Origin of the sequence: Halolactibacillus alkaliphilus (assembly GCF_900115465.1) — a bacterium.
Taxonomy (GTDB): Bacteria; Bacillota; Bacilli; order Bacillales; family Amphibacillaceae; genus Halolactibacillus; species Halolactibacillus alkaliphilus.
The window spans coordinates 1-43,753 of record NZ_FOWN01000024.1 but is presented as its reverse complement, the minus strand read 5'-3'; the positions used below and the strand labels follow the sequence as shown (position 1 = coordinate 43,753).

The following is a 43,753-nucleotide window of genomic DNA, read 5'->3' as shown; positions in this document are numbered from 1 at the left end:
TCGAGCCCCTAAGCTCCCGGACCTCCGTTTGATAGCGAAAATGTTTGGCTTGATTAAACACCCGGAGGGTGTGATCCATGGACATCACAAAATCAGGATCGATTTTATGCTTATATAAGCGATTTGAAAAAATGGCCTTCATGCCCATGATACCCACCCTCCCTTGGTTTTGTGACGGTCACTGTTAGTGCTTTAATTATACCATGCGGAATATATGTTTGTCACTTCAAAAATATTCAAAACAAGCGATTCATCACCCACCTAGTGCTGACGCACTTGAGGAAGGTGTCTTCTCGCCCTAAAGCGATAAAGTAGGTTCTTCACTAAAAACTCTCTAAAAATAAGTCTACTTAATGTTAACCTATTATTTAGGATAGGAGCGATTCGGATTCCCATAACTCGTTTTCCAATTGTATACCCATTCCATAGTAGTGGAAGTATGATACTGTATACATGTGATAAAATAACCAGCGCAATAATATAAAAATCGAAAAATGAGAAATTACCTTTGTGAAAAACAAAACTAATTATTAAAGCAATTATTACATTAATAATTAGATCGATAATTAGTGCAATACCCCTTTCAATAACTCCAACTGGACTTGCTGTTAAAGTATTCATGCTGATACAACTCGCCATTCATAGTATTTATATGTATTTTGAATGCACCTGAGTGCTCCCACAGCTAAAGCAGTGGGGTTCCAAAACTATTGAACTACCCCACCTAACATTCTCACGAATGTTTGAGGAAGGGGATGCCATAAGGACACCTAAAGGGGACCTATGCTCGATCAACTAAGCATAAGTTTTTCTACCTACCAACCGCCGCAAGCCTATTTTCTCAACATCTGTTAGAGCCTCTTGAGGAAATTGTGTGTTCCAGGAACACAACTTACTTTGGTCAAATCGTTCCGTCTAGCAAAACGCATGGGTTCTAACAAAAGACAGGGTACGCGTCATGTAGACCTTGTTTCTGCTCTGGAACAAGTGAATACAACATCGGTGGGAGTTTTTCTTTAAAGCCCATTGCCCGACGGACAATGACATAAGCGGCCGCCATGTGTATGGACACACACCAAGCCGCTTCATATATTTCATCTTGCAAATTTGACTTGTATAAGCAGGGTTAACAATGTAGACAACACTCCCCATTTTTCAGCTCTTGACTTGGTTGCTAGGATCATCTTTTGATAAGAAAACTCACTCATTAGGTGATTGGCTTTCTTATGTCCATAGGGACGCGACACTTTAGAGCGCCGTATCCAATCTTTTGCTAGCAAGGGGATTCGGGAAGGATTATATCTCTACCCCTAAGACGACAAGCAATACTTAAAAAACATAGAGTAAACTAGAAAGAGGTCATAATGAAGTATGTAAATTATAAAGCTTCTCCCGTTCATTTAATGATTCGTCAACAAGACGGACGATGGTTAAGAACCAATATTGTCAGTGAATATTTTTAAGAAGTATGTAAAAGAGCAAAAGTCCCGATTTTAATCCCTCACGCTTTAAGACACAGTCATGCCGTTCACTTATTAGTATTTGGTGCAAATATAAAATACGTATCCGAGAGACTAGGCCATAAATCGACACACGTCACTGCAGATACGTATTTACACATTACTGAGAAACTAGAAAAAGAGTCTCTCGACTTGTATTCAAATTACATCAATTCATGATTTGGTGGGCAAAAAGGGGGCAAAGCTCAATCACACCTTGCCGAAACGTTGATATAACAACGTTAACCAATACTTCCTTCCATTTCATAAGAAATTAATCGGTTCATTTCAACCGCATATTCCATTGGTAATTCTTTTGTGAATGGCTCGATGAAGCCCATGACAATCATTTCTGTCGCTTCTTGTTCTGAAATACCACGACTCATCAAGTAGAAGAGTTGTTCTTCAGACACTTTCGATACTTTTGCTTCGTGTTCAAGTGAAATATTGTCATTTAAAATTTCATTATATGGAATCGTATCAGATGTTGATTTATTATCCATAATTAAGGTGTCACACTCAATATTAGAACGTGCCCCGTCAGCCTTACGGCCAAAGTGTACAATTCCTCGGTAAGAGACTTTTCCACCATGCTTAGAAATAGATTTAGAGACAATTGTCGAAGATGTGTTAGGTGCTAAGTGTATCATCTTCGCCCCTGCATCTTGAAGCTGCCCTTTTCCAGCTAATGCAATAGATAATGTCATTCCTCTTGCACCTTCTCCTTTTAGAAGAACAGCTGGGTATTTCATCGTTAACTTCGATCCAATGTTACCATCAACCCATTCCATCGTCGCATTAGCATCACATGTCGCACGTTTAGTTACAAGATTATAAACATTATTAGCCCAGTTTTGAATTGTCGTGTAACGACAATAAGCATCTTTTTTAACATAGATTTCAACAACTGCACTATGGAGTGAGTTTGTCGTAAAGACTGGTGCTGTACAGCCTTCTACGTAATGAACCGATGCACCTTCATCAACGATAATTAGTGTCCGTTCAAACTGTCCCATATTTTCTGAGTTAATGCGGAAGTAAGCTTGTAGTGGTGTATCTGCTTTCACACCTTTTGGTACATAAATAAATGAACCACCCGACCATACAGCCGAATTTAAGGCTGAAAACTTGTTGTCGGTATAAGGAATCACTTTACCGAAGTATTCTTTAAACAAATCTTCATTTTCTTTCAGCGCTGTGTCTGTATCTTTAAAGACAATCCCCATTTTTTCAAGATCTTCTTTTAGGTTGTGGTAAACCACTTCAGATTCATACTGTGCTGACACACCGGCAAGATATTTTTGTTCTGCTTCTGGAATACCTAATTTATCAAACGTTCGTTTAATTTCCTCTGGCACCTCATCCCATGAGCGCTCAGAACGTTCGGATGGTTTGACGTAATAAGTTATCTCATCAAAATCTAGTTCAGATAAATCACCGCCCCATTGTGGCATCGGTGTTTTATAGAAATGCTCCAGTGCTTTTAATCGATAATCTAGCATCCATTGGGGTTCTTCTTTTATATTTGAAATTTCTCGTACTACTTTTTCTGTGAGGCCACGCTCTGTACGAAAAATAGATACATCTTTATCATGAAATCCGTATTTATAATCGCCTACATCTGGTCCGTTTTTAGACATATTAGCCCCTCCTTTATTTCATTAATAATATTTACATCTCGTCCTCTTGATCTATCGCTTTCTCCATCGCCTTCCAAGCAAGTGTAGCACATTTAATACGGGCAGGAAATTTCTGTACACCTTGCAGTGCTTCAATATCACCAAGTTCTAAATCATCGCTGTCCGTTTCTTTACCTAACATCATGTTAGAAAAGTACTGTGATAGTTTTAGTGCTTCTTCAACAGATTTCCCTTTGACTACTTGCGTCATCATCGAAGCTGAAGCAAGACTAATCGAACAACCTTCTCCTTCAAATTTCGCATCAATGACAACCTCACCTTCAATAATGAAATGCAACTGAATTCTGTCGCCACATGTTGGATTATTCATTTCAAGTGTTAGGCCCTCGTTTAATGTCCCTTTATTGCGTGGGTTTTTATAGTGATCCATAATAACTTGACGATATAGCGTATCTAAATTATTAAAAGACATCTCCGAAAAACTCCTTCGCTTGTTTAAGTCCGTCTATAAAACGATCAACATCTTCGATTGTGTTGTATAAATAAAAACTTGCTCTAGCTGTTGCCGTCACATTGAGCCACTTCATCAGTGGTTGACAACAATGATGCCCTGCTCTCACAGCAACACCATACGAATCCAATACAGTTGCTGTATCGTGCGGATGGACATCTTTTAGATTAAAGGTAATCAAACCGCATCGCTCTGTCGGACCATATATGTCAACTCCGTCTAATTGCTTAAGCTGTTCCATCGCATAGTCGGTTAACATTTTTTCATGTGCTGTGATCTTATCTAAACCAATATTTTCTAGATACTTTATCGCTGCTTGAAGTCCAACAGCACCTGCAATGATTGGAGTTCCACCTTCAAACTTCCATGGCAGCTCTTTCCAAGTAGCGTCAGTCAATTCAACAAAGTCAATCATTTCACCACCATATTCTACGGGATCCATCTGATTTAACCATTGTTTTTTACCATATAATACGCCAATACCGGTGGGACCACACATTTTATGACCACTAAACGCATAGAAATCACAATCAAGCGCCTGAACATCAACTTTCATATGTGGTACAGCTTGTGCACCATCTACAAGGACAACAGCCCCCATTTCATGGGCATATGTCGTTATCTCTTTAATAGGGTTAATTGTTCCTAAAACATTTGAAACATGTGTAATAGCTACAAGCTTCGTTTTATCCGTGATGGTTTGCTTAACAGCTGTCTCACTCAAAGTACCGTCTTTTTCAAGTGGAATGAATTTTAGCAGCGCACCTGTTCGTTTTGCCACCTGTTGCCAAGGAAGCAGATTACTGTGATGTTCCATAGGTGTAAGAACGATCTCATCGCCTGGTTGAATGAATTTCTCACTGTAACTGCGAGCAACAATATTAATCGCCTGTGTTGTGCCACGGGTAAAGATAATTTCTTTAGAGTGAGGGGCATTTATAAATTGCTGCACAGTTTCTCTTGCCCCTTCATAGGCATCTGTCGCGCGTTGACCAAGCGTATGAACACCTCGATGGACGTTTGCGTTATCATACTTATAATACGTTTCAATCGCATCTATGACCATTTGTGGTTTTTGTGCCGTAGCAGCTGAATCGAGATAAACAAGCGGATGATTGTTGACTGTTTGAGTCAAAATCGGGAAATCTTGTTTGACATCTAATGGCGTCATCTTAATTTACTTTCCCTTCAATAACATCCGTAAGTTGATCACGTACGGCTTGAATAGGAATTTCATTAACTACTGGCGCTAAGAAACCGTGAATTATCAATCGTTCAGCTTCTTGGCGTGAAATGCCACGACTCATAAGATAATACAGTTGTAAAGGATCAACACGTCCAACTGATGCCGCATGTCCTGCTGTTACATCATCTTCATCAATTAAAAGAATCGGATTTGCATCACCTCTTGCGTGCTTACTTAACATAAGTACACGTGATTCTTGTTCGGCATTCGCTTTTGTTCCACCGTGCTCAATCTTACCAATACCATGAAAAATACCTGTCGCTCTATCTTTCATAACACCATGCTGTAGAATGATGCCATTTGTATGTTTGCCATGATTAACAATATGCGCTGTGAAATTCTGTGTTTGATCTCCACGTCCTACTGAAACAGCTTTAGCAAAGCAAACCGATTGGTCACCTAATAGGTGTGTCACGTTTTCAGAAATAGTATCACCGTCATTCATCTGACCCAATGCCCATTCAATCGTTGCATCACGCTCTGCTAAACCACGGCGATTAATATAGGATGTCGTTCCATGTGCAAAGTGATCCACAGAACCGTAAGAGATTTTGGCATTAGCCCCTGCAAAAACTTCACTAATCACATTCATCACTGTTTTTGCTTCTGTTTCTGTCGCTAAATAGTTTTCAACATAAGTCACTTCACTATTTTCTTCAGCCACAAGAATAACATGATTGAACAAAGCTTGTGATGGATTGTCTTGCCAAAAAATCGTTTGAATCGGTTCGTTTACAATAACATTCTTGGGAACATAGATGAAAGCACCACCGTTAACTAAAGCAGCATGTAGAGCTGTCAACTTGTGCTCACTTACTTGCACAGCATCAGTCATAAAGTATTTTTGTACAAGCTCTGGATACTCAGTGATAGCCGTTTGTAAATCAGTTAAGATAACTCCTTGATCCATCAAATCACTTGTTAGGTGCACATACTGTTTTACAGTATCTCGTAAAACAAGTAAGTTTTGTTTTTTCTCAGTATCTACAAATTTTTTGATCCCTTCTGGTAAATCGGTCAAAGTGATTTGTTTTGCTTCTTCTTGATTTGTCACATGTTCAAAGCTATTAAAATCCCAACGGGTGATTTTTGTTTTATCTGGCTTTGGCATATCCGTTTTTTGCGCTACATCAAAAGCATTTAAGCGCATATCTGTCATCCACGTTGGCTCTTGTTGTTTCTTCGAATAACTTTCAATATAGTCACGAGTAAATACATCGGTTGACATCAAATTCCTCCTCCCTTACGACTTATTTTCCAACAGTCTCGTCTTCAATTCCTAATTCTTGTTTAATCCATTCATAGCCTTCGCTCTCTAAACGTTCGACAAGCTCAGGTCCACCAGACTTCACCACGCGTCCTTGCATCATAACATGTACAAAGTCTGGTTTAACATAGTTTAAAAGTCTTTGATAGTGCGTAATAATCAAGCAACCAAATGCCTCATTACGTAATTTATTAATACCTTTTGATACAACTTTTAATGCATCAATATCAAGACCAGAGTCAATCTCATCTAAAATACCGATTGCTGGTTTAAGTAGCATGAGTTGAAGGATTTCATTTCGTTTTTTCTCTCCACCTGAGAAACCTTCATTTAAATAACGTTGCGACATGTTTTTATCCATTTCTAGATAATCCATCGCTGCATCCATCTCTTTAATAAATTTCATTAATGGAATTTCGTCACCTTCTTCACGGTGTGCATTAATAGATGAGCGTAGGAAATCTGATGTTGTTACGCCACTAATTTCACTTGGGTACTGCATCGCTAGGAATAATCCTGCTTTTGCACGTTCATCTACTTCCATCTCTAAAACATCTTCGCCATCCATCAAGATTTGACCTTTTGTCACTTCATATTTCGGGTGACCCATGATAGCCGAAGCCAAAGTGGATTTACCCGTACCATTTGGTCCCATTATGGCATGAAATTCGCCACCTTTTACTGTCAAATTAACACCTTTTAAAATTTCCTTTCCATCAATCTCAACATGAAGATCTTTAATTTCTAACGTTGAACCACTCATATCTATACCTCCTAAGAAATTATCTCGCATTTTATTGTGTCACTGAGTGTCATTTCCATTCTCAGTTTATACTCATTACAATCTTAAACTATTTCAAAAATTATGGCAAGATTTTAACACCGAAAAATGCACTTTTTAAACTATTCAGTATGCAAAGTTGTTGGGAATCATAGATTATAGACAAACATTGCCACTTCTTCTCATTTTTTAACGCCTTTCTGTCATAAAAACAGGCGGTATAGAATTAAATAGTGTCATAATTTGTATTTTTTTATTAATATAAAGAAAAAACCTCCTACACATATGTTCAGCAAAGTGTAGAGGTTTTTCTCATTTACTCAAGTTAATTGAGTTTACATATCTCTGTGAATGTCTTGTTTTAATTCAGCAATCATCTTTGTGCTTTCTGCGTGACTTTTTTCTCTTTCTCTTTCAACTTTCAAGCGCTTATCAACGTTATTCTCATACTCAGAGAAATTAATATTGTGTGACTGTTGCATCGCCTTTTCCATTTCTGGTGTGTAGTTTAGATTGAGTTTTTCCATCTTGTTAAAAAAGTCCCCTTATGATTTATTTAATTCATCTATCATTATAACACGTGCACATAATGATGAAAAATCTGATTTAGGCTTATTTAAACTGATTTTAGACACTCTAACCCATTCTGAGTCTTGTAACGAGGTAGACGTAAAAATACAGACGAATCCTTCAGTATTCGTCTGTATTTCTTTGAATGACTATTCAGCTCCACCGACTGGCACAACTTCACCTTTGTATTTCTCATTAATAAAGTTCGTAATTTCTTCTGATTGAAGTACTTCTACAAGTTTTTGTAGATTCTCATTGTCCTCATCTTCCGCACGCGCGGCGATAATATTAACATAAAGAGAATCTGCACCTTCATAAAATAACGCGTCATCTACCGGTGAAAGACCTGCATCAATCGCATAGTTACCATTAATTGCAATAAGTGTGTTTGATTCATTTTCATAAGCTTCGATCAAGAACTCTGGGTTGACCGATGGTGAGAATGTTAAATTAAGCGGATTATCTACAATATCATCAATCGTCGCTGCTGATTTGTCTACATCATCAGCAAGTGTGATAAATCCGTTTGCTTCAAATAGAGCTAATATACGTCCATGATCAGGAACACTGCGACTAATAATAACTTCTGTACCTTCTGCAATAACGTCAATGGATGGAATATCTTTCGAGAAGACGCCTAATGGTTCAACATGAATACCACCTATGTTCACTAAATCATAGCCATGATCGGTTTTTGATAATTCAAAGAACGGAATGTGTTGGAAGTAGTTAGCATCAAGCTCACCACGTGATAAATCTTCATTTGGTAGAGCATAGTCTGTATACGTTTCAATAGTTAATGTAATACCTTCTTCTGCTAATATCGGTTTTACTTCTTCTAAAATTTCAGCATGTGGTACCGAAGTAGCCCCTACTTTAATTTCATTCTCATCCGTCTCTCCACCACAAGCAGCAAGCAATCCAACAGTTAAAGCGAGTAAAAATAAGCTGATTAATTTTTTCATAGTAAAATCCCCTTTTCTTTTTTTATATTCAAAGCACTTTAGCGCTTATCAATCTTTTTCGTTACGATATCACCAATGAATTGGAAAACAAAGACGATAATAACAATTAGTAACGTACAAATATAGACGATATCCATGTTACGTCTTGTAAAACCATAGAAGTAAGCATAATCACCTAAACCGCCTGCACCAATGGATCCCGCAACAGCTGTATAGCCGATAAGAGCGATAGCCGTAACTGTTAAACCAGAAACAAGCGCAGGTAATGATTCTTTAAGTAACACTTTAAAAATAATCGTTGACGATTTAGCACCCATTGCTTTTGCTGCTTCAATCACACCGTGGTCAACTTCTCGTAGAGCAATTTCAACTAACCTACCATAAAACGGTGCAGACCCTAATATTAGTGCCGGTAACGCTGCTGTTGGCCCTCGGAAAGTTCCGAATAAGAAAACAGTTAGCGGTAATATTAAAAAGATCAAAATAATAAAAGGAATGGCTCGAAATATATTAACAACCCCTGCAGTAATTGAGTATATCACTTTATTATCCCACAAATTACCTGGTGCTGATAAATAAATAAGTAAACCAAGTATCGTACCTAAAATCAACGTCCCAACTAAAGCAACTAGCGTCATATAAAGTGTCTCACCTGTCGCAAAAATCAAATCCATCCAGTTTATATTAGGAAATAAATTAGCCATGTGAGATCACCTCCACATCAACAGAGGTTGACCTGATAAATTGAAGCGCGTCTTCCACCGCTGTCAATTCTCCTGTCATTTGAACATACAGTGACCCATAGGCACCCTCTTGTGTTTGTTTGATGTTGCCTTGAATAATGTTGACATCTACTTCATATTTTTTTGCTACTTCAGAAATGATCGCTTGATTCGCTGTTTCTTTCACAAACTGAAGCTTTAAGATATGCCCATCTGATATATGTTCTAACAGTAAGTCATCTGTTAGTTCATCATCAGGTTTACCCATAACTTGTTCCACAAACTTTTTCGTGACAGGCATTTTCGGATAAGAAAACACATCGAGTACACTACCTTGTTCGACAATACGTCCTGACTCCATTACCGCTACATTATGACATATTTTTTGGATAACATGCATTTCATGAGTAATCAGAATAATTGTTAAGCCTAGTTTTTCATTAATATCTACGAGTAAGCCTAATATAGCATCTGTTGTTTCTGGGTCAAGTGCTGATGTTGCTTCATCACATAACAGTACTTTAGGATTATTAGCTAAAGCGCGGGCAATGCCAACCCGTTGTTTTTGTCCACCACTTAATTGAGAAGGGTAATTTTTCTCTTTACCCGTTAAACCGACAAGATCAATCAATTCTTGGACTCTTTTAGCACTTTCACCTTTTGATACACCAGCAATCTCAAGCGGAAAGGCAATGTTTTCCTCAACTGTTCGTGACCACAATAAGTTAAAGTGTTGGAAAATCATCCCGATTTCTTGGCGTTTTATTCGGAGGTCATGTTTTGATAATCCGGTAACATTTTGCCCTTCGATCTCAACCGTACCACTTGTCGGTTCTTCTAAACGGTTAATTAAGCGAATAAAGGTACTTTTCCCGGCGCCACTATAACCAATAACGCCGAAGATTTCTCCTTTTTCAATTTTTAAACTCATGTTATCAACAGCTTTAAACTCTTGATGATTTGTTTTAAATATTTTTGATAATTGTTCAATAACAATCATTCAACTTCCCCCTAAAATCTAAATATTCATTCTTTTTAATGCGTTTTTATTTTGTATCTACTATGCACAAAGTTTTGCTCTGCAAAATTTATAAATATAAAAGCGTCCCCTTATTCTCCTTTAATAAGAGAACAAAAAGACGCTGGCATCATGTGCTTACGTTTAAGCGTTCTCTCATCATCCAAAGCTTATGCTTTGCAGGAATTGGCACCTTTTTAAATATCGATGATATTTAACGGTTGCCGGGCTTCGTCGGGCCAGTCCCTCCACCTCTCTTAATAAGAGTCTTAAATATTTAATTGGTTAATGGTGATAATAGCACGTATGAAAATAACTGTCAACACGTTTTCACATTATTTTGTCCATGTTATACTAGAATTTACGAATACCTATCCAACGAAAGGGCGCGTGATTTAAATGATCGTTGCACCAGACTTTACACTTTCATATATAGATAAGAACATCAAGTTGTCGCTTAGCGACTTTAAAGGCCAAATGGTATTACTGACCTTTTGGGCTTCTTGGTGTCCTGACTGTAGTAAGGACATGCCACTCAAAGAGCGTTTGTTCAAAACTGTTAATCAAGATAAATTGAAGATGCTCACAATCAATGTTTCTGGTCGAGAAAGAAATAGCCATGACGCTTTGCGTTATAGTAAAAACTTTATCACCCAGCCGACACTTATAGATGACGGACGCGAGACATATTTAAAGTATCATTGTCTTGGTGTGCCGACCACGGTATTGATTAACCAAGAAGGACAGATTGTAAAACAATGGGGAGAGAATTTAAACATACTAGAGCTTATGGAACTGATTGGTGACTTCCTATAACCTCACTTGTCTATGATAATCATCTTATATGATTGATTTCTTCACAACTTAATTAAGGAGTCATTTTGATAAAAAGTAAAACCAGCCTAAAATTGGTGTGATGGCTGGTTTATTTAATCTATTTAGTTAAATCAATATCATTAATTTGAGAAAGATTCTGTGTCACATGCGCTTCACTCAATTCGCTTAAGAATCGACTATATTCATCACGCGTCATCAACTTTTTTACATCCTGGATATCGTTTGGTTTGATCACAATCAACCATCCCTGATCATAAGGCGACGTATTAATGTATTCTGGCTGATCTTCTAATAAATGATTGACGTCAACAATATCACCGTCTATAGGTGCGTATAATTCAGATACTGTTTTTACTGATTCAACATTGCCAAATGTTTCGTTTGCTTTAATGGATGTACCGATGTCACTAATTTCAGCAAATACAACATCTCCCAATTCATCTTGGGCATGATCTGTGACGCCAATACGTATTACATCCTCTTCTATACTTAGCCAAATATGTTCATCTGTATAATAATATTCTTTTGGTAGTACCATATTTCTTATCCCTTCTTTCACTGCCTGAAAATTATTTATTTCCATGTTTGTTCAAACTGCGCCTCTTTAAAACCTACTGTCACATGATTTTCATCAAAGGTTAATGGACGTTTCATTAACATCCCATCACTTGTTAACACATCTAATTTTTCATCAAATGTCATGTCATTTAATTTATCTTTTAAATTTAATTCACGATATTTTTGACCACTTGTATTAAAAAACTTTTTAATATCTAACTCACTTCGTTCAATAAGTTCTTTTACTAAAGCTTTAGATGGTGTATCTTCAACGATATGATGTTCAACAAAGCCCACGCCATTTGTATCAAACCAATTTTTAGCTTTTCTGCATGTCCCACATTTAGGATAACAGTAAAAAGTAATTGTCATCATCTTCTCCTACCTTTCTATGTTAGCACTGTATCAAAGTATAATGGTTTTCTCTTTTACTTTCCACCTATCCGCTTTTGTTAAACCAATTAAATGAATAAGTTCAACGAACATATCCTCCCATTCACACAAACCGTAACTATTCTTATTTACAACTTTAGATATTTCAGTTAAACTAATAGGATAGACTTTTTTTTATTAAATACTCATTCATATTTAAGGATAAGTAAAGGAGATCAAAAGAAAATGACAGAAACCATTGTCGAATTGAAAAACATTCGTTATGCGTATGAAGATAAAATCGCACTAAAAGACGTCAATTTATCTATCCCTCGTGGGGCATTCTTAGGTCTTGTTGGACCAAATGGCGGAGGTAAAACGACGCTCATTAAACTATTACTCGGGGTGTTGACACCACAACAAGGATCGATTGAACTTTTCGGAACACCCTCAGATAAATTTAAGGCTTGGGGTAAAATCGGCTTTGTTTCACAAAAAGCAAACGCCTTTAATCGCGGATTTCCAGCAACAGTAAAAGAAATTGTGGCAACTGGATTAACTGCTCAAATTGGCTATCTAAAATTTTTCACAAAAAAACATAGAGATAAAGTAAATGAAGCCATTGATCTTGTTGGTATGCTTGATTATATTGATCAAAATATTGGCGATTTATCCGGTGGTCAACAACAGCGCATCTTTATTGCACGTGCTCTAGTGAGCGAACCAGAGTTTCTCATTCTTGATGAACCAACAGTTGGAATCGATACTGAGAACGTCCAAAAGTTTTATGAACTGTTAAGAAAATTAAATCGTGACAAGAAAATCACACTCCTCCTTGTTTCTCACGACATTGGAACGATGACCAGTTATGCGAATGGTGTTGCTTGTCTCAATAAAGAAATCCATTTCCATGGTGATACAACCGATTTTCATAATTTATCAGATCAACGTTTATCAGCATTTTATGGTCACGACTTAAATATCGTGACCCACAATCATTAAGGACGGTGAAGTCATTTGTTAAGTCAGTTTTTTGAATTTGAATTTTTACGCACAACACTTTATACCGGATTAATTATCGGACTCATCGCGCCATTGTTAGGTACCTTTGTAGTTGTAAGACGCTTAGCGCTTATTGCCGACGGATTAAGCCATGTAACTTTAGCCGGTATTGCCTTTGGTTTATTCATAGATAAACAATACGGATTAACTCTGTTAACCCCTTTTACTTCTGGGACCATTTTTTCTATTTTCGGTGCTATACTTATCGAACGATTACGAACAGTATACAAAGCTTATGAAGATTTAGCTATCCCTATTATATTATCCGGTGGGGTTGGTTTAAGTGTGATCTTCATTGCACTTGCTGACGGGCTAAACAATGATTTATACTCTTATTTATTTGGTTCCGTTTCAGCTGTTTCACGTCAAGATTTCAATACAATACGCATCATCGCCGTCATTGTATTGACTTTAATGGTCATTTTTTATAAAGAACTATTTATGCTGTCATTTGATGAAGAGCATGCAAAAGTATCTGGGATACACGCTAAAAGTATTCATATGTTGTTTATCTTATTAACAGCTTTAGTTATTTCTGCTTCGATTCGCATTGTTGGCGTCTTGCTGGTGTCTGCTTTAATGACTTTGCCAGTCGCAAGTAGCATCCGAATCGCAAAAGGATTTAAACAAACCATTGTTTATTCGATTCTTTTTGGTGAGGCTAGTGTCATCATCGGCATCATCTCTGGATATTATTTAGAAATACCACCAGGAGGGACCATTGTGATGGTGGCAATTGCTATTCTTATTTTAACAACCATGCTCAAAAAAGCTTGGTTAAAATCACAAAGAAAGAAGGCGATTTTATGAACTTAGATGAAGCACTTACTAAACTAAAAGAAGCGGGGTATAAACATACGAATAAACGTACCATGATTCTAGAGTTTTTCAGTAAAGAAGGTCGGTATAAAACAGCAAAAGATTTACTCGCTTATATGGAACCTTATTATGAAGGCATTAGTTTTGATACAATCTATCGCAATTTACACCTTTTTCATGAACTAGGCATTTTAGAGTCAACAGAGCTGGACGGGGAAAAACATTATCAAATGAGGTGCGCCAATCATCACCACCATCACTTTATTTGTCGTAACTGTGGGGCAACTAGGCGCATTCAGGCTTGTCCTATGAATTTTGTTGGTGAGGACTTAACTGGTTATGCGATTGAAGGACATAAATTTGAAGTCTATGGTTTATGCCCCGCATGTCAAGTTGCTTAAAAGACCTGTCAAATATGAACGTTTAAATCCCCTCTCCTACAGTGTTTGGAGAGGGGATTTGAAATTAAATACTTATTTAACAATAAGCACCGGACAGTTTGCACGTTTGGCTACTTTATGACTGACACTTCCTAACACCATCTCTTGTAAGCTATTTAGTCCTCTACTACCAATAATAACAAGATCATAGTGCTCATCATTAGCGAATTTAACGATTGTTGGACCAGGGTCACCATGTAAAACCTTAATATTGTAATTAATACTTGCTTCTGTTAGCTTTCGTTCAGATATTTCTAATTTTTCTCGACGACTTCGATCTAAATCATTTGCATTCCAATGATACGTGGCATCAGCTTTTGCGGCAGTTCCATCCACTACATATAAGATAGTTACTTCTGAATCCGTTTGACAGTGAGCTAATTCAACGGCTTTCTCACACGCTCGGATTGAGTATTCAGAGCCATCAGAGGCGAGTAATATTTTTTTGAACATGAATGACCACTCCCTTAAAAATAAAATAAATGATAGTATAATCTATCCTTAAACACTGTCAACTAAACCTATTTGAAAAATATTTGTGCATTTAGATGTTAGGCGTCTTTATGTTATTTTAACCTCTCACATTCTAAACAAGATAATACAGCTTATTTAGTTTTTTATTGAATTTTCACCGGACCTTTTATTTTAATTGATTTTTGAGCTGCATCGGTTATACATTGTGTTAAAAAGGCATCTTCATAGGTGGATAAAATATGCTGCGTATCCTTAGAAACAATTGCATCAACAAAGACCTTGTCTTCTAAAAAATATGGGTCCATCGTGTCTTTTCGTTTCTCTTTACCCGCCAACGTTTCAATAATGACAACTTCAGGCGACCAATGAATCATACCTTTGTTAGTATAAAAGGTAAAACCAGCCTCAAATAGGCCGTCTGGCAGGACACACGTATTGGTAATGTTTGCGATAACGCCTGAATCAAAATGTATATTAAGTGTACCGACATCTGCGACCGTAACATCCTCTAACTGTTCATACATTACTCGATGACCAGCATACGCCTGTACTTCCTTCACCTCTCCAACAAGAAATCTTAACAAATCAACTATATGTGTAGTCTGCTCATTAAATTGCCCCCCAGAAAGTGCTTGATTTCGCCACCAGTTTACCTTAGGCATTGACCCCATCCATCGACCTGTTACCATACCTATCTTATGATCCTCTAAGATTTTCTTCACATACTGAATAGATTCACTATATCTAAAATGGTACCCAACAGCTGTTACTAAAGGTTCTTTAGCCAATTCTTTCACGATTTTTTCTGGCATCTCTTTTGATATGCCGAGCGGCTTTTCTACAAAGAATGGGATTCGGCGTTCAATTAACGTCATCTCCATTGATCCATGCGCCATGGGGGGCACACAGAGATAGACACCGTCTAAAGCTTGTTTGTCTAACATTTCGTTAAAATCATCATAACCTGTTGCTTCTTTATATTGCTCAGCAAAAATATCTGCCTTCTTTTTACTCGTTCCGCATACAGCAGCTATTACCACATTCTCCATAGTAGATAAAATATCTGCATGTTTTTTACTAAAACCACCCGTCCCTACAATACCAATTCTTACTGTCATTCTAATCATCCTTCTTTTAAGTGACTTAGTTAATTAATTTACTTTATTTTAACGTTATCTTATTTTACAAGCAACTAGAAATAACAAAACTAAAATCAACCTTCGACTATCCATTCGTTTAAAAGCTTCATTTCTTACAAAGTTCCTTAAACATGTTACAATGATTCTGACATAACATAAACAACAATTATAGCAAGGAGGGCAAATGATGAGATTAACAGTTACCGATCAAGCCATCCAATGGTTTAAAGACGAGGTGTTGGTTGAAAAGGGAAGTTTTATTCGTTTTTATGTAAAAATATACGGGTCAAGTCCAATTAGAGAAGGCTACGCACTTGCATTTGATGTCCATGGTGAGTCCATTGACGGAACAGTTGGAGAGAAAGCCGAACAAGAGGGCATCACATTCTATATAAAAGAAGATGACCTATGGTTTTTTGATGGTCATGATTTGTTAGTTGATTATGATGAAAAAACAAAAGAGGTTGCTTATCATTATCCGACACGAAATTAAAAATAAGGTCAAGCTGAGGATTTCTCAACTTGACCTTATGTATTAAAAAATTTTTTCTAGCGCTTGCTTGATTCGATCTTGATCAAATGGCTTCACAATAAAGTCTTTTGCTCCGGCTTGAATCGCTTCAAGTACCATTTGTTGTTGGCCCATCGCTGAGCACATCACAATCGTTGCTCCTGGGTCATTGGCTTTAATGTTTTTAACAGCTTCTACACCGTTCATCTCAGGCATCGTAATATCCATGGTGACTAAATCTGGTTTCAAATCATTATATAAATCAATGGCTACCTGGCCATTTTCAGCCTCTCCAACAACTTCGTGTCCTAATGATTGAAAAATATTTTTTAGCTGCATACGCATAAATGCAGCATCATCTGTAACTAAAATACGTGCCATATTTTCTCTCTCCTCTAAATCTTATATTTCTTTTTTATATAGTTTACTGTTCTTCAACAACCTCTTTCACTTCCGTTAACTCTTGATGGTTTAAAATATACGCTAAATCAACCAGAAGTAATAAGCGGTCATCTAACTTGGCTACACCACTTAAGAATTTCGCATGTACGCCTCGAATTGATGTCGGTGCTGGCTCAACGATTTTCTCATCAATATCTATAACATCTGATGCCTCATCCACTATGAAACCAACAGATACATCATCTACAAGTGCAACAAGCATACGTGAATGATCTGTTTTATCGGTTTTATCCATATCCATACGACGTTTTAAATCAATGACAGGGATAACCTCGCCTCTTAGTTTAGTTATACCTTCAATGAAATCTGAAACTTGTGGTAATTTAGTCATATCTAGTAATTTTTCAATTGACACAATTTGTTGGATGCTTGCACCATACTCTTGATCATTTAAACGGAAAACGATATATTTTTCTGTACTCATCTATCTCTTCTCCTTTAATACATATTTACACTCGCGCTTCATATCATACAAATCTAAGGATACATTAATCAATTACTGTAATGCAACTATTAGTTTAAGGATTAATTATTCAAAAGAAGATATATAGATAAAATTTGATCATTAGGATAAGCAACCTCTACAAGTAGCGCTCGCTTGAAACCAGATAGTGTCGCATCACCTTTTAAAATTGTTGGGTGAGTAATATCCGTAGTTAACCCCTGTTCTGATAAATACGTAGATAAACTTCCCGCAATCATATTACCTAATTCCCCTGCAAAAGAATCCAACATATCGCCTTCTACTGGCATGCCAAACATCTTTTCACCTATATGACTAAAAAAAGCATCATTAGATTGTAAAATCAGTTCCCCTTTAACATTACCGGTATAACCAATCATCACACCAAAATCCACTCTAAGAGGCGGCTGGATAAGCTTTGGCGCACTTACTTCTGGATCGATGGGGATAATCTTCTTAACAGATACAATCGATCCGTTATATACATCTTTAATAATTTCATTCATACTTTTTTCTCCTGCTGTCACAATACTTCCTCCCCAAAATCTCAATTCCACTATAAACTTATACTTTTATTTTCGGTCTAATGTACTAAATAATGAAGAGTTTTGAAAAAAAAGTTGGTTTTCTTACAAAACCAATACTTTTGACTCACTCTATTATCCGCTAAATATAGACCTATATTAACTTTTAATTGTAACTAAATAAAAAAAAGAAAGCGCAAGACGTTGTTAAAAGATAAAAAACATCTTATCAGCTTGTGCTTTCAAAACCATTCTGTTGTTGCGGCCGCAATCAAATTATAGTATGAGTGCCCCAATTAAGCCAAAAATAATTAAAGGTATATTATAGTGTATAAAGGTCGGAACACACGTATCCCAAATATGATCATGTTTCCCATCCGCATTAAGTCCTGATGTTGGCCCAAGTGTTGTGTCACTAACTGGTGATCCTGCATCTCCCAATGCGCCAGCCGTTCCAATCAGCGCAGCAATAGCCATTGGAGAAAGCCCCATTTGGAGACCAAATGGCACATATAGTACAGCTAAAATCGGAATCGTCGCAAAAGAAGAACCTATACCAATTGTAATAAGTAAACCAACGAGTAAAAGAATCAAAATTAGAAAGACACGAGACAAACCGAAGAATTGCTCAGTTTGACTAATTAACGCATCCACTGCGCCAATTTTCTTGAGCAAATGACTGAAGCCTCCGGCTACAATCATGACAAAACCTATCGTTGCCATCATCTTAATACCTTCTGTCATGACACGGTCAAGTTCTCGATAAGGTACCACTCCAAAGGCAAACATTAGAGAAATACCAACAAGCGCGCCAATGATAAGTTCTCCAGAAATGATTTGCACAACGAGTGCGATGAAAATACTAACAACCGTTAGCGTGTGTTTTAATGTGAACCTTGTCTCTTCTTCTTTTGGTGAAAAGAACGTTGGTGCATAACCTTTTATTTTTAACTCCCTAGGTTTACGGTACGTAATAAATATCGATACAAAGAGACCAACAACCATTCCTAAACCCGGCACTAGCATAGCAAGAGAAACATCACGTAGTAAAATCTCTTGACCGCTCAGTGCCATATTTCTTTGAATGATCTGTTGGAAAATAAGGCCATACCCAACAGGAATCATAATATAGGGTGCTTCCAATCCAAAAGTAAGAGCACTAGCGACGGCTCTTCGATCAATTTTCATTTCATCAAATAAAGAAAGTAGTGGCGGAATAAGTAATGGTATGAAAGCAATATGAATCGGCACTACATTTTGAGAAAATGATGATATAATTGCAATCGATAATAAGAGAATTCCACGTTTATTTGATAGATGACGTGTTAATATCTTTACAAGGCTCATTGTAATCCCACTATAATTAATCGCTACGGCAAAAGCTCCTAACAATATATAACTTAAAGCCGTTTTTGCTTGATCGCCACCCATTCCTTCAATGAACAGTGTGAGCGTCTCAACAAATGATAAACCTGATACTAATCCAGCAATAATGCCTGAGAGCATTAACGCAAGCAATACGTGTACGCGTAATAAACTCAAAGCAACCAAGCTTATTACCGCTATTAAAACAACCCATTCTAACATGTTAAACTTCCCCTCTTCTCTCTTTTTCTTTATCACTTTACCATAGTAAAGGATATTGAGGGAAGTTGCAAGGAAAAAAGTTCTATTTACGTTCTATTATATGAATCTTTTAAAACCGGCACGTAACAAAACTTCTCTACATAATATATTGTATTCAGTCAATCTATACCGCCATAGTGCTTTTTCTTATGACAAAAAGTAGTTCGTATGGATAAAACCATGACGAACTACTTTTTAAATTGAAACTGATGTTAGTATCTCTATCTATTGTACACTTTGTTTAACTTCACTGATCATTTCAGTGACAGAAGTAATCCCACCACTAGATAAGTACCAGTAATCTGGCGTTAAATACGTTATATTCCCTTCACTTCCAGCTGTTGTACTGTTTACTAAATCATTGTCTAGTGTCGTTTGCGCCGTATAATCTCCACCTGTAACAGCGTTTCGGTCAAGGACATACATAAGATCTGGATTTTTCTCAGCGATATATTCAAAGCTGATATTTTGTCCGTGATTTACCGCTTCAATTGTTTCGTCAACTGGTGTTACTCCTAATACGTCATGGATAAGACCAAAACGTGATCCAGGTCCATATGCATTGACGGAGCCATCACTTGTTAAGATAATTAAACCTCGTTTATCACTTGGCACCATACTTTTAACAGCATCTACCTCATTTTTTATAGCTTCTACAGCTTCTTTTGCTTCTGTTTGCTTAGAAAAGATTTCTCCCATTAACGTCACATTTTTTTCAAATGATCCTAAGTAATCAGTGTTATCCATCCCAACATAAATGGTTGGTGCTAACTCAGCCAAATCAGCATAAGCTTCCTGTGTACGTCCTGAGATAATAATGAGATCAGGATTTAAATTGGCAAGCACTTCAAAGTCTGGTTCAAATAATGTGCCGGCATTTACATAGCCTTCTGCTGTAAATTCCTCTAGGTAACTTGGTACGTTACCTGTAGGAAGTGCTGCTACATCAATACCTAGATTATTCAATGTATCAAGCGTACCAAAATCAAAAACAACGACTGTTTCTGGGTTAACTGGGACAGTTGTTGTGCCTAACTCATGCTCGACATCAATCTCAGTCGGCCCAACATTTTCAACCTCCTCTATTTCAGGTGTGCCATTATCCGTGACTTCCTCTACTGTGTCTTCTTGACAAGCAACTAACATTATTGCTGCGATTAACGCAAACCCTAATAAAATAAACTTCTTCATACTACTATCGATCCCTTCTTTTGTTTAATTGTTGTTTTTAGTTGACATGCTACTTTTCCACTTATTTTTGGGCCCAGTAGTAAAGTCGCACATCAGAGTCAAAACCATTAAGAAAAATATAAGCAGATACGACATTGATCAATATCTTGAATCTTGATATCCATGTCATAAACTTCTTTTAACACACCATTACGGATAATCTCTTCCGTTGGTCCTTTTTTAATTACTTTCCCATCACGTAAAGCAACGATATAATCAGAGTAGACGGAGGCAAAGTTCACATCATGCAACACAATAACAATCGTCTTACCTAATTCATCTGCTAAACGTCTCAGCACTTTCATAATTTGAACGGAATGTTTCATATCTAAATTATTAAGTGGTTCATCAAGTAATATATATTCGGTATCTTGTGCAATCACCATAGCAATGTAAGCTCGCTGCTTTTGACCACCACTGAGCTGATCTAAGAACTTATTTTCCATTGTTTCTAATTCCATATAATGAATCGCACTATCAATCATTTTTTCATCAAGGTCCGTTAGTTTCCCTTGTGAATAAGGAAAACGACCAAAACTAACAAGTTGTCTCACAGTTAAGCGTACATTAATATCATTCGCTTGTTTTAAAATTGACAACTTTTTAGCAAGCTCTTTATTTTTAGTTGCCGATACTTCTTCCCCATCAATGAGAACTTCACCTTCATCTTTGGCAATCAAGCGACTAACAATGGACAGCAAGGTACTCTTACCAGCGCCATTTGGACCGATAAAAGAGGTGATTTTACCTTTTGGAATGGTCATAGACACATGGTCTACAACAGCCGTATCGCCATAAAGCTTTGTTACTTCTTTAATTTTCACCATGTTCTATTCTCCTTTAAAATAAGATATAAGAAATAAACGCCACCGACTAAGTTAATGACTACACTTAGCGTTGTTGAAAAGTTAAATACACGGTCAATAACGAACTGACCACCAACAAGAGCAATGATACTAACAAATACAGTCGCTAAGATCAACACACTATGTTTATATGTTTTAAACATTTCGTAAGTGACATTTACGACAAGAATACCCAGAAACATAATGGGTCCGACCAGGGCGGTGGCAACCGCCATAAGAATAGCGACAATGACCATAAGTTGTTGTACCACACGGTTATAATCAACACCTAAGTTCACCGCATGACTTTTACCGAGTGATAACACATCTAAGTATTTAGTGAATCTTAATAGGTAAAGTAAGGTAATGAGAATGATGCCAATTGATATATATAGAAGGTCGGTCTGAACGTTATTGAAACTCGCAAACATTCTGTTTTGAACAATCAAAAACTCATTAGGATCAATCAATACCTGCATAAAGGTAGATAAACTTTGAAAGAACGTTCCAAAGATTAACCCTATTAACAGAAGAAAGTAAATATTATTTCCTCTTTTAAATAATAGTTTAAATAGAATTAGCGCGAAAATAATCATCAAACCGATTGATAGAAAATAATTCAATGTTTGATTAGTTGCAGACACGTTTGTTGAACCGTAAAAGAAAATAATCACTGTCTGAATTAACTGGTATAATGCATCCAGACCAATTAAACTCGGGGTAAGAATACGGTTATTTGTAATGGTCTGAAAAATAATTGTAGCAATAGCAATAACTGCACCCGTCACAGCGATTGCTATAATACGTGTAAAGCGTCGCTCTAAAATATATTGCCAGTTACCTGTTAAATCAACAAATAAGAACAATGCAATAGCAACGACACTGCCAACTGCTAATAGCGTTAACTTCATTTTATGACTCATACGCTGACCTCCTCATTACTAGATAGAGGAAGATAAAGCTACCAACGACACCAACAATGACACCAATAGCGATCTCATAAGGGAAAATAATTAATCTTCCTATAATATCGCTTGCAAGAAGGAAAACAGCACCTAATAAGGCTGTAAGCGGCAAGCTATTTCTCAAATGATCTCCTCGATACATTGAAACAATATTTGGTATGATTAGACCTAAAAACGGAATTGTTCCTGCTGTTAAAATGACAACAGATGTGATCAAAGCAACAATAATCAAACCTGTGTTTACAACCACTTTATAATTTAGACCTAAATTCTTTGAAAAATCTTCTCCCATACCTGCAATTGTAAAACGATGCGCAAAAAGATAACTAATAATGACGAGTGGCAGACTAATGTAGAGTAGTTCATAACGTCCTTCTAAAATCAAAGCAAAATTCCCTTGAAGCCAACTTGACATATTTTGTATTAAGTCATTTTGATAAGCGATAAACGTTGTAATCGAGCCAACAATATTACCAAACATCAATCCAACGAGCGGAATAAATATCGGATCTTTAAACTTTACTTTATCTAAGATTTTCATGAAAATGAGTGTTCCTGTAATTGAAAAAATAAAGGCAACAATCATTCGTTCTAAAGGCGTCGCCTGATGAAAGAACATCATCGCAACTAATATACCTAAGCGCGCAGAATCCATCGTGCCAGCTGTTGTGGGTGACACGAACTTGTTTCGACTTAATTGTTGCATTATCAGACCAGATACACTTAATCCGACACCAGCAAGTATAATACTAATTAAACGTGGAATCCGGCTAACTAAAATGATTTGTTGTTGTTGACTCGTTAAGTTAAAAATATCAGTAAATGATAACGGTACAACACCTATAAATATCGATAAGATGGATAAAATGATTAACACGGGGACAAGCACTTTATATTTCAATGTAAAAAATCCTTTTCTCTTTATTCGATAATGAGAGTCATTATCAATTAGTAAATCTTATTTTACCATTTATTGACCAAGTGTCAATAGTTAAACTATAAATAACTGAAAGTTTATAAAAAAACAAAGCCACTAATGTAATCTCACTTACAATGCTCTAATTGCTAAAGATAATACTTAAAAACGCCTTTAAATCAAGGGGTTTTCTCGATTTAAAGACGTTTTATTTTTACTCATTTTGTTCTAGGCTTAAATAGATTGTTTTTGTCAACATACCACGACCGAATTCACATGACCTTTGACTAATTTCTAAACCTCTTCTTAAACTGTCCAACAGTTAAACCTGTCCAACCCCTAAACGCTCTATTAAATACATTAGCATCTGAATAACCTACTAGAAAAGCTATTTCATCAGTTGACATCGTACTGTTTTTCAAATAGTTTCGGGCCATTAATTCTCTTGTATGATTTAATTGCTTGATAAAGGTAGTGTTTTCTACTGCAAGCCTTCTTTGAAGTGTTCTAGGACTTACATTTAACTCTACTGCTACATCTTCTACCGTGTAAGTGCCACCTGGTATCAACTCAATTAATTCATTCCTAACCTTTGCCGCATAAGAATCATCAGCTTCAAGTTCAGCTATGCGCTTCTTTAACTCCGGCTCTAAATAATGCCACATTGTATTATTCGCGGTAATAAAAGGTTGGTGCATATCAATTAAGTCAAGTGTGAGTATATTCTTATCATGCCTTTGAGGTTTCATCCCGAAATATTGTTCGAATTCATCACCGTAATTATATTGAGAAGCTACTTTTTTAGGTATGATCTTTATACCTGTTGCTTTTCTGAGAATGGCCACTATAAGCACTTGTTCACTTAAGACTGTAAACCTGGGGATAGGGGTATGCTGATCATCAAATACAAATTCTAATTCAAGTGTATGGCTATTTTTAACGATATTTAGAGCAAAGGGACCCATTAGCTGCTTATACTTTGCTAGCCTCTCCACACATTTTACTCCATTTTTAGCGCACATAGCCGCAAATAGTGGCGGAACGAATAATACAAGCTCTTCAACATTGCTGAGTCCTAAGATGTGTTCGTTAGTCGTTGCTGTTTCCATGCTATTCATAAATGAGATATATTGTTCTTTACTAATACTGATACCCTCATCATTCATATTCTCCCATGGAATACCAACCTTTTTAAAGATTTCTTGGCTATTCACTCCAATATCTTCAAGAAAATTCTTGTAGGATTGATCAATAAAAAAGAAATTCCCCATTAGCTCACCTACTTTTATTGTTACATTTGAGATTTTACAAACTTATCAAAAACTTTATCTGACACAAGTTTACGAATGAGTATCGCAGGCTTAGCTCCCATACCGACAAGGTATCTCGTTTTTGGTTTTTTTACTGTTGCGGCGGTTACGATTGCTTTAGATACTACTTTGGGATCTGAAAGACTTGTTCCACTATAATTTTTACGCATGTTATCCGCTGCTTTTTTTGCGCTTGTTTTGTATACACTATTTTCAGATACTTTCTCAAGATTATCTGCTGAAATAATACCCCAATCAGTTTTAATACCTCCGGGTTCAATAACTACAACATCTATCCCAAATTGTGCCGTCTCCAATCTCATACTATCACTTAGTCCTTCTACCGCAAACTTAGTCGCGTGATACCATCCACCAAAAGGTGTGTAAATTTTCCCTCCAATAGATGAGATATTAATAATTCTTCCGAATGTGTTTTTTCTCATATGCGGAAGCGCCAACTGACTCATGCGAGCGAGACCAAACACGTTGACTTCTACTTGTCTCCGGGCTTCTTCCATAGGAACATCCTCTATCGCGCCATATGAACCATACCCAGCATTATTAACAAGGACATCTAAACGTCCTTCATTCTTAATTATTTTTTCCATACTATTAACCATTGATTCTTCACTCGTGACGTCTAACTCTAAAATATGGATACCTTTCTCTTCAAGCGTTTTAAGTTTATCTATTCTTCTAGCCGCACCATACACTGTAAAACCTGCTTGATATAAATCTAGTGCTGTTGCATAACCGATACCACTACTCGCGCCTGTTACTAATGCTACTTTTTTATCCATTCTTGCACCCCCATCATTACTTGTCCAAGCATTAATCAATATGACCTAATAACAAGGACTGTAAAATAATTATACAAGGTTTATTTAATTATTTTAATTGCAATACATGACTTTAAATCTGCAATTCGCGCCACACCTAGCAACGTTTAGAAATGTATTCTTTCTATTTTTCTATTTTCAGAAGTCTAAAACCCACCTGTTGTTGACTCATAGTTCTGTGAACTGGATATTAACAACATAATTATAAGGACACCAATCATGACATGTTTTTTCAACTCATTCACATTTAATCTAGCAAGTAGTTGAGGATTGACCTGCGTTTTTTTACATGGCATTAACTAAGTACTTTTTTTCTATGACGCTTCATTTTGTTCATGGCCCATTCATAATGGCTACAAGTAGCAGAAACACAGTAGCTACCGATACTCGTCGTGCCACTCCAATCATAAAAACCTTTTTCAAATAACCCTTTTTCATCTAGGTTCGCAATTAAATCCATGACTTCCCTGTGACTATTCTTTAACATCTTCTCAGCATGATCATAAGACGTTATTTGATGTTTCTCCCAAAACATCATGTTCATGTCACCATACGTTTTCCAATTGTACGCGTTCGGTAAAAAGGCGCTTGATTGGTTGTTCAGATTAGTGGTTAGCCAATTTATAAGGAGTTTATGCCACTCATAAAGATGTATATAAATGTCACGAAGATTTTTATCACGCGTCCAGTGTGCAGCTTGATCACTTTTAGGTTTATCAAAACTAAAGGCTGTCATCTTATCTTCAGAGCTTAACCCTTCTAACATATTAAACATCTGATTAAACTGTCGATGTGCTTGTTCTATTAACGTTTCTTTTGTCTTTGGTTTTACCATAAAATCACGCTCCTCATATGATGATTTCTTTAAATCTCTATCATCCGGGTTCTTTCTTAAATTGATTATATAACGTTCAGAGTGAGAAGACACTTTTCTCAAGTACGCATGTCTAAAAAAATTAAAACCCTTCTCCTATAGATATGTGCTGCCATAGGAGAAGGGTAATCAACACTTGTGAATCATGACTATAGGGTGATTATCTTTTTACAACTCCATTAGTAGATCTTTATCGAAGAAATACAATTGACGTCTGTGTACTTTAATCGATAAAATCTCCTCAATGGCTTCCGTATATAAGTCTAATTGAACACGGTAACGTTCCGCTAACGTTTGTTTTTCTTTCTTAGTCACGTTTCCGGTAATGGTATCCGTTTTATAGTCAAGGATTTCCCATCCATCAGTGGTTTTATATAACACGTCAATCACACCTTGAATAAAGACATCTTCCTGAGTGCCTTGCCAAGATGGATCGACTTTACTGATGTCAACTATATAACTAAAAGGGGTTTCTCTTTCTAACACTTCTGCCTCCCTCATGCGACTCACAATGGGTTGGTCTAGAAAGCGAAGTATATATCCCACATCAATGGCGTCAACTTGTTCATGTGTCAAAATTTCCTTTGCTTCTAGTTCAGCTAAATACTCAACTAAACTTGTTTGATCCCACTGTCGTTTAAAGTTTACATGCTGCATCACCGTGTGCATCGCCGTACCCGCTTCTGCTTTAGTAAGTGCCTTTTCTTCCTGCATAAAGAGAGGACGCTCTTTTTTAAACGGACGTAATTGTCTAACGAATTGATCACTCGCGTACGGGTCTTTTTCTGTTTTACGGCGTTTAATTTCTGTGACACTTTGTTTTGCTTGTTGAGTCGTTGCCATGTGATGTGGGTAGTGATAAGTCAACCTTTCACTAACTAAGTCATCTAACTCTTTACTCGTTGCATCAACCACTGTCTGTGACGTTAAGTGTTCAAAAAGATCAATGGACTGCTTATTCTTTTGGCGTTCTTCTATTCGATAATCGTCACTATTTTTTTGACGCACAATAAATTTTGACGTGTCACCTTTTAAAGAATATTGAACAGGCGCTTCTTCTCTTAATACCTCACCACTTTCATGACGCACTAAACTCATCGCAACCCAGTCTAAGTAAGACTGACTTTCTAGCCTTAAGGCAGCCGGTAACACATCTTGGTCATGAGGAATGACCTCTTGATACTTTTTCACTTTCTTACTAAAGTCACGAACGGCCCCAATCATTACAAGTTTTTCTTTTGCCCGAGTTAAGGCCACATATAAAACACGCATTTCCTCAGCCCATTGCTCTTTTTTCATTTGTTCTCGGATAGCACGGTACATCAGTGTTGGGTACATTAACCTCTTATTAGGATCAATGTATTTACTACTAAAACCAAAATCTTTATGCAGTAAGTATTTGGCATTTAAGTCTTGTTTATTAAACTGTTTATCCATCGCACCTAATATAACCATCGGATATTCTAATCCCTTACTCTTATGAATGGTCATTAACCGAACGACATCTTCTTTCTCCCCAAGTGCCCGAGCAGCTCCTAAGTCTTCCCCTCGTTCTTCCATACGCTCAATCATTCGGAGAAAGCGGTATAATCCACGGAAAGATGTCTCTTCATAGCCCCTTGCCCGGTCATAAAGTGCGCGCAGATTCGCTTGGCGTTGCCGCCCTCCTGGCATACCACTAACAAAATCATAATAACCCGTATCGCGATAGATATACCAAATCAAAGCCGACAAGTCGAGCGTACGATTTTGAATTCGCCAATCAGTGAATTGCTCTAAAAATTGCTGTAATTTCACTTTCAAATTATCGTTGTGCGCGAGGGTATATTGTTTGGCTGCCTCATAAAAGCTCACCTTTTGGTTCGTCAAACGAATTTGGGTAAGTTCTTCTTCATTAAGACCAACAATGGGTGATTTTAATACACTGGCAAACGGAATATCTTGTTTTGCGTTATCGATGATTTTCAACACATTCAGCATGACTTGTATTTCAATGGCTTCTAAGTAACCCGTATCGAGTTCGGCATAAACTGGGATCCCTTGTTTTTTAAGTTCTTCCATAATAACCGGCGCATCGGTTAATGACCGCAGTAAAATAACAATATCTCGGTAATGACAGGGGCGTGACTCTAGTGTATCTTTATCAAACACAAGTGTCGCTTCTTTTTTTCCATGACCAATCCATTGTTTGATTTTCTCAGCATACGCACGTGCTTCGAGTTCCGCTTTTTGCAGGTCATCTTGATCGTCATCTATCGCTGTTTGCGCGGCACGGTCGATAATGATGAGTTCCGCTTCTGGATCCGATTTTACTTGCAAGTCATAATTGGTATTACCATAAATCAGTTGTGAATCATCATCATAGTCCATTTCTCCAACCGTTTCATCTAACAATTGACGAAAGATAAAATTCGTCGCATCAAGAACTTGTTTACGACTACGGAAGTTTTTAGCTAAATCAATCCGGTGTCCAGCGGATTCTGTCGTTTTAAATGTTTTAAACTTGTTTAAAAACAAACTTGGTTCCGCGTGGCGGAATCGGTAGATGGACTGTTTCACATCCCCCACCATAAATAAGTTACCAGGATGCTCTTTCGTAATCGCCCGTAAAATTGTCTCTTGGACCATATTCGTATCTTGGTATTCATCAATGAGTACTTCGGTGAACTTTCGTTCAAGCTGACGAGCAACGTCTGTTTTCTCTACACCTGTCGGTGTTTTTTCAATTAAGACAGCCAACGCAAAATGCTCTAAGTCGTTAAAATCAACAAGGGCTCGTTCTTTCTTTTTCTCTTGATACCCAGCTTGAAAGGCTTTAACAAGATTAATAAGCGTTTGCACGGTTTGTGTCATTGATTGGATATCGTTTTCCTGATCAACCAAGCTACGGGTAAAGTAATCACCTTTTAAGTCAGTGAGTAATTTCTTTAAGCGATCACGGTGATCTTTACACTGTGCTTTTAGGTCTGGATTGCATTCCACTTTTTTCCTAGAGAGAGCTTTAAACTTCATATCTGACATCGCTTCAGCTAAAGCATCCCACCCTCGAGTTTTGGCTTCAATTAACTTATTAATGAGCAACATATCACTGTCATAGGCTTCTCCATAATGGTAGGGGCCATCCGGTAAAAGTGTGATTGCGTGACATTTCTCGGCTTCTTTATTTGCTTGTTCGAGTGTAGCAGTAACTTTATCCACAATAATACTAAACCAAGGACTATTTTCTATCCCTTCACTTAATTGATAATTAGCAACAACTTCATCTAACCACTCTGTTGGCCAAGGATGTTTCATCGCAAAGTCATTTAGCTTTAAAATAATGGCTTCAACATCTTGATCGTGACGGTCGCTACTGAAACGGTCGACAACATCAAAGAAGGCCGCTTGTTCTTTATTTTCTTCACTGTACCAATACTCAAATAAATCTTCTAGCACTTCTTGACGTAATAAATCAGCCTCTAAATCATTCGCAATCCGAAACCCTGGGTCAATATCTAATTTATAACTATAACGTTTAACTAAATCTAAACAAAACGAGTGCAACGTTGAAATCGATGCTTGTTGTAAAAGTGTTGCTTGCTTTTTTAAATGATCCGACGTTGGATTGTCTTCAAGAGCCACGTCAAGGGCGAGTTGTACCCGGGTCCGCATTTCCTGGGCTGCGGCATTCGTGAATGTTGCGACCATCAATTCGTCAATATTAACAGGATCTTCTGTATCAATGACTTTTTGAATGATGCGCTCGACGAGCACAGCCGTTTTGCCAGAACCCGCGGCTGCTGCCACTAAAATGTCTTGTCCTTTTGTATAGATGGCTTCTTCTTGTTGTTCTGTCCATTGTGGCATTAGCGATTCCCCCGTTCTCTTAAACTTTGAAATAATGTTTCTTCATCAACATCAGGTAAGGTACGGTAATGATGTTCATCCAATGATGGATCAAACTGACATACTGATTTAAACGGGCAATACGTACAGGCCGTTTGATTTTGTTTTTGGTACGGATTTAATGACACATCACCCGAAGAAATGTTCAAACCTGCATTGGTAATTTTTTCTCTCACATATTTTTGAAGCTGATCAAAATCTTCAAGACTACGTGTTTTCGACCGGCTGCCAAGTGTACCGTCTTTTTTAATTTCAAATGGTGCAACAGGGCTACTGCCAAATTCAAGTGCTGTATCCATTAATGGCACAATAGTTAGATCATCGACGAGTAACCCCTGCATTTTATACAGTTTAAATAATTCTTGTTCTAATTTATCTGATGGGACAATATCGGGTTGACTGAGGAGTTGGTCATGGACATGAAAGTATAGTACCCCAGCTGGCGTTGCTTTTAATCCAAGCCAGTGCTCAGAATTTTGTAAGAGTACATCTAAGTAGGCAAGCATCTGTAGCGATAACCCGTAATAGACGTCTACTAAATCTAAACTCTTCTTGCTAGATTTATAATCAATAATGCGTAAATAAAGCTGATTATCTACTTTTGCTTGGTCAACTCGATCAATTCTCCCTCTTAATATAAGTTCATAACCATTTGCTAACGTTGTACGAACAGGTGCTAGTGGACTGTCTGGTAAACCGAAGCCTACCTCTAAACCAATCGGACTAAAGCGTGTTCGACGCGCTTGTTCGCTTAAAATAAATGTCGCTCGACCAATCACTGTTTCTAGTTTTTTGCTCATGTATTGATAACGATTTGAACTATGCAAAATCTGATGTTGTAAAACAGGCGATAACTTTTCCATCACGCGCTTTGCATAGTGACTTGCCTCATGTTCACTTAAGTCTTCAAATTGCTTTTCTTCGACTTGTACCCACTCGGTAATTTGTTTTAATGCCTCGTGAAAAAGTTGACCAATATCAGGCGCGTCTAGTTTATATGTTTTTCGTTCTTCTAAATTTAAACTATACTGCGCAAAGTGTTTATAAGAGCATTGATAATATTGTTCCATTCGTGAGACACTTGTTTTTATTTTCTTTTGGTAAATATCATCTACCGTCGATTGCTTTAAATTAGTCGGTAAATTTTTGTAATATAAACTCTGCTTCATTGACAGTAGCACATCATGTCGCTTCGTTTTCACAAACCAATTAAACACACTCCACCAAACCTGATTAATTGGATAAGAGCGATTAAATTTCGCCAGTTGTGCCGTAAGGGCTTGACGTGCTTTTGATTCAGTTGAAATGAACCTAAGTGGGTCAACCATCTCTTCAGGATCTTGAAGAATCATTTGCTCAGCTGTCTCAGGAAAAATTTGATACATCCGCTTAATTAAGCTAGCCGGCATCTTCGCTTTCCCTTCGGTATCACTTAATGCATAGCTAAGCCATAGTTTTTTCTTTGGTGAAGTGACAGCTAAATAAATATAAAACCAGTCATCAATTAACTGCTCAGTTTCACTATCTGCAAGTTTAAAACCTTGGTCTAGAAGTATGTGACGTTCTTCTTCTGTTAATACGGTATCTTGATTTGGTCTTTTAGGCCACGTACCTTCATTAACTCCGATTAAAAAACTAACAGCGGCATCAGGCATCCTGGAATGATCAATTGATCCGACAATCACATGATCTAATGTTGGTGGGACGTGTTGATACGTCAGACTGTCGAGGCCCGTTTCAATGACTTCTTTTAACGTATCTGTCTTCATTTTCTCATCACCAATTATTTCAACGATCTCATCAAATAAGCGCAGCACTTCTTGCCAGACTTGTTCTTGATCACGTGCTTTTTTAATTTCTCCTGCTTGTTCAAGTGCCTCTTGCCAATCTTCAAGCGTTAAATCGACATTGATTGCTTCAAGGAATTCATAAAGCGCCACCATTTTTTCACGGACTGATGTGCTCTGTCTTAATTTCTCATCAATAGGTTTAAGGTAGCGTGTAACATGCTCACGATAACGATTGATTAATTCTTCTATTTCACTTTCTTCATCTGTCTTCACCCTTTTATCAAAGCCTCTAAAGCGTTGATAATAAAAAGACTCTTTACTTATCCAACGTTTACGCCCTTTAATACCATACTCTAAAACGTAGTTCTCTAATGTATCAATTGCGTCATCATCAAACTGTATTGTCTCATCCCCTACGGGGAAAAACCCCGTTTTAAGAAGTCTAAAAACACTGTCATAACGCCACTCTGTTTGAACAACGTCAAACAATGATCGAATTAATTCAATAAGCGGATGATTGAGCATTGGTTCTTTCTCATCTATGAAGACAGGAATACCGTAGTCATCAAAAATTGTACGAATTAAATCATGATATAACCCCTCATCTCTTAACATTAAGGCTATATCCCGGTAGCGATACTTTTCATCTCTAATCAGTGATAAGATTTCTTGTGCGACTCCTTCTACTTCGGCGCGCGGATGGACACCATAGGCAACTTTTAAGTCTACTGGACCATTTAGTGGCGCAATAGGGCGTATATCAAAGGCATGATCTAAATGTTGAATAAAGCCTGTTGCATCCGTCTTTTGTACATGAATTACTGTTACCTGTTGCCCAGCTTCTTTTGCGAGAGCTTTCACTTCATCAAAAGTATCTTTTGTTTGTGTGAAAATATCAAATGGTTCGATTAAATCAACTTTTGATTCAGGCAATGTCAATGTAAGTGTGATATCTTTCGTATGGTGCATAAGTTTTGTAAGAACAGCTTGCTCTAACGGTGTGAAGCGATGAAAACCATCAATATAAATGGTCGCATCTTTTAAATAAGCAGAGTCTAGTATTTTTTCCTCTAATAAGCGCAATCTATCTTCACCATCAATAAAGCGCGCCCTAAGCGAATGTGTTAAATTTTGGTATATATAATAAATATCAGCTAACTTCTCTCTTAGACCATTAGTCAAATTTCCCTCATTATAAACTTGATGGATGTGCTCAGGAGAAATATTATAACGTTTAAACTCCGTTATTAATACTTCTAACTGTTCAATAAAACCTTTCTTTCCAATTGATTGATTAAACATATACCAGTCTGTTTGACGCTCTTCAATAATCTTCCGTAGCATCATCTGCACACCAGTCGATGTAATCATGTTTTTTGTTGCACCACCAGTCTCTTCCATTACCCTAAAGGCTAGTCGTGAAAAACTAAGCACCTGCGCTCTAATACTGCCTCGAATATCCCCTTCTAATAATCGGAACTCCTGTTGGAATGTCATTTGTTCAGGGACAATAAAGATAATTGGTTTTCCAACAGGTGCTTGTTTGAGTAATGTTCTTATTTCATCTCTTATCATTTGGCTTTTAGTTGTAGTGTTTGAACCTAAAATAAATCTGACTGCCACTATGTCACCCCATTCTCTTTTACGAGTGTTTGTTCTTATTTTAACATATCTTACTAAACTATCAGTATTATTTAGGATATATATTCGACCCTTTTTCTGTAAAAGTTATTCTCAAATAGCGGTTGCCTCACTCAAACCGGTTAAGAAATTAAGTAATTTAAAATAACCGCGTTAAATATATAAATACCGTCACAACAAGAAGTTAAAACCCTTGATGTGACGGTATTGTTCTTTTGTATTTTTTAGTGTGATACTATTTAAGTTTTTCTCAGCCACCTTAATTTATCCATTTAATTGTCGGATAATAACTCATCATCACACGTCCTGTAAGTTGTGCTTCATGAATCAAACCGAAATTCCTGCTATCAAAACTACGTGAGCGATGATCACCTAATAAGAAATAATGATTTTCCGGAACTTTGCGACCGTCTTGAATCATATGAAGTGAAAAATCTACCATCATATTGAATTCATCCGTCGTTAAGTGTATTTCCTCTACGGGATTACCATTAATATATAGCATATGATTTCGGTAATCGATTACCTCGCCAGGTAGGCCAATAACTCGTTTAACGAAGTAAGTTCCATCTTTCCGTCTAAATACAACAATATCAAAGCGTTCCACCGGTCGATAATTATATCCCCATGTGTCAATAACAATAAAGTCTTGATTATATAACGTAGGTTCCATCGAATGACCATCAACTATAAAAACCGTAAATACATAACTCTTCAAAAACAACAATAGAATGAGAAGAAACATCAGTACTTTGACCATATGAAAATCCTGACTTTTGTATAGATGCTTCATTTACTGTCACCTCTCATTCATACTCATCTGGGTGAATTTCCCCCTTCTTAAATAAGAATTTTTCAATATACTTACCCAAAATCCAAAATAGTGAAATTCCTACACCGACAAGAATTGTCCTTATTGGATTCTCTGTAAATGACGTAATACTATCGCCAACATAAGCAAGGGAAAAAATCATAACCATTTTACCCAGGACAACCGCTAGAAAAAATTGAATAAAACTTACTCGAGAGATAGCCGAAACAAGATTAATTATAGCTGACGGTGAAAAAGGGAAACATAGTAATATGAATAGCGGGCCAAAACCATGGCGCTCTACCCAACTCGTCACGCGTTTAACCTGCTTATTTGTATAGATCCACTTAAGGAAAGTCACGTGACGAAAATGTCTAATGACAAGAAATACAACAATTGATCCTGAGACAGCCCCTAACCATGAATAAAAGAAACCTCGCAATAATCCATAAGCAGCTGCATTAGCCATGACGATAACAAAAATAGGAATAAAAGGTAATAATGCTTCTATGAATGGCATTAATATACCCGGTAACGGACCAAAACCTTCATAGATGAATAGTAACCGTTCTAATAACTCTTCATATTGGCTAGCCTCGAGGAGCTCTCTAACTTGTTCCCATGTAATTGAATCCGGCAGTGGTTGTGACAAATCGAACTCCCCCTTTTCATTATATATTTGACGTCTTAATAACTTCTATGGTTACTTATTCCCCAATTTTGATATAATATAACACTTTTCTTTTATATGAAGACCTGCTAAAATAAGAACTAACATTCCCTTTATAAGGAGAAATTAATCATGCATCAATTACCAGAAGACTCTTATCATATATTATTAGAGTACATTTTTTTATCTTTTACCATTGATGTCTTAGAATCCGAACTGCAAATCCTATGTCAATCAACAGATATTAAATTGCAAGAAACTTTTATAGCATTTATTAATCACACATCTTCTATCGCGAAATATAGACGTCACCTTTTAAAAAAAGAAATAAAAAGAAAACAGCTTTCAGTACAACTTTTAGAGAAAAATGAAGTTTTCACTTCTTTTATGCTTATACTTGACAATAAAGAAGAACATCGTGATTTTTTCAATCCAGCTATTAGAAAGAAGATAGAGTTTCAACTAATAGCTATGAAGAAATTTATGCCATACAAATTTCTGGATATATGTGCAAAGCCAGAATTGCAGTTGAAGAGACAAAAGTACCGCTAAATCAAAATCTTTAAGCTTTGATTTAGCGGTACTTTTGTCTCTTCAACTAGGATAGTTGTATATGCCAGTAATAAAAGAACATATTTATTTAATATAACCATACATTCTGAGAAACCATTGAAAAACACTACAATTTTAAGATTAAATTAAATACACTTATTCTAGTGTAGAAAAATTTATGTGAACGGAGTATCTTTATATACGCCAAAGACTTTAAGAATATTTTCTAACACCTGTTTTTGTTGACCTTTTCTTAAATGTTCGGATAATATATAGCGATATTGAGCAGTCTTAAAAACTTGATTATTCATTATTCCTTTTGATGTTGGAACATATAGTTCAAAACCATTACGAAAAAGTAATCGAGTACCTCCGTAATCGCCATCTAATATTTTTCTGATATGAGAGTGTGAAAACCATGAGCATGAAGAGCTTGAAGGGGATTCATTAGGAAAGAAGAATAAGTTGTGGACTGAACTAACGGCAATCGGAGCTTTACTATTAAAATCACACAATAACTTAGCGCCATCAATTCTTGAAATCATTTTTTCACCGTAGTTTTGACATGCCTCATTAACGAGGTGGTTAGGAGTCGCTTCAATAAGAAGTGTTGCTTCTTCGTCTTCATCATAGATTAGTGTCCTCCACACTCCATCAACTTCCGTAGGAATAAGTGCCATTGTAGAGTCTGACAATTGATAAGTGGAACGTTTTTCACAATTCAAACAAAACACCCTTTCGTTATTATATTTAGAAAAAATTACTAACAACTAAAATTATACATGATAACAAATTTAATGCAATAAAATTCTGAATAATACAACAGAAAAGATTATATTATTGTAAGCGTTTTTTTGGTATAATCTAAATAAATAATAATATGAGAGGAGATGACTAAATGTGGCGCCCATTTAAGAAGAAACACAAAAAAATATATCCCACAAAAGATATGTCACTTGACGAACTCAAGCAAGGCATTAGACAGTATATAAACGACTTACCCAATGAAGTTCCTCTTTCCACATTGATCAATGATGACTTGACAATCAACTATCAAAAATTAGCCCCTTATCTAAATGCTAGACCAATCCAAACATACTACATGTCTAAAGAGACTTATGACATATTTGATGAAAATCAAAAGCAGCTCGCTGAGGATTTAGATTACATCCAACGAGCAGTAGATCAATATATTCAACTATCGAATGAATTACCTGTGATTCATGGTGACCCTTATTTAAAAGTCAGTTATCATAAACTAATGAAAAGAGGGCTCATAACCTACCGTCCAACACATGAATTCTTTATTGACTCAAAAGATCACTTGATCAACTATGCTAGACCAAAATAGGTAGCCAAAGAAACTTACCAAGCTACCTACTTTGTATTTAATAAATCAAATTAATTAAATCTTCTTTAGCAATTTTCCCTAGGTAATGAGGCACATCAATTTCTTCTAAAGCTTTTTGAATTGCTCCCTTTTGATAACGAGTATCGATGAGTGCTTCTTCTATTACAGTAACATCTCCCACACCAAAGAAATCTCCATATATTTTACAACTTTTGATTTGACCCTTTGACACATCCATACGAACATCAACCAAACCAGCTGGAAACTTGTGCGACTTTTGAATATCAAATTTCGGTGACTTACCGAAATTCCAATCCCAGTTTTGATAGCGCGCCTTTGAAATTTTATGAACTTCTTTCCAATCTTCATCCGTTAACTTATATTTAGGGACATTGTTTAAATCATCCACATTAAAAAGGTGGCGCAACAGGTGTGATTTAAACTCTTCCATAGTCATTTCTTCAGCAAGAAATTCAACGATATTAGCTACACGACTACGAATAGACTTAATGCCTTTAGATTTGATTTTCTCAGCACTTACATTAAGAGCAGCTACGACATTCTCAATTTCAGAGTTAAACATTAAAGTACCATGGCTAAACATTCGCCCTTTAGTAGTAAACTGAGCATTGCCGGAAATTTTTCTACCTTCCACAAGCAAATCATTTCGACCACTTAGTTCGGCTGGCACACCTAAACCATGTAACGCTTCAACTACTGGTTGGGTGAACTTCTGGAAATTATGAAAACTCTCACCATCATCTTTAGTAATAAAACTAAAATTCAAATTCCCCTCATCATGGTACACTGCCCCACCACCAGAGAGGCGCCTCACAACCTTAATATTATTTCCATCTACATATTTTGTATTGATTTCTTCTATTGAGTTTTGATTTCTCCCAATTATTATAGACGGTTTGTTAATATAAAAGAGCAAATATGTATCTTTTTCGCCAAAGTTATTTAATACATACTCTTCTATCGCTAAATTAATATACGGATCAGTGATGCCCTCATTATCAATGAACTTCATATTTTATCCCCCTTGAAAAATGTAAATACTTACTTTATTTTAAAAGAACACACTGTAAAAATCAACCAACATAGAATTCTAAACCTGAACTTGCCAGAAAAATATTTCCCCGGAAATACTTTTCTGCCTGAGTCACTAGATTTTTTCTATCCCCAAAATGCGGATGATGCGATAACACTAACGTATTTACATCTGCCTCTCTCGCAAGAACAGCACACTCTTTGCTATTCATATGGCCGGCTTTTTTTCCGTTTTGCCCATCATAAAAATTACAATCGGCAATAAGTAAATCTGCTTTTTTACTAAATGGAATAAAGCTATCTTTATAGCTTGAATCAGCAGTGAAAACAAATGTACTTTGCCCATCTGTAATTCTCATTGCAAAACATGTAACGGGATGATCTGTTTTCAAAAAAGTAATAGTAAATGGCCCTAAATCCAGTGGGATATCCGGATCATACATATACCCCTTAGTAAAATCATGATTCAGGCGGGAAAAAGCTTCTTTATCGTGACCATGGCCGTAAATAGGCAAAGTTTTGTCACTATCTCTAATGCCGTTTTGCACTAACATAAAATACTGTAAAACACCAATATCAGCAATGTGATCATTATGATAGTGTGTTAAAATCACCGCATCCAACTCATATGGATCTGTATATTTAGGCAACTGACTTAAAGCAGCACTCCCACAGTCTAACAAGAGTTTAAAATTATCTTTTTCTATCAAATAACTAGAGGTTGCCTCACCTTCCTCAGGGTAGCCGCCCCAAAAACCAATCACAGTTACTTTCACAATTTTTTCCTCCCAGCTTTTTTATGATTTGCTACCTTTCATTAAACAACGACAACATAGCAGCGTTTGATTGTTTCCCCGCCTGATTTGTTAGGGGATCAATAGGCTCAACGTAATAACTGGTCGCCCTTAGAACATTGGGGCGATCAATAATAAATAAACCTTCTCCTGTTGTTTTACCCACCAGCTTTCTTTCATCATCTGTCACCTCATAGATATGATAAATGATGCGCTTATCCACTGATGCTGTCCAGGTTAATTTCGCTTTAAATAAATTAAAGCCTCCTAAACTAAAAGATGCATTCAAATCTGTGATTAAAGGCAATTGTACTGGTTCTGGGAGATCATTGACATTACTCGGTCGTCTAAATGCAGTAGAAATATCCATTGAGTGACTTAAGTCAGATAAGAGTGCGTTTGAAAGATTTACTGCTTGTGAACTCCCTTTAGTTAAATAACGCTCTGCATCACTTTGATCAAAACCTATCCACGTCGCTATCGTAAAATCTGGTGTTAAACCAACAAACCACGCATCTTTTGATGCGCCTTCAACTATTCCGTGCTCAGTGGTCCCTGTTTTTCCCGCTAAAGCACCTTCATAGTCAATGGCACTAGCGGTTCCATCTGAGATAACACGTTCTAGCATATTTAACGTATACCACGCTGACTGTTTATTAAACACTTCGTACTCTTTAGGAACTTGTGCTTCAACATCATTTCCATTTCGATCAATCATTGATATTATTGCTGTTGCTACAAGGTAGTTACCCTCATTCAAATAAGTATTGTAAGCTGCGGCCATCTGAATAGGCGTATAGCCAGTGGACAACCCACCTAAAGCAATCGCTAATCCTTCATCATTTGTCGATAGACCAAGATCATTTAGATACTTTTTACTCGTCGCAATACCTATATCATTTAGTACAGAGACAGCTGTTGTATTTTTAGATTGAGCAAGTGCGTCTACAAGAGAAATCTCTCCAATGTATTGATGATTAGCATTCCTAACCATATAACCATTAAAATCTTGTTGTTCATCAACTAAGATTGAATAGGGATGATAGCCATTTTCTAGTGCTGGCGAATAGACAGCCAAAGGTTTAATAGCTGACCCTGGCTGCCGACTCATTAAGGCTTGATGATGATCTTGACCAATGCTGTAGTCACGACCACCAATCACAGCTTTTAATCCAGTCGTTTCTCTATCCACAATAACAACACTGCCATCTACATCATCATTGGAAGCTTCATAGTATGATACGTTGCTTACATGTTGATAAGCCTTTTCTTGCATAATAGGATCCATATGAACTGTGATCGTATAACCACCACGCTGTAATTCCCTGCGCGTAATGTTAAACCTAGATTCAACCTCTTGAATCACAATTTCAAGATAGTCATCAATGTATGGCGACGGGTCCGTTGGTCTTGGTGACACACCGAGTGCCTGTCCTTGCAATCTTAGTAATTCTTCTGTAGAAAAGTAGCCTACCCGGTGCATCTGATTTAAAACTATATTGCGTCTGACTAGGGCGTTTTCTTCACTAATATAGGGCGAGTAGATATTAGGACCTTTAATCATTCCAGCAAGAAGTGCGCCTTCAACTATTGATAAATTCTCAACAGATTTACCAAAAAAGAATTGACTTGCTGTTTCAATACCGTGAATGCCATGCGCAAAATACAACTCATTTAGGTAGAGTTCTAAAATATCATTTTTGGAGTAGTGTCGCTCTAAATACATCGATGCCATAACTTCCTTTGTTTTACGCATCCATGATTGATCATTGGTAAGAAATAAATTTTTACTTAACTGCTGGGTAATGGTGCTAGCCCCCTCTACTTTATCGAAGGCAACAATATCCTTATATAACGCTCTTAAAACAGAACGAAAGTCTACACCAGCATGTGTATAAAAACGTTCATCTTCCGTCGCAATAAATGCAGTTAATACATGTTCAGGTATATCCGATAATTCTACTAACACCCTATTTTCTGTATATAGCCTACCTGCTGAATCACCCGCCTCGGTGATAACATGCGTTGTTGCGGGTAAAACCATCTTCTTTTCATCAACAATTAAGCCCCCACCGTAGATAATAAAGAAGAAACCAAGACTACTCAATATAATTATCGATACAATGCCTATAGTGAGATACTTTAACCACCCATATTTAGTAATGCATACATAGACATCTTTCAGGCTTTTTAAAACTACCTGTTTCGTTTGCATCAAAATACGTTTTACTTGCTGACTATCATTCATGGTGTCGCTCCTCTTTACTTTCTTTATCATCTTTTTTTAAAAACTAAAAACACATCGTCTTTCCCTCTTAATTAAATCTACAACACGATTATATTATACTGACGTCAAAGACTAAAGAAGAACGCTTATTGGATTAAGATTTAATAATACGAACGGAACCAGATTTTAAGCGAATATTGAGTTTCAATTTATGTGTTGCTTCAGTATAATTATCTGTTTCGTACACCATTTCTTTGTTGATGCCCTCTGTTTTTTGTTGAAACAACATAATTTCTCCCGCCATAACTTCCGCATAAAGATTCACAGCTAACCCCTCAGGTAATACAATGATAATTTCTCCCGCCAATCCTGTTAAAGTAAAAGGTGTTTCTCCTTCTTCAAGTTTTGCGTCAGTAAAATCAAACAACTGTTGGCCAAACAAATTGGAGCGGTGCGTTGGCTTCACATGCCACACTCCTGTTTGGTGCTCTTCACCAATTGAGTGTTTCTTTTGATTTGTTCGCCGCTGTTTCGCTTGTCTCTTCCACATCTTTTCTTTTACTTTAGAAGTAACACCAAGAAGGGACAAACCAATAAAAATAAGAATAAGTGGCCATAAATCAAACACGTCATCAAAATCAAAATCAATCAAGTTTTGTTGTCCTAGAAATACAAGAACACCATAAACAGCTAGAAAAACACCTGTAAATAAACCGGTAAAACCTTGTAGCCCCTTTATAAATAAATAGATACCTAATAAAAATAAAAAGCTTGCTAAAATATAAGGGAAAACATCATCAAGATTAAAAGCATACACATCGAGATTCTCTAACAACAAAAGGGAGCCAGATAAGATAATGATAAGTGCAATAACAGTTTTTAGTAGGTTTGACATTGACTTCACCCATTTCTATATAAATAAGTTTCTTCTATCATTATAGATGAAACTTATTTGAATGAAAAACAATAACCTTAAAAGCGTATTCAGAAAATTTATCCATTATGTTATAATGGGAAAAACATACATAAGGATGAGTGACATGACAATAAAATGCTTTGTAACAGAGGCCCATTTCGATGAAATGGTTCATATTAGACGGTACTTGCATCAACACCCTGAATTATCATTTCATGAAGAAAAAACGGCGGATTATATTTGTCACTACTATGACAAGTTAGGCATTGACTATCAACGACATATCGGTGGTCACGGAATTGTTGCGACAATTAAAGGAACAAAGCCTGGTAAAACGATTGCTCTTCGGGCTGATTTTGATGCTTTACCTATTCAAGATCAAAAGGACGTGGATTATAAATCAACTGTTCCTGGTGTCATGCACGCATGTGGGCATGATGGCCATACCGCTACACTGCTTGTCACCGCAAAGATCTTACATCAACAAAAAGAGCATTTATCAGGAAAAGTTGTTTTGATTCATCAACCCGCTGAAGAAGTTGCACCGGGAGGTGCGGCAGCAATGATTAAAGACCGAGCGCTAGAAGGGGTCGATTATGTTTTTGGGACACACTTATGGGCAAGCTTACCGGTTGGTACCATTCAGACAACAGCTGGTGAATTTATGGCAGGAGCTGATCGATTTACGATTGAGATTAACGGTGTAGGTGGTCACGGGGCTATGCCCCATGACACCAAAGATGCTATTATTATAGCAAGTGCACTTGTTGGAGAATGTCAAACAATTATAAGTAGACGTATTGATCCACTCGATACAGCTGTATTAAGTATCGGAAAGTTTCAGGCTGGTGATGCTTTTAATATTATTGCTGGAAAGGCCACTCTTGAAGGAACTGTGCGCACCTTTTCTCCACGCATTCAACAACAAATCATTAAGGAAATGACGGCTATTATTGAATCATTTGAAACACGCCACGGCATTACGATTGATTTTGACTATATGAAAGGTTATCCACCAGTTGTTAATCATAAAGATGAAGCAGAATATGTGATTAACATTGCCAAAGAAACACCCGGTGTATCAGAGGCTTCTTTCACCCGGCCATCGATGACAGGTGAAGACTTTAGTTATTACTTATTAGAAAAACCAGGGGCTTTTTTCTTCACGGGCGCAAAAACAGACGGCATATTCTATCCGCATCATCATCCTAAGTTTGATTTTAATGAAGAAGCCATGCGAATAGCTAGTAACACATTTCTTAGCATCATTACTTCATTTAAAAATTGAACTACCCCCACCTAACATTCTCACGAATGTTTGAGGAAGGGGGTTCCATAAGGACACCCTAAAGGCAACCCATGCTCATTCAACTAAGCATAGGATTTTCTACTCTCCAACCGCCGCAAACCTATTTTCTCAACATCTGTTAAAGCATGTTGGGGAAATAGTGTGTTCCAGGAACACAACTTGCTTTGGTCGAATCGTTCCGTCTGGTAGAACACATGGGTTCTAACAAAAGACAGGGTACGCATCATATACGCCCATTGCGTCCAATGATGTAGACCTTGTTTCTGCTC

The 43,753-nt window shown here is 36.9% G+C and carries 45 protein-coding genes and 1 riboswitch; of the genes, 9 read left to right on the top strand and 36 right to left on the bottom strand.

Features of this window, described 5'->3' with window-relative positions; genetic code table 11:
* Positions 1–261: 261 nt before the first annotated feature.
* Positions 262–621 carry an RDD family protein gene (locus BM163_RS14215; RefSeq protein ID WP_177200261.1) on the bottom strand — a complete coding sequence of 120 codons (360 nt, stop codon included), beginning with the start codon at positions 619–621 and terminating at the stop codon, positions 262–264.
* Between the two features lie 313 nt (positions 622–934).
* Positions 935–1,072 carry a hypothetical protein gene (locus tag BM163_RS13795; protein ID WP_170243709.1) on the bottom strand — a complete coding sequence of 46 codons (138 nt, stop codon included), beginning with the start codon at positions 1,070–1,072 and terminating at the stop codon, positions 935–937.
* 418 nt (positions 1,073–1,490) lie between these two features.
* Between BM163_RS13795 and BM163_RS14035 the strand changes: the two genes are divergently transcribed.
* Positions 1,491–1,679, top strand: coding sequence for a tyrosine-type recombinase/integrase (locus tag BM163_RS14035; protein WP_309250426.1), 189 nt, complete (start codon positions 1,491–1,493; stop codon positions 1,677–1,679).
* Between the two features lie 62 nt (positions 1,680–1,741).
* On the opposite strand, the gene sufB is transcribed toward BM163_RS14035, so the two are convergent.
* From sufB to BM163_RS09950, 9 genes are all read right to left on the bottom strand, one after another.
* Positions 1,742–3,139 carry a Fe-S cluster assembly protein SufB gene (gene sufB, locus BM163_RS09990; RefSeq protein WP_089802716.1) on the bottom strand — a complete coding sequence of 466 codons (1,398 nt, stop codon included), beginning with the start codon at positions 3,137–3,139 and terminating at the stop codon, positions 1,742–1,744.
* Positions 3,140–3,170: 31 nt separating this feature from the next.
* On the bottom strand, positions 3,171–3,611 hold the full coding sequence (gene sufU, locus BM163_RS09985; RefSeq protein WP_089802714.1) for a Fe-S cluster assembly sulfur transfer protein SufU: 441 nt from the start codon (positions 3,609–3,611) through the stop codon (positions 3,171–3,173).
* On the bottom strand, positions 3,601–4,821 hold the full coding sequence (locus BM163_RS09980; protein WP_089802712.1) for a cysteine desulfurase: 1,221 nt from the start codon (positions 4,819–4,821) through the stop codon (positions 3,601–3,603). The genes sufU and BM163_RS09980 overlap by 11 nt, the downstream gene beginning before the upstream one ends.
* A gap of 1 nt (position 4,822) precedes the next feature.
* Positions 4,823–6,124: a Fe-S cluster assembly protein SufD gene (gene sufD / locus BM163_RS09975; RefSeq protein WP_089802710.1), complete on the bottom strand. Its 1,302-nt coding sequence runs from the start codon at positions 6,122–6,124 to the stop codon at positions 4,823–4,825.
* A gap of 22 nt (positions 6,125–6,146) precedes the next feature.
* Positions 6,147–6,926 (bottom strand): Fe-S cluster assembly ATPase SufC, encoded by a 780-nt coding sequence (gene sufC / locus BM163_RS09970; RefSeq protein ID WP_089802708.1) that lies wholly within the window; start codon positions 6,924–6,926, stop codon positions 6,147–6,149.
* Between the two features lie 353 nt (positions 6,927–7,279).
* Positions 7,280–7,471 (bottom strand): YuzK family famiily protein, encoded by a 192-nt coding sequence (locus BM163_RS09965; protein ID WP_089802706.1) that lies wholly within the window; start codon positions 7,469–7,471, stop codon positions 7,280–7,282.
* Positions 7,472–7,663: 192 nt separating this feature from the next.
* Positions 7,664–8,479: a MetQ/NlpA family ABC transporter substrate-binding protein gene (locus BM163_RS09960; RefSeq protein WP_089802705.1), complete on the bottom strand. Its 816-nt coding sequence runs from the start codon at positions 8,477–8,479 to the stop codon at positions 7,664–7,666.
* A gap of 38 nt (positions 8,480–8,517) precedes the next feature.
* Positions 8,518–9,183, bottom strand: a complete 666-nt coding sequence (locus BM163_RS09955; RefSeq protein WP_089802703.1) for a methionine ABC transporter permease — start codon at positions 9,181–9,183, stop codon at positions 8,518–8,520.
* Complete coding sequence (locus tag BM163_RS09950) at positions 9,176–10,201, bottom strand: methionine ABC transporter ATP-binding protein (protein ID WP_089802701.1); 1,026 nt, start codon at positions 10,199–10,201, stop codon at positions 9,176–9,178. Before BM163_RS09950 ends, BM163_RS09955 begins: the two co-directional genes overlap by 8 nt.
* Before the next feature lie 171 nt (positions 10,202–10,372).
* A riboswitch (SAM riboswitch) is annotated at positions 10,373–10,486 on the bottom strand.
* Between the two features lie 132 nt (positions 10,487–10,618).
* Here BM163_RS09950 and BM163_RS09945 point away from each other — a divergent pair.
* On the top strand, positions 10,619–11,035 hold the full coding sequence (locus tag BM163_RS09945) for a TlpA disulfide reductase family protein (protein ID WP_229675549.1): 417 nt from the start codon (positions 10,619–10,621) through the stop codon (positions 11,033–11,035).
* 118 nt (positions 11,036–11,153) lie between these two features.
* Here BM163_RS09945 and gcvH read toward each other — a convergent pair whose 3' ends face one another.
* Together gcvH and BM163_RS09935 are read right to left on the bottom strand one after the other, a co-directional pair.
* On the bottom strand, positions 11,154–11,594 hold the full coding sequence (gene gcvH / locus BM163_RS09940; protein ID WP_089802722.1) for a glycine cleavage system protein GcvH: 441 nt from the start codon (positions 11,592–11,594) through the stop codon (positions 11,154–11,156).
* Between the two features lie 35 nt (positions 11,595–11,629).
* Positions 11,630–11,986, bottom strand: coding sequence for an arsenate reductase family protein (locus BM163_RS09935; RefSeq protein ID WP_089802699.1), 357 nt, complete (start codon positions 11,984–11,986; stop codon positions 11,630–11,632).
* 246 nt (positions 11,987–12,232) lie between these two features.
* Here BM163_RS09935 and BM163_RS09930 point away from each other — a divergent pair, with 246 nt between their 5' ends.
* From BM163_RS09930 to BM163_RS09920, 3 genes are read left to right on the top strand one after another with little or no spacing between them, the layout of a single operon-like run.
* On the top strand, positions 12,233–12,988 hold the full coding sequence (locus tag BM163_RS09930) for a metal ABC transporter ATP-binding protein (RefSeq protein WP_089802697.1): 756 nt from the start codon (positions 12,233–12,235) through the stop codon (positions 12,986–12,988).
* A 15-nt stretch (positions 12,989–13,003) separates the two neighbouring features.
* Positions 13,004–13,858, top strand: a complete 855-nt coding sequence (locus tag BM163_RS09925; protein ID WP_089802695.1) for a metal ABC transporter permease — start codon at positions 13,004–13,006, stop codon at positions 13,856–13,858.
* A complete protein-coding gene (locus BM163_RS09920) occupies positions 13,855–14,268 on the top strand; it encodes a Fur family transcriptional regulator (RefSeq protein ID WP_089802693.1) in 414 nt (137 codons plus the stop codon). Before BM163_RS09925 ends, BM163_RS09920 begins: the two co-directional genes overlap by 4 nt.
* A gap of 72 nt (positions 14,269–14,340) precedes the next feature.
* On the opposite strand, the gene BM163_RS09915 is transcribed toward BM163_RS09920, so the two are convergent.
* Both BM163_RS09915 and BM163_RS09910 read right to left on the bottom strand, forming a co-directional pair.
* A complete protein-coding gene (locus tag BM163_RS09915; protein WP_089802691.1) occupies positions 14,341–14,760 on the bottom strand; it encodes a universal stress protein in 420 nt (139 codons plus the stop codon).
* 164 nt (positions 14,761–14,924) lie between these two features.
* The gene (locus BM163_RS09910) at positions 14,925–15,899 is read right to left on the bottom strand and encodes a Gfo/Idh/MocA family protein (protein WP_089802689.1); all 975 of its coding nucleotides are present in this window, start codon (positions 15,897–15,899) and stop codon (positions 14,925–14,927) included.
* 208 nt (positions 15,900–16,107) lie between these two features.
* Between BM163_RS09910 and BM163_RS09905 the strand changes: the two genes are divergently transcribed.
* Entirely contained in the window at positions 16,108–16,413 is a 306-nt protein-coding gene (locus BM163_RS09905) for a HesB/YadR/YfhF family protein (protein WP_089802688.1), read from the top strand.
* A 42-nt stretch (positions 16,414–16,455) separates the two neighbouring features.
* Here BM163_RS09905 and BM163_RS09900 read toward each other — a convergent pair whose 3' ends face one another.
* From BM163_RS09900 to BM163_RS09830, 15 genes are all read right to left on the bottom strand, one after another.
* On the bottom strand, positions 16,456–16,812 hold the full coding sequence (locus BM163_RS09900; protein WP_089802685.1) for a response regulator: 357 nt from the start codon (positions 16,810–16,812) through the stop codon (positions 16,456–16,458).
* A 43-nt stretch (positions 16,813–16,855) separates the two neighbouring features.
* A complete protein-coding gene (locus BM163_RS09895) occupies positions 16,856–17,317 on the bottom strand; it encodes a chemotaxis protein CheW (protein WP_089802683.1) in 462 nt (153 codons plus the stop codon).
* Positions 17,318–17,418: 101 nt separating this feature from the next.
* A complete protein-coding gene (locus BM163_RS09890; protein ID WP_089802681.1) occupies positions 17,419–17,883 on the bottom strand; it encodes a chemotaxis protein CheX in 465 nt (154 codons plus the stop codon).
* 273 nt (positions 17,884–18,156) lie between these two features.
* Complete coding sequence (locus BM163_RS09885; protein WP_089802679.1) at positions 18,157–19,467, bottom strand: Na+/H+ antiporter family protein; 1,311 nt, start codon at positions 19,465–19,467, stop codon at positions 18,157–18,159.
* 264 nt (positions 19,468–19,731) lie between these two features.
* Positions 19,732–20,697, bottom strand: a complete 966-nt coding sequence (locus BM163_RS09880; protein WP_089802677.1) for a siderophore ABC transporter substrate-binding protein — start codon at positions 20,695–20,697, stop codon at positions 19,732–19,734.
* Positions 20,698–20,804: 107 nt separating this feature from the next.
* Positions 20,805–21,563 carry an iron ABC transporter ATP-binding protein gene (locus tag BM163_RS09875; RefSeq protein ID WP_089802675.1) on the bottom strand — a complete coding sequence of 253 codons (759 nt, stop codon included), beginning with the start codon at positions 21,561–21,563 and terminating at the stop codon, positions 20,805–20,807.
* The gene (locus BM163_RS09870) at positions 21,557–22,504 is read right to left on the bottom strand and encodes an iron chelate uptake ABC transporter family permease subunit (RefSeq protein WP_089802673.1); all 948 of its coding nucleotides are present in this window, start codon (positions 22,502–22,504) and stop codon (positions 21,557–21,559) included. The genes BM163_RS09875 and BM163_RS09870 overlap by 7 nt, the downstream gene beginning before the upstream one ends.
* On the bottom strand, positions 22,494–23,447 hold the full coding sequence (locus tag BM163_RS09865; protein WP_089802671.1) for an ABC transporter permease: 954 nt from the start codon (positions 23,445–23,447) through the stop codon (positions 22,494–22,496). Before BM163_RS09865 ends, BM163_RS09870 begins: the two co-directional genes overlap by 11 nt.
* Before the next feature lie 302 nt (positions 23,448–23,749).
* Entirely contained in the window at positions 23,750–24,733 is a 984-nt protein-coding gene (locus BM163_RS09860) for a helix-turn-helix domain-containing protein (protein WP_089802669.1), read from the bottom strand.
* 20 nt (positions 24,734–24,753) lie between these two features.
* A complete protein-coding gene (locus BM163_RS09855; RefSeq protein ID WP_089802667.1) occupies positions 24,754–25,572 on the bottom strand; it encodes an oxidoreductase in 819 nt (272 codons plus the stop codon).
* A gap of 334 nt (positions 25,573–25,906) precedes the next feature.
* The gene (locus tag BM163_RS09850) at positions 25,907–26,446 is read right to left on the bottom strand and encodes a ClbS/DfsB family four-helix bundle protein (RefSeq protein WP_089802665.1); all 540 of its coding nucleotides are present in this window, start codon (positions 26,444–26,446) and stop codon (positions 25,907–25,909) included.
* Between the two features lie 207 nt (positions 26,447–26,653).
* Positions 26,654–30,331, bottom strand: a complete 3,678-nt coding sequence (gene addA / locus BM163_RS09845; RefSeq protein WP_089802663.1) for a helicase-exonuclease AddAB subunit AddA — start codon at positions 30,329–30,331, stop codon at positions 26,654–26,656.
* On the bottom strand, positions 30,331–33,783 hold the full coding sequence (gene addB, locus BM163_RS09840) for a helicase-exonuclease AddAB subunit AddB (protein ID WP_089802662.1): 3,453 nt from the start codon (positions 33,781–33,783) through the stop codon (positions 30,331–30,333). The genes addA and addB overlap by 1 nt, the downstream gene beginning before the upstream one ends.
* Positions 33,784–34,060: 277 nt before the next feature.
* Positions 34,061–34,594, bottom strand: coding sequence for a signal peptidase I (gene lepB / locus BM163_RS09835; protein WP_089802660.1), 534 nt, complete (start codon positions 34,592–34,594; stop codon positions 34,061–34,063).
* Positions 34,595–34,607: 13 nt separating this feature from the next.
* The gene (locus BM163_RS09830) at positions 34,608–35,264 is read right to left on the bottom strand and encodes a TVP38/TMEM64 family protein (protein ID WP_089802658.1); all 657 of its coding nucleotides are present in this window, start codon (positions 35,262–35,264) and stop codon (positions 34,608–34,610) included.
* Between the two features lie 150 nt (positions 35,265–35,414).
* On the opposite strand from BM163_RS09830, the gene BM163_RS09825 reads away from it, so the two are divergent.
* Positions 35,415–35,834 (top strand): YhjD family protein, encoded by a 420-nt coding sequence (locus BM163_RS09825; protein ID WP_089802656.1) that lies wholly within the window; start codon positions 35,415–35,417, stop codon positions 35,832–35,834.
* A gap of 176 nt (positions 35,835–36,010) precedes the next feature.
* On the opposite strand, the gene BM163_RS09820 is transcribed toward BM163_RS09825, so the two are convergent.
* The gene (locus BM163_RS09820) at positions 36,011–36,559 is read right to left on the bottom strand and encodes a competence protein ComK (RefSeq protein WP_089802654.1); all 549 of its coding nucleotides are present in this window, start codon (positions 36,557–36,559) and stop codon (positions 36,011–36,013) included.
* A 173-nt stretch (positions 36,560–36,732) separates the two neighbouring features.
* On the opposite strand from BM163_RS09820, the gene BM163_RS09815 reads away from it, so the two are divergent.
* Complete coding sequence (locus BM163_RS09815) at positions 36,733–37,185, top strand: DUF3939 domain-containing protein (protein WP_089802652.1); 453 nt, start codon at positions 36,733–36,735, stop codon at positions 37,183–37,185.
* A gap of 37 nt (positions 37,186–37,222) precedes the next feature.
* Here the strand turns inward: BM163_RS09815 and lplA are convergent, their stop codons facing one another.
* The 4 genes from lplA to liaF all read right to left on the bottom strand — a co-directional run bounded on the left by lplA (position 37,223) and on the right by liaF (position 42,154).
* On the bottom strand, positions 37,223–38,218 hold the full coding sequence (gene lplA / locus BM163_RS09810; RefSeq protein WP_089802650.1) for a lipoate--protein ligase: 996 nt from the start codon (positions 38,216–38,218) through the stop codon (positions 37,223–37,225).
* Positions 38,219–38,279: 61 nt separating this feature from the next.
* The gene (locus BM163_RS09805; protein ID WP_089802648.1) at positions 38,280–39,014 is read right to left on the bottom strand and encodes an MBL fold metallo-hydrolase; all 735 of its coding nucleotides are present in this window, start codon (positions 39,012–39,014) and stop codon (positions 38,280–38,282) included.
* A 31-nt stretch (positions 39,015–39,045) separates the two neighbouring features.
* Entirely contained in the window at positions 39,046–41,280 is a 2,235-nt protein-coding gene (locus BM163_RS09800) for a transglycosylase domain-containing protein (protein WP_229675551.1), read from the bottom strand.
* A gap of 133 nt (positions 41,281–41,413) precedes the next feature.
* On the bottom strand, positions 41,414–42,154 hold the full coding sequence (liaF, locus tag BM163_RS09795; RefSeq protein WP_089802646.1) for a cell wall-active antibiotics response protein LiaF: 741 nt from the start codon (positions 42,152–42,154) through the stop codon (positions 41,414–41,416).
* 145 nt (positions 42,155–42,299) lie between these two features.
* On the opposite strand from liaF, the gene BM163_RS09790 reads away from it, so the two are divergent.
* The gene (locus tag BM163_RS09790; protein WP_089802644.1) at positions 42,300–43,463 is read left to right on the top strand and encodes a M20 metallopeptidase family protein; all 1,164 of its coding nucleotides are present in this window, start codon (positions 42,300–42,302) and stop codon (positions 43,461–43,463) included.
* 83 nt (positions 43,464–43,546) lie between these two features.
* On the opposite strand, the gene BM163_RS13885 is transcribed toward BM163_RS09790, so the two are convergent.
* Positions 43,547–43,753: hypothetical protein (locus tag BM163_RS13885; protein ID WP_220083667.1), on the bottom strand; the 207-nt coding region annotated here is incomplete at its 5' end.

Coding starts and splice junctions, on each gene's coding strand:
- BM163_RS09965 (WP_089802706.1), bottom strand. CDS start 7,471: ATGGAAAAACTCAATCTAAACTACACACCAGAAATGGAAAAGGCGATG.
- BM163_RS14215 (WP_177200261.1), bottom strand. CDS start 621: ATGAATACTTTAACAGCAAGTCCAGTTGGAGTTATTGAAAGGGGTATT.
- gcvH (WP_089802722.1), bottom strand. CDS start 11,594: ATGGTACTACCAAAAGAATATTATTATACAGATGAACATATTTGGCTA.
- BM163_RS09960 (WP_089802705.1), bottom strand. CDS start 8,479: ATGAAAAAATTAATCAGCTTATTTTTACTCGCTTTAACTGTTGGATTG.
- BM163_RS09900 (WP_089802685.1), bottom strand. CDS start 16,812: ATGGCACGTATTTTAGTTACAGATGATGCTGCATTTATGCGTATGCAG.
- BM163_RS09875 (WP_089802675.1), bottom strand. CDS start 21,563: ATGGTGAAAATTAAAGAAGTAACAAAGCTTTATGGCGATACGGCTGTT.
- BM163_RS09905 (WP_089802688.1), top strand. CDS start 16,108: ATGAGATTAACAGTTACCGATCAAGCCATCCAATGGTTTAAAGACGAG.
- BM163_RS09825 (WP_089802656.1), top strand. CDS start 35,415: ATGCATCAATTACCAGAAGACTCTTATCATATATTATTAGAGTACATT.
- BM163_RS09855 (WP_089802667.1), bottom strand. CDS start 25,572: ATGGATAAAAAAGTAGCATTAGTAACAGGCGCGAGTAGTGGTATCGGT.
- BM163_RS09815 (WP_089802652.1), top strand. CDS start 36,733: ATGTGGCGCCCATTTAAGAAGAAACACAAAAAAATATATCCCACAAAA.
- BM163_RS09880 (WP_089802677.1), bottom strand. CDS start 20,697: ATGAAGAAGTTTATTTTATTAGGGTTTGCGTTAATCGCAGCAATAATG.
- BM163_RS09955 (WP_089802703.1), bottom strand. CDS start 9,183: ATGGCTAATTTATTTCCTAATATAAACTGGATGGATTTGATTTTTGCG.
- BM163_RS09935 (WP_089802699.1), bottom strand. CDS start 11,986: ATGACAATTACTTTTTACTGTTATCCTAAATGTGGGACATGCAGAAAA.
- sufB (WP_089802716.1), bottom strand. CDS start 3,139: ATGTCTAAAAACGGACCAGATGTAGGCGATTATAAATACGGATTTCAT.
- BM163_RS09950 (WP_089802701.1), bottom strand. CDS start 10,201: ATGATTGTTATTGAACAATTATCAAAAATATTTAAAACAAATCATCAA.
- BM163_RS09850 (WP_089802665.1), bottom strand. CDS start 26,446: ATGGTAAAACCAAAGACAAAAGAAACGTTAATAGAACAAGCACATCGA.
- liaF (WP_089802646.1), bottom strand. CDS start 42,154: ATGTCAAACCTACTAAAAACTGTTATTGCACTTATCATTATCTTATCT.
- lepB (WP_089802660.1), bottom strand. CDS start 34,594: ATGAAGCATCTATACAAAAGTCAGGATTTTCATATGGTCAAAGTACTG.
- BM163_RS09870 (WP_089802673.1), bottom strand. CDS start 22,504: ATGAGTCATAAAATGAAGTTAACGCTATTAGCAGTTGGCAGTGTCGTT.
- lplA (WP_089802650.1), bottom strand. CDS start 38,218: ATGAAGTTCATTGATAATGAGGGCATCACTGATCCGTATATTAATTTA.
- BM163_RS09910 (WP_089802689.1), bottom strand. CDS start 15,899: ATGACAGTAAGAATTGGTATTGTAGGGACGGGTGGTTTTAGTAAAAAA.
- BM163_RS09915 (WP_089802691.1), bottom strand. CDS start 14,760: ATGTTCAAAAAAATATTACTCGCCTCTGATGGCTCTGAATACTCAATC.
- BM163_RS09930 (WP_089802697.1), top strand. CDS start 12,233: ATGACAGAAACCATTGTCGAATTGAAAAACATTCGTTATGCGTATGAA.
- sufD (WP_089802710.1), bottom strand. CDS start 6,124: ATGTCAACCGATGTATTTACTCGTGACTATATTGAAAGTTATTCGAAG.
- BM163_RS09790 (WP_089802644.1), top strand. CDS start 42,300: ATGACAATAAAATGCTTTGTAACAGAGGCCCATTTCGATGAAATGGTT.
- BM163_RS09920 (WP_089802693.1), top strand. CDS start 13,855: ATGAACTTAGATGAAGCACTTACTAAACTAAAAGAAGCGGGGTATAAA.
- BM163_RS09895 (WP_089802683.1), bottom strand. CDS start 17,317: ATGAGTACAGAAAAATATATCGTTTTCCGTTTAAATGATCAAGAGTAT.
- sufC (WP_089802708.1), bottom strand. CDS start 6,926: ATGAGTGGTTCAACGTTAGAAATTAAAGATCTTCATGTTGAGATTGAT.
- BM163_RS09980 (WP_089802712.1), bottom strand. CDS start 4,821: ATGACGCCATTAGATGTCAAACAAGATTTCCCGATTTTGACTCAAACA.
- BM163_RS09885 (WP_089802679.1), bottom strand. CDS start 19,467: ATGTTAGAATGGGTTGTTTTAATAGCGGTAATAAGCTTGGTTGCTTTG.
- BM163_RS09860 (WP_089802669.1), bottom strand. CDS start 24,733: ATGGGGAATTTCTTTTTTATTGATCAATCCTACAAGAATTTTCTTGAA.
- BM163_RS09945 (WP_229675549.1), top strand. CDS start 10,619: ATGATCGTTGCACCAGACTTTACACTTTCATATATAGATAAGAACATC.
- BM163_RS09800 (WP_229675551.1), bottom strand. CDS start 41,280: ATGAATGATAGTCAGCAAGTAAAACGTATTTTGATGCAAACGAAACAG.
- addA (WP_089802663.1), bottom strand. CDS start 30,331: ATGCCACAATGGACAGAACAACAAGAAGAAGCCATCTATACAAAAGGA.
- sufU (WP_089802714.1), bottom strand. CDS start 3,611: ATGTCTTTTAATAATTTAGATACGCTATATCGTCAAGTTATTATGGAT.